Source organism: Corynebacterium sp. HMSC036D03, from assembly GCF_001836185.1.
GTDB classification, from domain to species: domain Bacteria; phylum Actinomycetota; class Actinomycetes; order Mycobacteriales; family Mycobacteriaceae; genus Corynebacterium; species Corynebacterium simulans.
The window spans coordinates 1-57671 of record NZ_KV827769.1 but is presented as its reverse complement, the minus strand read 5'-3'; the positions used below and the strand labels follow the sequence as shown (position 1 = coordinate 57671).

General features: G+C 58.6%; 52 protein-coding genes and 3 tRNA genes (1 of these 55 running past the window's edge). 21 read left to right on the top strand and 34 right to left on the bottom strand.

All coding sequences use genetic code 11. The features are described 5' to 3' along the window. Positions 1–2365 carry the 5' portion of a YhgE/Pip domain-containing protein gene (locus HMPREF2692_RS12350; protein ID WP_246823460.1) on the bottom strand. Its footprint begins 248 nt before the window's first position, so the window shows 2365 of its 2613 coding nt (coding positions 1–2365); it begins with the start codon at positions 2363–2365; its stop codon lies off the left edge, out of view. 527 nt (positions 2366–2892) lie between these two features. Here HMPREF2692_RS12350 and HMPREF2692_RS12345 point away from each other — a divergent pair. Beyond that, positions 2893–4881: an acyltransferase family protein gene (locus tag HMPREF2692_RS12345; RefSeq protein ID WP_070823730.1), complete on the top strand. Its 1989-nt coding sequence runs from the start codon at positions 2893–2895 to the stop codon at positions 4879–4881. A gap of 21 nt (positions 4882–4902) precedes the next feature. Here the strand turns inward: HMPREF2692_RS12345 and HMPREF2692_RS12340 are convergent, their stop codons facing one another. The 3 genes from HMPREF2692_RS12340 to gluQRS all read right to left on the bottom strand — a co-directional run bounded on the left by HMPREF2692_RS12340 (position 4903) and on the right by gluQRS (position 7832). Further along, complete coding sequence (locus HMPREF2692_RS12340; RefSeq protein WP_061920092.1) at positions 4903–5235, bottom strand: hypothetical protein; 333 nt, start codon at positions 5233–5235, stop codon at positions 4903–4905. A 24-nt stretch (positions 5236–5259) separates the two neighbouring features. Then, positions 5260–6816, bottom strand: coding sequence for a cation:proton antiporter (locus HMPREF2692_RS12335; RefSeq protein ID WP_061920089.1), 1557 nt, complete (start codon positions 6814–6816; stop codon positions 5260–5262). A 71-nt stretch (positions 6817–6887) separates the two neighbouring features. Beyond that, entirely contained in the window at positions 6888–7832 is a 945-nt protein-coding gene (gene gluQRS / locus HMPREF2692_RS12330) for a tRNA glutamyl-Q(34) synthetase GluQRS (RefSeq protein WP_061920087.1), read from the bottom strand. Between the two features lie 52 nt (positions 7833–7884). On the opposite strand from gluQRS, the gene HMPREF2692_RS12325 reads away from it, so the two are divergent. Then, positions 7885–9294, top strand: a complete 1410-nt coding sequence (locus HMPREF2692_RS12325; RefSeq protein ID WP_061920085.1) for a hypothetical protein — start codon at positions 7885–7887, stop codon at positions 9292–9294. On the opposite strand, the gene HMPREF2692_RS12320 is transcribed toward HMPREF2692_RS12325, so the two are convergent. From HMPREF2692_RS12320 to HMPREF2692_RS13460, 9 genes are all read right to left on the bottom strand, one after another. Continuing rightward, positions 9281–9811 carry a hypothetical protein gene (locus HMPREF2692_RS12320; RefSeq protein WP_235590978.1) on the bottom strand — a complete coding sequence of 177 codons (531 nt, stop codon included), beginning with the start codon at positions 9809–9811 and terminating at the stop codon, positions 9281–9283. The two genes, HMPREF2692_RS12325 and HMPREF2692_RS12320, sit on opposite strands and share 14 nt — an antisense overlap. Next, positions 9808–10821 carry a TRAFAC clade GTPase domain-containing protein gene (locus tag HMPREF2692_RS12315; protein WP_061920082.1) on the bottom strand — a complete coding sequence of 338 codons (1014 nt, stop codon included), beginning with the start codon at positions 10819–10821 and terminating at the stop codon, positions 9808–9810. The genes HMPREF2692_RS12320 and HMPREF2692_RS12315 overlap by 4 nt, the downstream gene beginning before the upstream one ends. Continuing rightward, a complete protein-coding gene (locus HMPREF2692_RS12310) occupies positions 10821–11780 on the bottom strand; it encodes an apurinic/apyrimidinic endonuclease family protein (protein ID WP_061920080.1) in 960 nt (319 codons plus the stop codon). Before HMPREF2692_RS12310 ends, HMPREF2692_RS12315 begins: the two co-directional genes overlap by 1 nt. 5 nt (positions 11781–11785) lie before the next feature. Continuing rightward, a complete protein-coding gene (locus HMPREF2692_RS12305; protein WP_070823728.1) occupies positions 11786–13333 on the bottom strand; it encodes a GAP1-N2 domain-containing protein in 1548 nt (515 codons plus the stop codon). Next, positions 13333–15573: a SaeA-related protein gene (locus tag HMPREF2692_RS12300; protein ID WP_070823726.1), complete on the bottom strand. Its 2241-nt coding sequence runs from the start codon at positions 15571–15573 to the stop codon at positions 13333–13335. The genes HMPREF2692_RS12305 and HMPREF2692_RS12300 overlap by 1 nt, the downstream gene beginning before the upstream one ends. Positions 15574–15587: 14 nt before the next feature. Then, the gene (locus HMPREF2692_RS12295) at positions 15588–18449 is read right to left on the bottom strand and encodes a hypothetical protein (RefSeq protein ID WP_061920073.1); all 2862 of its coding nucleotides are present in this window, start codon (positions 18447–18449) and stop codon (positions 15588–15590) included. Continuing rightward, entirely contained in the window at positions 18449–22120 is a 3672-nt protein-coding gene (locus tag HMPREF2692_RS12290; protein WP_070433389.1) for a tubulin-like doman-containing protein, read from the bottom strand. Before HMPREF2692_RS12290 ends, HMPREF2692_RS12295 begins: the two co-directional genes overlap by 1 nt. A 72-nt stretch (positions 22121–22192) precedes the next feature. Next, a complete protein-coding gene (locus tag HMPREF2692_RS12285) occupies positions 22193–25066 on the bottom strand; it encodes a VWA domain-containing protein (protein WP_061920069.1) in 2874 nt (957 codons plus the stop codon). Further along, positions 25066–25665: a hypothetical protein gene (locus HMPREF2692_RS13460; RefSeq protein ID WP_235590977.1), complete on the bottom strand. Its 600-nt coding sequence runs from the start codon at positions 25663–25665 to the stop codon at positions 25066–25068. The genes HMPREF2692_RS12285 and HMPREF2692_RS13460 overlap by 1 nt, the downstream gene beginning before the upstream one ends. Before the next feature lie 319 nt (positions 25666–25984). Between HMPREF2692_RS13460 and HMPREF2692_RS12275 the strand changes: the two genes are divergently transcribed. After that, the gene (locus HMPREF2692_RS12275; protein WP_062042664.1) at positions 25985–26683 is read left to right on the top strand and encodes a queuosine precursor transporter; all 699 of its coding nucleotides are present in this window, start codon (positions 25985–25987) and stop codon (positions 26681–26683) included. A 168-nt stretch (positions 26684–26851) separates the two neighbouring features. Here HMPREF2692_RS12275 and tgt read toward each other — a convergent pair whose 3' ends face one another. The 6 genes from tgt to HMPREF2692_RS12245 all read right to left on the bottom strand — a co-directional run bounded on the left by tgt (position 26852) and on the right by HMPREF2692_RS12245 (position 31989). Next, on the bottom strand, positions 26852–28144 hold the full coding sequence (gene tgt / locus HMPREF2692_RS12270; RefSeq protein WP_070433387.1) for a tRNA guanosine(34) transglycosylase Tgt: 1293 nt from the start codon (positions 28142–28144) through the stop codon (positions 26852–26854). 5 nt (positions 28145–28149) lie between these two features. Then, positions 28150–30552 carry an MMPL family transporter gene (locus HMPREF2692_RS12265; RefSeq protein WP_070433386.1) on the bottom strand — a complete coding sequence of 801 codons (2403 nt, stop codon included), beginning with the start codon at positions 30550–30552 and terminating at the stop codon, positions 28150–28152. Between the two features lie 110 nt (positions 30553–30662). Further along, a tRNA-Ser gene (locus tag HMPREF2692_RS12260) sits at positions 30663–30753 on the bottom strand. Positions 30754–30801: 48 nt separating this feature from the next. Further along, positions 30802–31002: a CsbD family protein gene (locus HMPREF2692_RS12255; protein ID WP_061920058.1), complete on the bottom strand. Its 201-nt coding sequence runs from the start codon at positions 31000–31002 to the stop codon at positions 30802–30804. A 44-nt stretch (positions 31003–31046) separates the two neighbouring features. Then, a complete protein-coding gene (locus HMPREF2692_RS12250; RefSeq protein WP_046645837.1) occupies positions 31047–31478 on the bottom strand; it encodes a nucleoside deaminase in 432 nt (143 codons plus the stop codon). Between the two features lie 31 nt (positions 31479–31509). After that, positions 31510–31989 carry a tRNA adenosine deaminase-associated protein gene (locus HMPREF2692_RS12245; RefSeq protein ID WP_062042667.1) on the bottom strand — a complete coding sequence of 160 codons (480 nt, stop codon included), beginning with the start codon at positions 31987–31989 and terminating at the stop codon, positions 31510–31512. A 39-nt stretch (positions 31990–32028) separates the two neighbouring features. On the opposite strand from HMPREF2692_RS12245, the gene HMPREF2692_RS12240 reads away from it, so the two are divergent. Further along, entirely contained in the window at positions 32029–33057 is a 1029-nt protein-coding gene (locus HMPREF2692_RS12240) for a prephenate dehydrogenase (RefSeq protein ID WP_062036240.1), read from the top strand. 60 nt (positions 33058–33117) lie between these two features. Here the strand turns inward: HMPREF2692_RS12240 and HMPREF2692_RS12235 are convergent, their stop codons facing one another. Continuing rightward, entirely contained in the window at positions 33118–33309 is a 192-nt protein-coding gene (locus tag HMPREF2692_RS12235; protein WP_235591329.1) for a hypothetical protein, read from the bottom strand. A gap of 336 nt (positions 33310–33645) precedes the next feature. Here HMPREF2692_RS12235 and HMPREF2692_RS12230 point away from each other — a divergent pair, with 336 nt between their 5' ends. Together HMPREF2692_RS12230 and HMPREF2692_RS12225 are read left to right on the top strand one after the other, a co-directional pair. Further along, positions 33646–34452, top strand: coding sequence for a hypothetical protein (locus HMPREF2692_RS12230; RefSeq protein ID WP_141761335.1), 807 nt, complete (start codon positions 33646–33648; stop codon positions 34450–34452). A gap of 200 nt (positions 34453–34652) precedes the next feature. Continuing rightward, entirely contained in the window at positions 34653–34919 is a 267-nt protein-coding gene (locus HMPREF2692_RS12225; RefSeq protein ID WP_070433383.1) for a hypothetical protein, read from the top strand. A gap of 196 nt (positions 34920–35115) precedes the next feature. Here HMPREF2692_RS12225 and HMPREF2692_RS13215 read toward each other — a convergent pair whose 3' ends face one another. Beyond that, a complete protein-coding gene (locus tag HMPREF2692_RS13215) occupies positions 35116–35271 on the bottom strand; it encodes a hypothetical protein (protein ID WP_168162320.1) in 156 nt (51 codons plus the stop codon). 253 nt (positions 35272–35524) lie between these two features. Between HMPREF2692_RS13215 and HMPREF2692_RS12215 the strand changes: the two genes are divergently transcribed. The 6 genes from HMPREF2692_RS12215 (at position 35525) to HMPREF2692_RS13505 (ending at position 39479) form a co-directional block, all read left to right on the top strand. After that, complete coding sequence (locus tag HMPREF2692_RS12215) at positions 35525–35989, top strand: hypothetical protein (RefSeq protein ID WP_070433381.1); 465 nt, start codon at positions 35525–35527, stop codon at positions 35987–35989. Positions 35990–36003: 14 nt separating this feature from the next. Further along, complete coding sequence (rhuM, locus tag HMPREF2692_RS12210; protein ID WP_070433380.1) at positions 36004–37005, top strand: RhuM family protein; 1002 nt, start codon at positions 36004–36006, stop codon at positions 37003–37005. Positions 37006–37043: 38 nt separating this feature from the next. Then, on the top strand, positions 37044–37454 hold the full coding sequence (locus HMPREF2692_RS12205) for an ImmA/IrrE family metallo-endopeptidase (protein WP_070433379.1): 411 nt from the start codon (positions 37044–37046) through the stop codon (positions 37452–37454). A gap of 28 nt (positions 37455–37482) precedes the next feature. Beyond that, positions 37483–38067, top strand: coding sequence for a DUF4352 domain-containing protein (locus tag HMPREF2692_RS12200; protein ID WP_070433378.1), 585 nt, complete (start codon positions 37483–37485; stop codon positions 38065–38067). A gap of 166 nt (positions 38068–38233) precedes the next feature. Next, a complete protein-coding gene (locus HMPREF2692_RS13050; protein ID WP_141761334.1) occupies positions 38234–39202 on the top strand; it encodes a tyrosine-type recombinase/integrase in 969 nt (322 codons plus the stop codon). Between the two features lie 43 nt (positions 39203–39245). Further along, the gene (locus HMPREF2692_RS13505; protein ID WP_070433377.1) at positions 39246–39479 is read left to right on the top strand and encodes a hypothetical protein; all 234 of its coding nucleotides are present in this window, start codon (positions 39246–39248) and stop codon (positions 39477–39479) included. Between the two features lie 164 nt (positions 39480–39643). Here the strand turns inward: HMPREF2692_RS13505 and HMPREF2692_RS12185 are convergent, their stop codons facing one another. From HMPREF2692_RS12185 to HMPREF2692_RS12155, 7 genes are all read right to left on the bottom strand, one after another. Beyond that, entirely contained in the window at positions 39644–40126 is a 483-nt protein-coding gene (locus tag HMPREF2692_RS12185; protein WP_070433376.1) for a hypothetical protein, read from the bottom strand. Then, positions 40119–40640, bottom strand: coding sequence for an ImmA/IrrE family metallo-endopeptidase (locus HMPREF2692_RS12180; RefSeq protein WP_070433375.1), 522 nt, complete (start codon positions 40638–40640; stop codon positions 40119–40121). The genes HMPREF2692_RS12185 and HMPREF2692_RS12180 overlap by 8 nt, the downstream gene beginning before the upstream one ends. A gap of 259 nt (positions 40641–40899) precedes the next feature. Then, positions 40900–40972 (bottom strand) — tRNA-Arg (locus HMPREF2692_RS12175). Between the two features lie 148 nt (positions 40973–41120). After that, positions 41121–42695 carry an SLC13 family permease gene (locus HMPREF2692_RS12170; protein WP_070433374.1) on the bottom strand — a complete coding sequence of 525 codons (1575 nt, stop codon included), beginning with the start codon at positions 42693–42695 and terminating at the stop codon, positions 41121–41123. A gap of 111 nt (positions 42696–42806) precedes the next feature. Continuing rightward, on the bottom strand, positions 42807–43124 hold the full coding sequence (locus tag HMPREF2692_RS12165) for a DUF202 domain-containing protein (protein WP_061920047.1): 318 nt from the start codon (positions 43122–43124) through the stop codon (positions 42807–42809). Beyond that, complete coding sequence (locus tag HMPREF2692_RS12160; protein WP_062042705.1) at positions 43125–43502, bottom strand: YidH family protein; 378 nt, start codon at positions 43500–43502, stop codon at positions 43125–43127. A gap of 16 nt (positions 43503–43518) precedes the next feature. Next, positions 43519–43911, bottom strand: a complete 393-nt coding sequence (locus HMPREF2692_RS12155; RefSeq protein WP_062042708.1) for an MmcQ/YjbR family DNA-binding protein — start codon at positions 43909–43911, stop codon at positions 43519–43521. Between the two features lie 130 nt (positions 43912–44041). Here HMPREF2692_RS12155 and HMPREF2692_RS12150 point away from each other — a divergent pair, with 130 nt between their 5' ends. From HMPREF2692_RS12150 to HMPREF2692_RS12130, 5 genes are read left to right on the top strand one after another with little or no spacing between them, the layout of a single operon-like run. Then, positions 44042–44653: a DUF4178 domain-containing protein gene (locus HMPREF2692_RS12150; RefSeq protein WP_061920042.1), complete on the top strand. Its 612-nt coding sequence runs from the start codon at positions 44042–44044 to the stop codon at positions 44651–44653. A gap of 6 nt (positions 44654–44659) precedes the next feature. Beyond that, complete coding sequence (locus HMPREF2692_RS12145; protein ID WP_070823720.1) at positions 44660–45142, top strand: DUF2617 family protein; 483 nt, start codon at positions 44660–44662, stop codon at positions 45140–45142. Next, positions 45139–45528: a DUF4247 domain-containing protein gene (locus HMPREF2692_RS12140; protein ID WP_061920038.1), complete on the top strand. Its 390-nt coding sequence runs from the start codon at positions 45139–45141 to the stop codon at positions 45526–45528. Before HMPREF2692_RS12145 ends, HMPREF2692_RS12140 begins: the two co-directional genes overlap by 4 nt. Before the next feature lie 14 nt (positions 45529–45542). After that, positions 45543–45941, top strand: coding sequence for a DUF350 domain-containing protein (locus tag HMPREF2692_RS12135; protein ID WP_070823718.1), 399 nt, complete (start codon positions 45543–45545; stop codon positions 45939–45941). Further along, the gene (locus HMPREF2692_RS12130) at positions 45929–47488 is read left to right on the top strand and encodes a polyamine aminopropyltransferase (RefSeq protein WP_070823716.1); all 1560 of its coding nucleotides are present in this window, start codon (positions 45929–45931) and stop codon (positions 47486–47488) included. The genes HMPREF2692_RS12135 and HMPREF2692_RS12130 overlap by 13 nt, the downstream gene beginning before the upstream one ends. Positions 47489–47493: 5 nt before the next feature. Here the strand turns inward: HMPREF2692_RS12130 and HMPREF2692_RS12125 are convergent, their stop codons facing one another. Both HMPREF2692_RS12125 and HMPREF2692_RS12120 read right to left on the bottom strand, forming a co-directional pair. Then, positions 47494–48192: a potassium channel family protein gene (locus HMPREF2692_RS12125; RefSeq protein WP_210385669.1), complete on the bottom strand. Its 699-nt coding sequence runs from the start codon at positions 48190–48192 to the stop codon at positions 47494–47496. Next, a complete protein-coding gene (locus HMPREF2692_RS12120; protein WP_235590983.1) occupies positions 48185–49486 on the bottom strand; it encodes a TrkH family potassium uptake protein in 1302 nt (433 codons plus the stop codon). The genes HMPREF2692_RS12125 and HMPREF2692_RS12120 overlap by 8 nt, the downstream gene beginning before the upstream one ends. Positions 49487–49660: 174 nt before the next feature. Between HMPREF2692_RS12120 and HMPREF2692_RS12115 the strand changes: the two genes are divergently transcribed. Further along, positions 49661–51067 carry an NAD-dependent succinate-semialdehyde dehydrogenase gene (locus tag HMPREF2692_RS12115; protein ID WP_061920031.1) on the top strand — a complete coding sequence of 469 codons (1407 nt, stop codon included), beginning with the start codon at positions 49661–49663 and terminating at the stop codon, positions 51065–51067. 594 nt (positions 51068–51661) lie between these two features. Next, positions 51662–52393, top strand: coding sequence for a response regulator (locus HMPREF2692_RS12110; protein WP_246816179.1), 732 nt, complete (start codon positions 51662–51664; stop codon positions 52391–52393). 49 nt (positions 52394–52442) lie between these two features. Here HMPREF2692_RS12110 and HMPREF2692_RS12105 read toward each other — a convergent pair. Then, a tRNA-Ser gene (locus tag HMPREF2692_RS12105) sits at positions 52443–52534 on the bottom strand. Between the two features lie 89 nt (positions 52535–52623). Further along, positions 52624–53754, bottom strand: coding sequence for a PucR family transcriptional regulator (locus HMPREF2692_RS12100; RefSeq protein WP_070455672.1), 1131 nt, complete (start codon positions 53752–53754; stop codon positions 52624–52626). Between the two features lie 100 nt (positions 53755–53854). Here HMPREF2692_RS12100 and HMPREF2692_RS12095 point away from each other — a divergent pair, with 100 nt between their 5' ends. After that, positions 53855–55546, top strand: a complete 1692-nt coding sequence (locus HMPREF2692_RS12095; RefSeq protein WP_070497518.1) for an alpha-keto acid decarboxylase family protein — start codon at positions 53855–53857, stop codon at positions 55544–55546. Between the two features lie 10 nt (positions 55547–55556). Then, complete coding sequence (gene hisC / locus HMPREF2692_RS12090) at positions 55557–56609, top strand: histidinol-phosphate transaminase (protein WP_070497516.1); 1053 nt, start codon at positions 55557–55559, stop codon at positions 56607–56609. Between the two features lie 102 nt (positions 56610–56711). Here the strand turns inward: hisC and HMPREF2692_RS12085 are convergent, their stop codons facing one another. Further along, a complete protein-coding gene (locus HMPREF2692_RS12085) occupies positions 56712–57101 on the bottom strand; it encodes a hypothetical protein (protein WP_062042731.1) in 390 nt (129 codons plus the stop codon). 95 nt (positions 57102–57196) lie between these two features. Beyond that, entirely contained in the window at positions 57197–57376 is a 180-nt protein-coding gene (locus tag HMPREF2692_RS12080) for a hypothetical protein (RefSeq protein WP_061920021.1), read from the bottom strand. Positions 57377–57671 lie beyond the last annotated feature (295 nt).

Below are 57671 nucleotides of genomic sequence, written 5' to 3'. Positions count from 1 at the left end.
TCTGCGAAGGCACAAGCGCAGCCACGATGCCGAGCACCACCATGCCCACAACGCCAAGTACTGCAGCCACGCGGATCCAGTGCCTGTAATCGTGCTTGCGTTTTTCCAAATCAGCTGCGAATTCCTCACGGCCTTGCAGTGCCTTCAGGACATCGGCGAAGCGGTAACCATCGCCGACGATCTGGACGTTTTCTGCCGCGATGAGATCGGTCTTGGCCAGCTCGCGGTTAAAGAGCAAGTTAAAGTGCGCGAAGCTGCGACGCCCCAACAAGCCCAAGGCGAAAGCCACTACGAACATCAAGGCCAGCACGGACATGAACTTGAGATAGTGCAGACCATAGAAGCCGCCGATGGTCTCGCGCATGGCGTCGATGCCATATGAGAATGGCAGAAGCGGGTAGATGGAACGGAAGAAGTTCGGCATCAGCTCAATCGGGTACAGGCCGGAGGCACCCGGAATCTGTACGATGACCAGCACCACTGCAAGGCCACGGCCCACGTGACCAAGGGCCGTCGACAGCGCGTAGATGATGCTGAGATAAGCCAGCGCGATGAGCGTGCCGGTGGCAACGAATGCGACTGGATTTACCGTCTGTACGCCCACGGCCAAGTCACCCACGGTGACAATTACGGCCTGCACCATCGCCATCACGGCCATGAGCAGGAAACGGCCTAGATAAGCCTGGCCCACCGTGAGCCGCTTAAAGCCTTCGAGATCCACCTCCACGCGGAAGATGACCACGAGCACGAAGGCACCGATCCACAGCGAGAGGTTCGTAAACAGCGAGGCCATCGCGGAACCGTAGGAGCCCACCGGATAGACTGGCGCGCTCTTCACCTCAACGGGATCAGCGAAGAAGGAACCAATCTCATCGGAGTTCAGGCCGGTGATGGTCTGCAGTTCCTTGGTCCGCGAGTGAGCGGTGATGGCGCGGACGTCGTCACGCGCGCCCTCCACACCATCTTCCAGGGAGGCAAGATCTGAATCGAAGGAACCAAGTGCGTCCTGGGTTGCGCCGAGCTGCTTGCCGACGCCGTCCAGCAAGTTCTGTGCTTCCTCCATCGTCGCCTTTTGGGTGTCCAGCGAAGCCGAGAACGCACCGACCTTGGAGCTTAGGTTGCTCATCGCGCGATTAATCTCCGGCACAGACTTATCGACGGTGTCCGAGAGAACCTGGGAGGTCTTCTTCGTATCCTGCGCCGCCTGATTGACCGCATCCGCCGTGGACTTCACGGACTTGGCGGTCTCATTGCTGTCATTGCTGAGTGCTTGGAGATTACCCAGCAGCTGCTTATTCGCAGCGTTGCCCTCCTCCAAAGTGGCAATTGCATCATTGAGCGGGCCCGCCACACCCGGAGCTACGGCGGGCGAATTAACGACATCACGCAGCTGCCGGATGGATTCATCCCCGGCGGCAATAGCGTCGTTGGTTTGCTGGGTCGCGGAGTTAAAACGGGAGTTTGCTTGGTCGAGCTGCGCAGTAATATCCGCGACGGATTCCTGGGCGCGCGCGGTGCCTTGCGCGACGCCGGTTGACCCCTCGACGAAAGCCGAGGTCAGGGAATCGGTATAGCCGGTGACGTCGCCTTGTGCGCTGGCGATGACATTCTGGACGTCGCCAAGTGCGGCTTGTGCATCCGTCATAGCCTGCTCAACATCGCGCACCGTCTGCTTGGCATTTTGCATCTTGACCTGCGAGTTGCCAAGCTTATCGCCAACCTCACGCAAATCCGCACGCGCGGACTCGATGTTATTAGCCGCCTTGTCGAAGGCACCCTCCGAACTCTGGCGAGAGCGCTGCAGCCGGTCTTCGAACTTATTGCCCTCATCGCGCACCGAGGAGGCCGCTGCCTCCGCCACCTGCTGCTTGAATGCAGAGGTGATCTGCTCGTCCAAGCTAGATGCGGCACTGTCGGTGATCTTGGGCGCGATTGCGCTGGCCTTCTCATTGACGCGGTACTCCAACGTTGGCTGCGCATATTGGCCATGCAGCGCGCCTAGAAGATCCGAGCTGAAATTCTCCGGGATGGTCACCGTGGCGAAGGTCTCCCCGCGCTCCAAGGAGCGCTCGGCTTCTTCAGCGTCAAGGAATTGCCAGCCCAGCTGGTGATTGTCATGCAGCTGCTCCGTGACTTGCTTGCCGACGTCGATATGACCGGTGACATCAGAAGATCCGCCCTTGTCCTCATTGACAACGGCGACCTTAATATTTTCGGTTGCTCCATATGGGTCCCAGAAGGCCGCGATATTGACCCACGAATAAAGCGCGGGCGTAATGACCAAACCGATGAGAATGATCCACGACTTCTTGGTGCGCCCAAGACGGGCAATATCTCTTAGAAAAATTTGCCAAGCATAACGCACGCTGAACACACTACTTAAGCTTTCGGACATGGCGTTAACCAGCACCTTTATTGTTCAACGAACGAAAGTAGTTCATTTTAGAAACTATTCATTTCAAGCTGCGGGCCGACGGTTTTATACAGCTTTCCTTCCCCGGACGAGGGCTTGAGCAAACTTGGGACATCGGAGTTATTTCCCGAGCTTCTCGGCCTAAACGGAACCCGCACTATCACTTACGCTTTCGAGACTCGCCTTAGCACGCAAAAGGCACAGCCTTTCAACACCGCGATCTATAGACCACCTTTAAACCACTTTGTTAAATATGTCACTCACCGTATATACGAGGCCTAAAGAACTACATAAAACTTTTACTCACCCCCGCAACCCCCACACCGTGGGGAATATTCTCCCCCAAGAGCCAAACATGTCGAGACAAGGGTTTAGAGTAAGTGGAGCTTTGCGCTGTGACTGGCCTTCATTTTTAAAGCAGCGCGAGAGATGTCCGTTTCCGCCCCCTTGATTGATGTTTCCCTATAGGAGAATTCCGGATGCCAAGACCGGTTGATTCACATACCTCTTACGTGCCCGCAATCGACGGCCTGCGTACCATCGCTGTGCTCAGCGTCGTGGCGTATCACCTAGACCCGGCCTGGCTGCCCGGCGGCTACTTGGGCGTCGGTATGTTCTTTACGCTCTCTGGCTACCTCATTACTGCCAACCTTATGCGCAGCCACCTGCGCGGCAAGGGCCTTGGCCTGCCTACCTTCTGGCTGCGCCGCTTCCGTCGCCTCGTGCCGGCAGTCGTGCTCATGCTGGTCGCCGTAGTATTGCTGACGATCTTCTTCGATCTCCCCAAGCTCGGCGAGACCAGCGGCCATGCGCTCAGCGCGCTGTTCTACGTCAACAACTGGCATGTCATCTTGGAGGGCCAGTCCTACTTTGACCGCTTTGCCGGCCACGCACCGCTGGACCACATGTGGTCGCTGTCGGTGGAAGAGCAGTTCTACCTATTCTGGCCGCTCGTGTTGTTTGTGCTGCTCAAACTCACCCGTGGCAAGCGCAAGCCGCTTCTTATTTCCACGCTGGTGCTTGCCGCACTGTCCTTCGGGTGGATGGCCTTCCTGTTCAACACCGGCGCCGATGCCACCCGCGTCTACGAGGGCACCGATACCCGTGCCGGCGGGATTCTGCTTGGCGCTGCCCTCGCTATCGCACTGACCAAGCAGCGTGGCTACCGTATCCCGCCGCGGGCACTTACCATCCCGGCTTCCATTCTCGGTCTGGTTGGTATTGGCCTGCTCTTCTGGTTGCTGCCGGACTATTCGCCGCACCTATACAACTGGGGCCTTATCGCTCTTTCCATCGCCACCGTCGCGGTCATCGCCGCGGCCTTGGATCAGCGCAGCCTTCTCTCCCGCTTCTTCGCGCTGGCACCACTGCGCTGGATCGGTGAGCGTTCCTACGGTATCTACCTCTGGCACCTGCCTGCCATCGTGTTCATTCCAGATTGGTCCGTAGCGCACCCCATCTTGGTCACCGTGATCTCCATCCTCCTCGCGGCCATTTCTTGGGCGCTAGTTGAGGACCCGATCCGCCGCAACGGCGTCGTCGAGCCGGTGAAGAATTGGTGGGCGAAGCGCAAGAGCATCGGCATGCCGCGCCTTGGCCTTACCGTTCCAGCCACGCTTATGGCGGCCGTGGTTGCAATGGGCATTCCGGCCGCATGGAACGATGCACTGGGCCAGGAGGAAACCCCAGGCTCGCAGCAGATGGGCTTGAAGGTCGGTGGAGGCGGCCCCAAGAAGGACACCGCGGCTGCGGCGCCAGCACCTAATGCCTCTTCTAGCGCGGCCCCAAGTTCCGCTGCCCCAGATCCGAACCAGAAGGGCAAGACGCGCTGCACCACCATCATCCACGTCGGTGACTCCACCTCCATCGGCATGTTCTCCGATGACTACGTCTCCGATCCTTCACTCAATGCCCAGGTGACCTACAAGAACGTCGGCGCTCAAGAAGTCGTCGCAGACGTCACCGGCGCCCGCTCCACCGTTGAGGCCCTCGAGGGGGATCCAACCATCCTCGATTCCGTTAATCAGCTGTTGCAGCAGGGCTACGGCGAGGACGATTGCTGGGTCATCGGCGCTGGTGTGAACGACGCCGCAAACCGCGCCGTGGGCGGTTCCGGCGAGGAAGACTGGCGCGTGGACCAAATCATGCAGGTGCTTGGCAAAGCCCCCGTAATGTGGCCGACTGCCAAGACCAACCTGGATTCCGGTGCTTACGCCAACGCCAACATGGCGCCTTTCAACGAGGCCCTGCTCAAAGCGCGTGACCGTTACCCGAACTTGGTGGTCTATGACTGGGCTGCCGATGCCCGGGCCGAGTGGTTCTTGGAGGGCGATGACGTCCACTACAACACCGGTGGCAACGAGAAGCGCGCGGAGTACTTCTCCAAGGCAATCGCCAAGGCATTCCCTGCTGACGGCTCCAAGCCGGACAAGCAGATCGTGGCCGTGGACTCTCAGCCCACGCAATAAGAAGCTTCTTAAAAGCGCTCGTTAGAAGGCCGGTGGCTCGTAGCCATCGGCCTTTAACCATTCAATATGAGGTGGGGTGTTGTGGCCCCACTCATTGCGGGTCCACACAAAAGCCTCTTCTACTTCTGCTTCCGAGTAGCCGCCATCGCGCAGATAGGCCTTGAAACCGTTTTTGCCCGGCTCCTTAATCCACAGCCAGATATAGTCCAGCACACTGTGATCCCCCAGCAAGTCCTGCAGAGACTCCGGCAGGTATTCACGCTCGGCGCGCACGCGGGCTTCTAGGTCCTCGTCGAAGAAGTCGTACAGATAATCCATACTGTCTTCCAGCTGGGCATATTCGAGTGCATTCATGTTTTTACTCCTTGCGGCCCCAGCCTAGTGGGCCTTGGTTCCCAGGGTCATGCGGTCTACTTCCTCGAGTACTTCATCCACGATCATCGGGTTGAAGTTGCGGTCACGGCGCAGGCGAAGCAGCTCCTGTTGGGCGCCTGCCAAGGCAACCCGGCGCGCCGCCAGCGCGACGTCGCGAGCTTTGATCGCCTTTTGCAGACGGGTGCTGGCATCGTCGCCGTCCTCGTCTTCACCAAGGCGATCCTCAAACCACTGCGAGATATTGGCGGCAATCTCTGGGTCCAATTCTTTGTATTTCCTCCGCATCGAAGCCACGCCAGCTTTGCGCGCACGCTTGGTGATTTCCGCGCGCATTTTGTCAGAAGCTGCCTGTGAATACGTGGTCAGATCCAGCTGACGCATGAGCCACGGCAGCAGGAGACCTGGCAGCACCATGGTCATCACCAGAACGGTCAGCGCGATAACGGAAAGTTCATCACTATAGGCAATGGCATCGCTCGGTATGGACAAAACCAGCGCGAGGGTGACCAGGCCACGCATGCCTGACCAAGCCATAAGCAGCACTTCCTGTAAGCGCAGCGGTGCAAGGCGTGGCTTTCCGCGCCGCAGATTGATGCGGTAGAAAAGCCACATCCATAGCAGCCGAACTACAAAGGCCACGAGGGAAAGCAGCACGCCAACGATGATCGAATGCCCCAGGTTGGTGCCCGCCTCGTGTACCGCACTGTTAACGGTCATGCCGATAAGGCCAAAGGCCACGCCCGTAAACAGCAGCTCGATGGTCTCCCAGAAGGATTGGCCGGAAAGACGGTCTTCGGCCTGAATCGGCGCGCGCGAATGCAGCTCCACCGCGGCGATAACGACTGCGATAACGCCAGAAGCATGGAGTTCTTCCGCAACTACATAGACGGCGAAGGGAATCACCCAGGTAAGCGCATTGCGGGCAACCACTTCATGAACTCGCGCGATGAACATGGAGGCAAGGCGTCCGCTGCCCCAGCCCAGCACACCCGCCACTGCTGCCGAGTAGAGGAAGTTCAAGATAGCATTCCCCCAGGTCATGGTGGAATCATCGGTCACCGCCACGAGTGCGAGGTGGAAAGCCACAATCGATGCCGCGTCGTTGAACAGGCCTTCAGTCTGCAGCGTGGAAATAATGCGGCGCGGGATACCCGCGGGCTCAGCCACTGCTTCCACCGCAACTGGGTCAGGCGGCGCGATAGCAGCGCCGATGAGAATCGCACCCGCCAGGCTGACTCCAGGCAAGAAGGCATAGGCAGTCATGCCCACAGTCAGCGTGGTGGCAACCACCAAGAGCACGGACAAGCTCAAGATAGTCACCCATTGCTCGCGGATTACACCCCAGGAAGTTCTACGCGCCAGTGCCCACAGCAAAGGCGGCAGGAAGACGGGCAGGATGAGATCGGTTGGAATCTCAAAGTCCGGCAGCCTCGGAATGAACATGGACAAGGCCGCCAGAATGGAAAGCAAAGCCGGCCAGGGAAGCCCGGTCTTATCCCCGACTGCCACCACAATCACGGTCAACAACATCAAACCAATGAGTACTAGCAGTACTTCCACAAAACTCACTCCACATACGCGCCGACTCTGCCCCTTGTAGCTTTACCCTTTAAACAATAGTCTGGCCGGTATTAGTCCTGTGCGGCACCTCGGCACCCATCGCTCCACTCATAAGGCTGAGTGCTCAGCGCCTCCGGCTGAAACTTTTCCAGTAGCTCGTGAGCGCTTGCTGCCGTATAGCCCAGCGAATGCGCCATCTGCCCCACCACCTGCTCCGGGGTATAAAACTCCAGCAACTGGCGCAGCGTTACCGCACCATCCCGTTTGGACAAGCGCTTGCCTTCCGCGTTGAGAACCAAGGGAACGTGAACAAACTCTGGCGCCGGCTGGCCCAGCAAGCTCGCGAGATAAGCCTGCCGCGGGGCGGAGCTCAACAAATCATCGCCGCGGACTACCTGGTCGACTCCTTGGTAGATATCGTCTACCACCACCGCCAAGTTATAAGCCCAGTCCGTCTTTGGATTATCAATATCGGTAACCTGGCCGCCGCGCCGCAAGATGAAATCGTCGACGTCGCCTGTGTAATTGCCATGCAGCTTGTCCTGGATGGTGAACTGATTTGTTTCCGCACGCAGCCGCAGCGATGGCACGCGGCTTTGCGCGGCAAGCTCGCCGCGTTTTTGCGCTTTGGTTCCCTCATCAAGATAGCGGCAGGTGCCCGGATACTGCCCGGGGATGGCATGCGGGGCGCGCGCGGCTTCCTGAATGTCTTTGCGCGAACAGAAGCACTCATAGTACGGCAGCTTCTCCAAGGCCGCGCTGTAGGCGGCTTCCCTATCCTGCTGGTAGATGACCTCGCCATCCCAGTCGATTCCGAGCGTGGCCAGATCTTCCAATTGGCGCTGCGCTGCATCAAGCGAGGAGCGCTGCTTATCGATGTCCTCGATTCGCACCACAAAGCGCCGCCCTGAAGAACGCGCAAAAAGCCATGCCAGAAGGGCTGTGCGGAGGTTTCCGAAGTGGAGATCCCCCGAAGGGCTCGGGGCGTAGCGTCCAGCGTGGGTGTGAGAATCCATGGAATCTAGTGTACGAGCGAAATTTATATGTTCCTGCACTAAAATCTGCCCCATGCCTACCGATGTGACTTACCCTATTCTCGATGCTCAACGTGCCACCGCGCTTTTGGATATTGCGAAAAGCTACGACAACGACACCGCTTTTCCCGCAGCGGAATTAAAGGAAATCGGCGCACTTTTAAGCCAAGTCATCGGTGACGATAAATTCGTGGGCTCAGCTGAGGACGTAACGCCTACCGCTGACCTGCTCAATGCATTCATGCTCCTGCTTATCTGGCAGGACCCGTCCTCTCCCGCAGCGGCCCAGTCCGCGCTGCACATCGCAAGCCTCGGCGCCTTAGCTGGTAATCCGACCATCACCAGCCGCGGCTTTAGGCTCGCGTCCCGTTACTACGATGCTCTGCAAGACTCCGAGAAGGCATGGGCATACGCCAAGAAAGCTGCCCAGGCAGGAGACGACGCCCAACTGATAAAGCTGCAGAACATCGCCGAGCAAGAGCGCGCCGCCGAGGAAGCATTAGCCGCCCAGCAAGCACAAGCAGCCGAAGCAGAAGAAACAGCAGAGCTAGAGCCAGAAGAACCGGAAGAGCGCGAGCGAACCGGCACCCTCGAAGAGCAGCTAAACGAGCTGCGTGACCGCCTCGAGATTGCCAAGCGTGAGAACGTCAAAGAGCACAGCGAGGAATTCGTCGACATCAACCGCCAAGTCCAGCTCGCTGCGTTCAGCGAGGAAGACTCGCTTCCGGCTTCCCCGGTCAGCGCGGTGCCGAACCCAAACTCCGCCCTCGCGAAGGCGCTGTCTATCCTCCTCGAATCCGCTGTCGGCGCGCTGTGGGCGTGCCCTTCCTTTGCGACGCGCAGCCACGTGGCGAACAAGAGCAACGAGATCCTGCGCAAGTACCACCTCAGCCCCGAATATGCCACGCTGCCTGCGGGAATGCTGGCACGCTTTTACGCTGATGCGGCCGGAAACAATACCGATACCACGGGCGAAACCGCAGCTGATTTCTACGGCCTTGCGGCTAAGGAATACTCCCGCAACGGCAATGAAGCCCGCGAGCTAGAAATGCTGCTGCGCAAGGTCGAGGTCTTCCTCATCGACAATGACCGCGATGAAGCGCACGACATCTTGGCTTCACGGTACGTCAACGCACTCAAGTACACGGAGCTGCCCATCGCCGCACGCTGGACCGTCTTGTTCTCCGAGACGCTGCGCACGGAGGCAGAAAACATGTTTAAGTCCACCCAGGTCCTGATGGACTTTCTAAGCCGCCACCCCATCGCCTCGGCGCGCAGCCCCCTAGATTTCAACGCCTTGGCTGAAGTCGTTGAGCTCTTGGGGGATCGCTATACCTCCGCGAACGATACTGTCACCGCACGTGAGAAGTACCGCGTGGCCTATGAGCTGTTTAATACGGCGAACAATCAGGAGGCACTCGCGGCATTGGCTAAGAAGGCTTAAAGCCGAACCATTCCTTGTTGCCTGGTAGCCACAGCAGCACGATGGTTACCATTGCTGCCAAGGAAATGGGCCAGACATGTGGCAACACGAGCATCAACACCACAATGGCAAGGATGACCGTCAGCCAGATTCGCGCTTTGTGCTGGGCATGCAGCGTATAGACCATGAGCACGCACAGCGCGAGCACCACGAGTGAAAGCCCCACGCCCAGCTCAGTGGCTAGGCGCTCGATGCGGTTCAAGTGTTCGGGAACGCGCTCGGAGGCCACGAGCTCGAATACGTAGTAGACGATGTAGGCCGAGATTCCCAGCACAAAAAGCGCAGCGATCTGTAGCGCCCACGGCGCCCGCCAGGCGGACATATCGGCGGCCCGGCGCGCCGCCTTCTGTTGGTCTGCAACCTGCCCATAGCGGTAGTCACTGACCGGCATCGCTGGGGAACCAAACTGTGCTCCGCCAGCACCGCTTTGGGAAGGAACCCCAAATTGCTGGTTTCCGTTGGGCGTACCGAAGGTCACTGGACATCCTTTCCAAATACGCCGTAGCCGCTAAGCAGCGTACGGATTGGGTCCAGCACGCGGAAAGGTGCGATGCCACTGCGTGCTAGGTGCCGGCCTGTCGGCGCCTCGCCTAGAGCGGAGACCGCGAAGTACCGGTATCCGTTCTTGCTGACGTTGGCGACCATGTTGATGAGGTCGAAGGCTTCCAGGTAGCGCAGCAAGGAGTCCACTTCCTGGTGCAGGACGTAGGAATCGTCGAAGTGGAAGTTCCAGCCGGTATCGCGGCGGAAGGCAGCGCCCGCGTTGCCCATGATCTTGGCCCACGGCGTATTCGGGTTATGCTCCAGTTTCTGCAGCGTATCGAACTTGGAGATGGTAACTGCCAGCGGCGGCGGGCACTCCGTTCCCATCAGCGTGATGAGGTTTTCCAGCACCTGCGTGGGCTCGGCACCGAGCTCACCAAAGTCCGGAACAAGTCCGTGCAGGTAGTCCCGGATTTGTCGCTCACGCAGCGGGTCAAACAGGAAGATAACCAGGTCGGCGTACTTGAAGAAGGACAGCGCCTCGCGGTCTTCTTCCCGCTCCGGCAGGTTCTCCAGGTCCTCGCCGGCAACGTCGCGGAAGACGAGATAATTGGTACGCATTACGCCTTCGGCATCTGGCCAACGGCCCAGATCAAAGATCAGCGGGTCACGCTGATAAGCATCGGTGGCCACGGCGCTCGGGGTGGGCTCCATGCTCTGCATTTCCTTAAAGAGCGGATTTTCGTACTTTTCCGCATAGCGCTGCGCCGTGGATTCATCGGCCGCCAGCACGGAGTGATCGTGCTTGTGCGCAAGCTGCTTGAGCTGCTTGACCATCACTGCGGTATACAGCGACTTGCCGGAGTTACGCGCGCCGGCCATGGCCACGCAGTGGGTCACGGATTCCGTCCAGTCCGGCAACAGCTCGCGGTTGTTATATGGGCTTTCGGTAGCGCCCTTTTCCAGTGGACGGAAAGTCCACGGGCATGCGGCGGTGCTGGTCATTAGTACTCCTCCTTGAGCATCGCTGCCACTTCATCGGATAGGCGCGCAAGATCGCTGTTGAATGCGCTGCGCTGCTTATCGACGTCGTCTCGGTCAATCACCACGAAAGCCACCGGGTGCTCGCCTGCACTTGCGCGAGCGAGTTCAACTTCCTGCTCGGCAATCGGGCTAACCACAATCACCACGGCGGGCTTTTCACCGCTTAGCATCGCGGCAGTAGGGCTGTCGGTTACATAGATAAACAGCGAGGAAGATTCATGTAAGTCATGTCCCTTCCACTGGCGGCGCCCCACGCGGTCAGCACCGGCATCGATAACACCAGTGATAAAGCTCTGCAGCTCGCTTACGGTATGGCCAGCGGTACGTTCCTGCCCATCGGTCGCGGTGAAGTTCGCGAAGGAATCCGCTAGGGCATTGATGTACTTCGCCGCCAGCTCGATAGCACCATCGGAAGTATTGACCTGCATGGAAGCAGAGCTATCGATAACCGCGATGGCATCGGCCAGCTCAGCGTCATCAAGCGCCGCGCGGCGCATCTTAGAGCGGACCTCGCGCGCCGAATCGGTGATTCCTGCACCCTCGGAAGAACCAAAGGCCGAAAGACGCAGCTGCTGGTCCTCAACCTGCAGCTCGGCGAGACGCTCGGGGCTATCTTCCGCGCCGTCGATAAGCACGCGCGGGAAGCTCACGGTGTCCTCACCGTTGCTGATATTCAAACGAATCTCGCTGCGCAAACCAAAGGTGCCGAAGCCCTTCGGGCGCACCTGGATCGTCGCATCCTGTGTAACCGCATGCACGATGAGCAGCAGGTCATCTACGCGGGTGTAATCCACACCCTCGGGCACGATAGCGAGTTCAACCTGCGCGCCACCCGCACCGATTTCGAAAGCCTCGACGCGAATGGTGTCAGTGATTGTAAGGTGACGAGATTCCCCGTCTTTCAAAGTGTATTTAGCCATTGTCTTTAACTTTCCGTGAAACCGTGTGCTCGAATTATTTCTGCAAAAATCTCGCTCAAGTAACGTCCTAATTCACCAGTCGCCGCACTCCGCCGTTCCTCAGGCTGAATAACAGGGGCAAATCTTTCGATAGTGAGTGCACGCGCTTGATCCAGCGACGCCGTGTCGATGCCGCCCAAAGCCTGCGAAACTAGGAAGTTATAATCGGCCGGAAAATACTTCACCCAAGAAGCCAATGCTGCCGCCAGCGCAAAGACCCGCGTTCCCTCGGGGAAGCAGGAAGGATGCAGCAGCGCAAAGTGAATAGCACGCCCCCGATGCTTCTTCAGGTAACCCATCCACCAAGCTGGATCGAAGTCTCGCAGCTGTTCCAGTTCATCTGAGGTAAGCCCCGGAAGGACGGCGTTCGCACCCGGCGCTGCAGGGGCCGCTGCAGCTGCTGCGGTCGGTGCAGGTTCCGTTTGCGCGATGCTTGGCGATGCCCCGTTTACCTCGCCCTGCGGCGCAGATTGCGCACTTTCGCTGAAAGGGTTTACCTGCGACGCAGCCGACAAGTCTGCGGCAGCTGCAGCCGGCGACTCAGCCCATGGCTCGGCCACAGATCGTGCGGGTTCGTCAACAAAAGGCGAGCCCGTCTCTGGCTCTACTGCTGCCGGTGCTGGGGTCGGCGCCGACGCCACTGCCCCGGCGCCCTCATAGGCGCTCAAGTCCGGCAGTGGCTCGCCCAGTTCGAAGATCACCGGATTGCCAGGAATAGCCCGGGCCTTGGTCAGCTCTGCAAGGCGCAACTTTTCGGACTCAGGAACCACCACCATGGTCGAAGTGCCCAGTGGAAGCTCAGCTATAGCGGCTGGCTTTTCAAAGGTAGAGAATCCGAATCCCAGCTCGCCTACCTCGCGGGCTGCGGCAGCAACCCAAAAGGCCGCTTGGTTTTCGGGCGCCACCAAGATGACGAGAGTTTTCTTCTTCGCAGAAAGCACCTTCGCTATCGCTTCTACCAAGCGCGCGTTATAGGCGGCGTCGTTATGCGGCACTACGGACTTGAAAGGCGCTGGCAACGTTGCAGGGCTGCGGAATTCGCCGGCCAAGAAGTCGTCGATAAGCGCGTCACTTGCAAGCGGACCCTTGCGCGAAATTTTTTCCGGGATCTCCACCTTGTCCACTTCAAAGATGGAAAAAGGCGTCGGCACATCCGGCGAATACAGCACGTCCGCCGGTGCGGGCGGCACTCCCCCGTCTGAAACCGCGGTGTAGGTAAAGACGTTGCCGCCGCGGCCCGTGGCGTCGATACCGGCGGGAACGGAGACCATGGTGACCCATTGCTCGCCCTCCTCGGTCAGCGTGAATACCGCAGTGCGGCGCACCAGCTCCGCGCGCTCCTGAGCCGAAGGAAAGTCCGGGATAGGTGCACCGCTGTTCAAGCTCGTTGGGACAAAACTAACCAGCTCCTGCAGCTGCTCCTGGGAAATATCCCCGCTTACTGCGCCTACTCCCCAGCCGCCTGCCCGACCGTTGCCGCGCGAGAAGGATGCAAAACTAAAAGCACCCGCCATTAGTACTGCCCTCCTTGCTGGAAGTTCTGCGCACCATCCTGCGGGGAAGGCAGTGGATCAAAGCGCAGGCGCTGGGCGACGCCGCTTTCTACCACGACCGTCTTATCAGTGGCATTGAACTGCGACGCCGAATCAGAATCGAAGCTGCCCTGCTGGCCAAGGCTGAAGTCTTGGCTGAAGTCAGGGTTGAAAGATTGCGCGGAAAAAGCACCCGTAGCAAAGTCTTCGACCGCAAACAGGCGAACATAGCCGCCGTTCCAGGTTCGCTGGTCTAAGTCCACGATGAAATCAGGCTGCTCAAAAGTGCCCTGGCGCAGGCCCTGGCTGGTGTAGCGGTCCGTGTTCATGCCGGACAGCTTCAACGGCATGCCGTCTTCCGCAAACAGCGGTAGACGCACCGGGTTATAGATCACCTGGCAAGAGAATGGGCGCCTATCGCCCATGTCCAGGCTGGACAGGTACACGCCAAGCTGCCGGGTGTTGAAGTCATAGCGGAAGTCATAAGTAACCGTGCGCAGGCCGGGGTATTCAATGACCTGTTCGCGGGCCTCAGTTCTTTCGCCCGCAAACATGGCAAACGGGCGTAGGCGCACGACGTCACTGTGGCGCTCGAGTTTCAGGCGAATGCCGCCCTGCAACTCGTATTCCTCCTCGCGCACCGTGGTAGTGCCGCTGTTGGTCGTGCACTCCACCATCGTGGCGCCGCGCGGCCAGGTGAAGGAAATCAACTGACTATCCACGCGCTCGATAAGCCGCACTTCATCCTCCCCGATGGGCAGCACACGCTGCAGAACGCGCGACTCACCGACCCATGCGTCGGCCTCGTTGAAGTTGACCGGGGTGACATAAACCTCGTACCAATCAGAAGGCCACGGCATCGTGGTGTTCTGCACGGAATCCGGTGGGGTTGTGCCTCGCGTTTCAGTCACGGCGTCGGCAAACGCGTTTTCCACATAAGACTTATCGATGGCCTTGGTGCGCAGCTCCGGACGTGGGGCGTGCGGGGTCAGATAAATCTTGACTTCGCCCGTCTTCGGCGAGTTCCACTCAATCTCGATGTTGTCGTGGCCATCGGAATTCTCCCGCTCACAGCGCGTAAGCGACATCTTCTCTAGCTCACTGGCTAACTTCACCGAATGCTGCACTACCGTCTCATTCGAGCTGGTCAACCTGCCATCTCGGAACTGCGCCTGGCCGAGCAAGGAGACAACCATGGTCTGGCCCGCCTCCTGCACACGGATGGTGGCCTTACGCCCACTGCTTTCGATGTCCTGCTCAAACCGCGGGGAAAGCAAGTCGCGCTCGGTGTCCTTGCATGCATAAACGACGGCGGCCTCATGGCCCTCCAGCAAGTCCCAAGAGACCTGGATTGCGCCCTTGATGGTGGTCACCTTGACGTTGACCGGCGGAAAGACCACTGCCGTCTCGCCCATAAACAGCGGCTGGCTGCTAATCGCTTCTCCCAGATCGGCTCCTTTATAAGCCCACACCGCATAGTGGCGCAGACCGGCCGCACCCGGATCCATGTCGCGGTAAGCGGTGCCGCGAGTGATCATCAATGTCTCGCCTGCTTCCGGCGAGGCAATCATCTCTCGGTCATCGGCAACGACGCGGTAGAAAACCAGTTCTCCCGGCTGCGCAGAAACCGGCTCCCACCAAATGCGCACCGGGTGGCGAACGTCCGAATTATCCTCTGTCGGCTGCTCGTAGCCATAAGGATCTTCTTCTGCTTCTGCCGCTGCATCGGTGGTTTCCGGGACCTCAACCACAGCGTGCATCTCAGGCACTACCCAACCCTCTGGCTGCTTGCCCTTATAAGGCGCGCTGAATGCATCTGCCGGCAGGTTGGTGTAATCGTCCTCGTTGACCTGGGTACGTACGTTCTCCTTGGCCTTGAGCTTGGCAAGCTCCGCTGCCCAGTCGATGTCCTTGTTACCAGGCTGTGGCGACTGTGGGTCTTCTTTTTTGGGACTCATGTCTTTGATCTCCGAAGTTCCAAAGGAGGATAGGGTGGCGCCCGTTTGGGGCTCCGGAGCAGGCGGCTGCGGGTTGAGATTGGCCGCGTTAAGTTCCGGATGCGCAACGGCGCTGCCGTTGAATACCGCCGCGATTTGTTCTGCAAACTCGCCGTACTGCGGTGCAATGTGCCGACGCACGTCCTCGGCCGAGACCTGCTCCAAATCGTGCAGCGGGAGTAATTGCGAAAGCGGAATATCCGTAATCTTGGGTGATTGCGTCATCTTGGTGATTGCTCCTAGAACGTCTCGTCCAAGTCATCGAGCGACGGCGTCTGGCTGTGGCGGCCAAAGCTAAAGCCGGTGGAACCCTCGCCGGCGCTGTGGCGGCCCGGCTGCACCTGCGAAGCATTGTTGAAAGAGTCCATGTGGTCGGTTTCGTCCAGTCCACTGAGCGCATCTGCGAAGGAAGGTAAAGCAGCTTCCGTCTCCGGCTGCGCTTCCTTTGGCAGCAAGTATTTGAAATCGGTGATGCGGCCGAACTGCACCACGGTCAAAGAACGCGAAAGCTGGCTGGTTAGCGCGGTATTGCTATCGACCTCGATGATGCGAGTGCGGGAAGGATCGATCTCGGTGTATCCATCGGAAGCGCCCAACGTGGTCAGCGATTCATTGCTGAAGGCCTGCATAGCGCCCTTTTCTTCGCTCATACCCGCCATGAACTGCTGGGTGGATTGCTCCTGCCTGCGATTATCGTCCAAGAAGGTCACCTTGGACAGGAACTGCTGCATGCTGCCCGTCATTTGTGGATTGGTAATCGCACTGTGCCAGACCTGCGGCTTCAAATCTCGATCCGCCATCGCTGGGTGATCCAGGTTGCGAGCGATCATGTCCAGCGGCGACTTCGAATACTGGCCGCGCATGCCCCACATGGCGCTCGGCTGGATAGAACCGTTGCCCACCTGGTGACGCTCGAAGACAGAATTCATGTAATCCACGAGCCCACGCAAAGACTTATGAGCCCAGGCCTCAGAGAAAACGTGGGAACGAATTCCCTCGGCCATGCGGCTGGTTTCATCGTCGGTGACCTTTGCCTTGCCGATACGCGCGTTATCCGGCAAGCCGGATTCCGGGGTGCGCAGGTGGTCGCTGGTGGTGGACTTCAAGCCGAATGGCGCATAGATTGCGCGACCCAGAACTGAAGACCAGCTCAGGAACTGACCGTATGCATTGATGTTGCGGTCGATGTCTCCCGCTGCGAGCACGATGTTGCGCGCGGCAATCTCCTGGTTCTGGCGATTGAGCTTTTGCCTTTGCACGTAATCGTAGATTTCGCGCTGCGCCTTGGTGAAGGCAAGCCAGGAACAAACCAGGAACAAGGCGATGGAAACAATGACGCCGAAGGTGGTCCACTTCCAGTCCAGGGTGGGCATGGAATCCCAGATCCGCAAGTCGCTGTTGTAATGCGAGATGCACAGGTAAATGAGCACGAGCAAAATCGCGCCTAGCACGCCCCACATGGCGCGCAGCTTGGTGGTCAGCTTGCGGTTTTCAGCGTTGAAGTCACGCTCGGCAAAGCCCTTGGCTTCCTCGCTGAGCTGGCGGGCGACGTCCTCGAAGTGCGCCTCGCGCTGGCGCGCGGAGTGCAGGCTTGCGGCCAAACCAGAGCCGACCTTCCATGCGAAGGTTTCCTGGTGCTGGTTACGCCATGCCGCGAATTGCTGCTTTTTACGGTTGATCTCAGTGTTTTGTGTGCTCTGGCTAGTCCACTCCAGGTCAGCCGCGAACTTCTCCGCAGCGAGTGGATCGAAAGGTGCAATCGTTGCCTGCGCCTCGTTTTCATAGCCCACCGTGCGGTTCATCAGTGGGTGGAAACCACGGAAGGATTGGCTGACATCGGGCACGGACTGCTTGCCGTGCTGGACAATGAGTACGTCCTGGTTATTGCCCTTCGGCGGGGCGAAGTTGGCGTTTTCCTTCCACTGGCCATCAACTAAGCCCAGCGCAAAGTCATGATAGGCCTCCCACATGCCAGCCAGCTGCGGGGTATCACCAACGTCGAATTGGACCTTCTGGGCTTCATTCAGCGTCCGGTTATTCTTCTGCTGCATCTGTGCGATGGATACAGCATTCTCGCCCTTGCCGGAATGGCCATCCAAAACCACCTCCATGTTGGAATTGCGGCCATAGAGAAGATTCTGCAGGAACGAGGCGGTTGCGCTGTTTACGGCACCGCGCCGGTCGTTGACCCAATCCTGCGGCTTGCCGATGACGGTGGCCCAGTACAGGCGCAGGTTATCGCGCAGCGCAGCCCACGCGCCGATCTTCTGCGTCTTCGGGGTCTCCAGCGGGATTTCCTGGGAAATCAGGCTGCCACCAAAAGCGTGAAAGAGAGTATCCGCGTAGTGCTGCGTAAGCGCGTTCGGATCGGTAGCGTGCTCGGTGTAGCTGGTGTTATTCACGCGGGTACGCGGCAGGCGATTATTCGGATTGAATACTCGGTCCTTGACCTCATTTTCGACCTCGCTGGCATCGATAGTGCGGTGGAAAGCACGCACGAGACGGAAGTTTTCCCAGTTGCCGGTTTCCATCAGCCGGCCCGATTCGGCCTCGAATACAGCTGCCTCCTGCATTCCGCGCCACAGGCCGAAGATGGATGCCACGGCAGGAGCTGCGAACTGTGCCAAGGCAAAGCCATCTTCGCTGCGCATGATGGGGCGAATATGCGAAGCGGAAGGAGTGCCGCCCTCTTCTGGGGAAAGCACCAGGTTCTCCCACACCTGCAGCGGCTCAATGTGTGCCGGCTGCAAAGGCAAGGTGGTCAGCAACAGGCGAACGCGCTGGTTCGAGGCCTGGACGATGCGCGAATCCACGGCCGCCGCCCACCGCGACAAAGCGTCTGGCTGCAAGGAATCACTTTCATCCAGCGTATCGATGACCACGAGGAGCATATCGCCTTCGTGGTTGCGCAGAGACTCGTCGAGAGTGGCAATACGTGGGTTTCCCTCGGCGTCGAAGAAGCGCACTGCGGCTGCCGACGTCGGTTGGGTGTAGTCCACCCACATGAAGTTCTGCAGCAAGCCAACAGCTCGCAGGTCGAAAAGGCGGGAACGAATCTCATCGGCCGTGGCGCCGTGTCCAAAGAACAGTACGTTAGTCATTAGAAGGTGTCATCCAAGTCGGTGAGGTTGAATTCAGGCTCAAAGCGCGGGGTCTGGCTGGAAGAATCCCGGCTCGCGGGAGCCTCAAAAGTATCGGGCGTTTCAGCGACAGTCTTTGCCTGGCCCAGCAAATCGCGGATGCGCTGCGCCATGACGACGACGTCCGGCGCCAGGTCGCGGTAGTACGGCGTAGCGGAGGCGACGTCGCGGCGGCGAATGTTTGCAAATGGCTTGTCATCCATGCCTTGGCCCGGCAGAGAATTCATACCACCCGGAATGAAGTGATCAGCGCCGCGGACGAACTTATCGAGCTCCGCAACGAAGGATTCATAACGATCCTGGATGCTGGAGCCGACGACGCCGCGGCCCGGCACGGTGCCATCACGCAGGAAGGCCGCCAGACGGTGGACCAGTGGGTGCGTCGAAGCACCAGAGTGCGCAAAGTCCTGGCCGTCGTCGTAAAGCCCGCGCAGCAACTGGTACGGGTACAAGGAAGAGGCAAAGCCGTATGCGCCATTCTTTTGTACCTTCGCGTACGCGATGAAGATGGACTCAAGCACGGAAGACATCCAGTCGGACTTCTTAACCATGCGGCGCGGGGAAATCAGCATCGGGTTCGGGAAAGGTACCCAATCGCCTACGCCATTGGCGGTGTCGTCGTAGATATGTGCCGCGGCGTTATCGGAATCCGGGTTGGAGATGTGGATGCGGCCGGTAATGCGGCCGATGATCCAACCTGCAACCATGGCCTGACGCTCGGTCTCAGTCAGCGGCAGTGCCGCCGCGAGCGGACGGGTACGACGCTCCGACCAGTAGGAACCATCGAAGTTTTCTTGCTTATCGATGTCCTCGGCGATGTAGCCGAACATGGAAGAAAATACGATCGGCGAGTAGTTCGGGTAGGAACCGAAGATCTCGATGTGCTGTACCTGCTCGGACATGTTCAGCGAGTTACGCAACGCCACCTGCGATGGCTCGTCAATAGAAGGCGTAGAAAGCAGCTCGCCCAGGCGTGGAACGATGCCGGTTTCTTCGCTGCCCAAAGCCTCGAAAGGAATATCAGAGAAGGAGTAGGTGTACTGCACGTCCTTGCCGTGGATGCGCTGGACCATGTCGCTGGACACGGCAGCCAACGGGCGGGCGTAGCTCAGCGCCAACTGGAAGGCGTTGACGAAGCGGTCAATGCGCTGGGAGTGCTCCACCTCGTTGATATCCGGGGTCAGCATCAGGTAACTGCGCAGATCCACGGAGTTGAACTTGTAGAACTCATAGTCGCGGCGGTTAATCCACGCACGGGAGCGCTCCAGCAGATCTGCCGGGCGAATGCGCGAACGGTACTGTGCGCGCTGGGACTCGCGACGCTCCCCGGTCTGCGGATGCTGCGACAGGTGCTTGGATACCCAACCTGCACGGTTGCTGTATTCATCGTTGGTGCGCTTCTGCGGCGCCAGCGTATCCCGCGGTGCCTTGTTGGCATCCAGCGAATCCCACTCGCCGCGAATGACCGCACGCACCGCGAATGGGTAAGCCTGATCGTAATGTTGCACATCGGCAGTGGACTGCTGGCCCTGAATGGTGCGCAACATCTGGGTTTGGTAGTCGGTGATAAACGCGTTGACGTCGGTCAACATGATTTCGTTTTCCGCGCCCTTGAAGCGGGACTCAACGACCTCGTCTACTTCCTCCGGCCAGGCGTTGACCTCGTTGGTGCGAACGTCTGCCAGCTTGTTGGTCTCCGGGCGTGACTGTGCTGCCTTCTCGAGCACCTTATGGGCGTCGCCAAGCTCACGCTGCAGATGGAAGAGGTTCTCGTCGACGTAATCCTGCAGAACGTCCTGCAGAATATGCGCCGTAGCCAACAGGAAGTAGTGATAGAACTGCTGGTGATAAAGGCCCAGTAGAGCGTTGACAGTCGGCGTTGGATCCGTCATCTGACCCTTGCCGGTCAGCGGGCTAAGGATCGGCTCCGCGCCTTGCGGAAGCGCAAGCACGGCGAAGTTCTGGAAGGAATTAGAGAACTCATTAAGCTGCGGCTGCAGGCGGTCGCCGCTGGCCAAGACGTCCTTGACGCGATCGAGCATCTCGCGAACATAAGGCAGGCCCACTGCCGCCAACTCGCCCTCGACCGTGCTCAAGACCTTGTCTGAGAAGAAGTTAGCGAAGCGATAGGTGGTGTCATACGCCGCCTGTTGGAGCATTCCCGCGATGTACTGCTGGTTCTGTGGATCGCTCAGGTTCTGCATGAGCTCTGCGCGCCACTCGTTAACGTTGCGCCCTTCCCCTACCGGGATGAAATTACGCAGGCTGCGCGCTGCGTTTTCGGCAGCTGGCTGGCCCATGCCGCCGAATACGGTGTTCAGCCAGTTATACGCGGAGTTCGGATCGATAGGTCCGCCCATCGCCCAGCTCGGATCCAACATCATGTCTTGGAAGCGGCCCGGCAGGCGCTCATCAAGGCGCTTTGCAATCTGCATCTCGCCGGCCTCTGGGTTGGCCTTATCGAGATGTCCGTTGAGCAGACGCTCAAAGGAGCTACGGGCCAGGCGCTGCGCGGAATACTCGGCGAAGCGATCGCGGCCCATGGAAATCTGCGCATAACCCAGCGAACCCCACGGCAGGCGAGCCCACGGGGTACCGCCCTGGGACTGATCACGGTCCCAACCGAAGAAACGGCGGCCGCCGTCACCGGATGGGGTGTTGGTCAACGCATAAGAGACCAGGTTGTCAGACGCACGAGTCGAGGCCATCAAACCGGCCAGCGCGCGGCCTAGGCCTCGGTAGATCGACATCGCGGAGCCATCGCCAAAGCGGGAGCCGGTGGTGCCCATCTTGGAACCGATGGGAAAGATTCGGCCAAAAGTCGGGCCCTCTGGCGGGGTGCCCATGTCAAAGGCCTCGAAGATGGCGCGGTCATGCGCAGTGGAGTTACCCATCTGGGATGCAACGACCTCGCCGAACATGGCCAGGGAGTTGGGCCATGCGCCGGCCATGTCTTCAGCCTTGTTGTCGGAGAAGATCTCCGGGGTGTACATGAAGACCAGCGTGCTGGTCGGATCGAGATTCTTGATGGTGGTCAGAACGCGGCAGACATCCAGGAACATCGAAGCGCCTGCGCCGCCTGCCATGGAGGAAACAACCAGCACAACCGGCGCGGAGGAACCAGTATCTGTGCGCTTCTTCGACTGCTTGTAATTGAGCTCGTTGAGCTCCTGGATAGCTTCCTGGGTAAACATCTCAGACACCGCCGCGTTCAATGCGCTGCGGATGTCCTTCAGGTGGCGCAGGGTCAGGATGCGGCCGATGGCGCGGTACTGGCCGGCGCCGTCGGCAAGCTTTGTGTCATTCGATTGCGGCGTACGCGAAGCCCACGTGGCGATCTCGCCCAGCTTGCCGGAGCGGCCCAACGTTTCAGAGATACCAGCATCGAACTGGTTGTAATGCTGGCGTGAGCCGATCCCCACATACTGACCGCCGCTTTGGGTAACGTTCGGCAGCTTCTGCGGGCCGGCCTCCTCTTCGAGGGGCACATCGATGTTCACAAACTGCCACGCCTTGGGCAGCTCGGTGATGTCTGGATCGATGGTTCGCAGCTCCGCCTTGAGCTGGTCCATGATAAAGGCCAAGGTCTTGGCGCCGGAGCCACCGCAGCCAACTACGAGGAACTTCTTCATCTGCTCTTAAAACCTTTCGGGATGTCTCTTTAAGTGTTCAACTTGTGCGTTCTGCTTGCGTTCTGGTTCGGACTAGTTATTTCCGAAGGAAGGCCCCTGCGGCCATCCACCGTTGTTGCCGCGTGGTCCGTTTCCCGGCTGGCCGAAGCCGCCTTGCTGACCGAATCCACCTTGCTGCGGGTTCTGGCGCGGCCCGTTGCCCGGCTGGCCGAAACCGCCCTGGCTACCTGGTTGACCGAAGCCACCTTGGCCACCTGGCTGACCGAAGCCACGCTGCTGACCTGGCTGGCCCGGCTTCTGCAACTGGCCCGGCTGGCCAGGGAACTGCTGCACTGGAGCGTTAGCACCCGGCGCGTTCTGCGGTGCCTGTGCACCTTGTGCGCCTTGCTCTCCCTTCGGGCCCTTCGGAGCCTTAGGCTCCTTCGGCGCGGGGAACTGCACCTGCTCGAAGAGCACCGGTGCGGAGCGGTTGATCTCCTCGGAAAGCTCGTCATACTTTTCGGCATGTGCCATCGTGTCGACCGTCAAAACGATCTCGCCGCGCTCCTTGTCATTCGCGTTGCCCACGAAGAACCAGTTGTTCTGAACTGCCAGCGGCAAGATGGCGCGGCCACCGGATTGCTTGCCCTTGCCGGAGATGGAGCCATCCCTTTCAACTTCCACATGGGCCGCAGTAAATGGGCTAAGGCCCATCTTTACCTTTGCCTCGTACAGGCCCAGATTTGCCCGGCGCGGCGCGGCGTCGACAGGCACTGCGCCCTGGAACTCCTCCTTGGAGACCGCAAACGGCTTGCCGGTATCCGTGCGGATGAGGCTCGTGCCTTCCTTCTTGACCGGAATCGTCTTCGCGAACATGCGCGGGGACTCAGGGATGCGGCCGGAGAACCACTTCATGAAGTAAAGAACCGCCAGCGGAATCAAAAGGCCCAAAAGGACCGCCAGCACGAATGCCAGGCCGAAGGCACTCTTGCTCAAAGGCGTGGTCATCGAGCCCTTCAGCTGCAGCGGCAGCTGCGCTTCCTGATTATCTTCCGCAGACTGCAAGCTCAGCGTTGGCTTGAGCGCCAAAGCGCCGTCTTCCATGTTCTCTGCAGAAAGGGTGATCGGCAGCGTCGCCTCTTCGCCCTCACCAAGCTCGAGCGCGTTATCCGCGGAATCGTGCTTGGACGTAACCTTGAGCGCATCCACGCCCTTCGGCAGCGTGGCCTCGTCAGCGCCGAAGCTTTGCTCCGCCAGCCACACCTTGCCCGGACCAGTTACCGGAACATCAACGGTGACTTCCTTTTCCGTCATCGACACCACCTGTGCCGAGCCGACGGAGGGCATGTTGACCGGGGTAATCGTCAGCGGGGTTTCACTCTTGATGGGGTTGAGCTTGGAGCCCGGCTGATTATCGACGCCCTTCGTGGTGATGTCCACGCTGGTCACCAGCTTGCCCGCGGCAACGTTTTCGACCTTGTCCAACGGGATATCCACCGCGTTGCCGTCCACGATCGGGGCGTTTTCGAGAAGCGTTACTGGCTCGCCCTCTTCGGGGACGAACTCCGCGCGCAGCGTGCCTTGGCCTTCGAGCTTGCGCGGCTCACCGCCGCCGTCGACAAGCTGTGCCTTAATAACTTGGTCGGAGTTGATGCCGCCGCTTAGCTTCTCACCGTTTTCGCGCTGCAGGTTGAGGTTCAGACCCGGAATCATCACCATGGATGCCTGGTACTCGCCCTCGGCGCCGCCCTCCAGCTTGTAGCCAAAGGTCCACTTGCCGGCCCAGCCTTCGCCGCCCTTCTTCATTGCGACGTCGACCATGCCCGGAAGGCGGTCATTGGTGGTGATCTCCACGTCAGCGCCGGCGACCTTCTTGGTATCCGGCTTCAGCTCTACCGTTTGCCCATCAGGACCGGTGAGGGTCGGAATGATCTTGCCTTCTTCTACGCTGGTCTTCGGAACCGCGGACAGGCGGACTGGGTCGACCGAATTATCCAGGAAGAAATCGAATTGCTCGGTGAAAGTGCCTTCCTTGCTCAAGCCACCGGAGGTAGGAATGAGGTTACGGAAAGCTGCAAACAGTGCGGCGGGATCCTCACCGCCGTTGAAGAAGGCGCCGTTGGGTTCGCCTTGGCCACAGCCCTCGCCTTCAGCCAGGTCGGTGAGAAGCTCCGTCTGCTCCTTCGCATCGCGCGCCGGTACGAGACCGACGTTGAAGAGGCGGATATTGGACTGGCGGAATGCGGACACCGTGGAATCCGGGGTGCACAAAATGTTGCGGGCTGCTGCGTTGTCCTTGCCGGTCTCAACGCCCACGTAGGCGCCGTCGGTGAAAAAGACAATGGCGCGGCAATCGCTGCCATCATGATCGCCGAATTCCTTGAGCGCGCCCGAGTAGGCCAAACCGTAGTCGGTTTCTAGATCGGAGGTGCGCTCCTTGTTGCGGAAAGCGTCAATCTCCTTGTCCAAGGCGCCGGCGTTTCCGGAAACATTGGTCCAGCCGCCGTACTCGCCGGCCTCGGAGTAATAGCCTGAACCGAATCCGGCAAGCTTGACATTGATATCCGCGCCGGCGTCCTTGCCTAGGCTGGCCAGCTGATTGACGATGTCCTTGGTGGCATCAACACGGAAGTGGGAGCCATCGGTGGCTGGTTCGCCTTCGTAACCGATGAGGGACTGCGACTGGTCGAGCACGAACAACAGGTCCGCGGATTTCTTATCCGCGATACACGAACTAAAGTCCGCTAGGTTTTTCTGCGAGGCCTCAGAGAGGCTGCTCTCGGAGGCCTGCGGTGCTTTATCCTGTGGAGCTTGTTCTGGTGGGGCTTGTTCTGCCGGCGGGGCCGCCTCGGGCGCTGGTGCTTGCTCAGGCGCTGGCGCATCTTGCGCGGAAGCTCCCAAGGAACCTGCGAAACCGCACAACAGTGCAGTGCTGCTGAGAGCGAGGAGACGATTTAGTTTTCGCATTAGGCGCCCATCACCTTTCCTACGTAGAAGGCGATCTCCACTGCGGAAGCGATCACAAGCAAGAAGCCGCCGATCATGACGAGGCGGTAGACCAGCGTCTGGCGCGTATCCTCAATGTAGAAGCTTTCCGCTTGGCGCCGAGTATTTTGCAGGGTGTATAGGCCAAGGAGCACAAAGGCGACGATGCCGGCAAGCACCCATCCCGCGATGGCCAAGCCAAAGAAAAGGCCTTGGGTTGCAGTGGAGGCCAATGGCGCGGCGATTACCGCGATTAAGGAGAAAATAGCGGCCACACCAGCGGCGATGAGCAAAGGCCACGGCCCCTTGGTGGGTGCGGCTGGGGTGGCAGGGCGCGAGCTGCGCGGCGCGCTGGGCTGCCCGCCTGGTGCGCCAAAACCCTGGCCGCCACCTTGTGCGGGGCCAGCTGCGCCAAACGACGGCGCGCTTCCTCCTGGTTGATTCGGCGAACCGAAGCTAGGGGAACTTGGGAATCCGAACCTCGGGCCGGCTGCATTGTTAGGGCCGTTGTTGGGGCCGCTACCCGCTCCGGGGCGCGGACCACCAAACTGGGGCGATGAGCCAGGCGAACCAAATGTCATAACTAATGACCTTTTCTCAAATAGCGCTCCCCCAGCCAAGAGAGCGGCCAGGGAAACCAAAGGGAACAAAATAGGCACAAGTGTTGCAAGCAAAAGAATGCCATACTTAAGGCCTCATTTCGCCTCTTCCTTGGGATTTACCCTCCACTACCCCAGCGCCACATCGATAATGCCGGATTCAGCTGCACATATCTCGCTGGATCTACCTTGAGGATCATTCCCCAGTCTCCCCTAAGATGTGTGAGCATTTCTGTTTTCTCAGGCCATAAGACAGCGCCATAAGACAACGCCATAAGACGGCATGGCAAGATAACTGCCCATGACAGAAAAATCGGCAACCGCAACCACTTCCAGTGGCGAGAGCATCCGATTCATCCCGGTACAGTCCACGCTGTACCCGTGGCTGGTTACGGTGTTCGTCGTTACGTTCCTCATTTCCAACATCAATGCCACAAAGGGCGTCCAGCTCGGTCCGCTCATCACCGACGGCGCCTTCTTCTTATTCCCGCTGGCTTATATCGCAGGCGACGTCCTGTCCGAATGCTATGGCTTCAAGTCCACGCGGCGGGCGGTCTACATCGGATTCGTCATGGCGATTCTGGCCGCGGTGTGCTTCTATATCGCGATTTGGCTGCCAGCGGCGGATTTCTACGAAGGCCAAGAGGCCTTCGCCGCTACCTTGGGCCTTGTGCCGCAGATCCTCGCCGCTTCCTTGGCAGGCTACTTAGTGGGCCAGCTGCTCAATTCCTTCACGCTGACCCGCATGAAGGCAAAGTCCGGTGAACGTGGACTCATCGGCCGTTTGGTCGCCTCAACCGTCGTGGGCGAGCTCGGCGATACTGTGTTGTTCTGCATCATCGCCGCACCAGTCATCGGCATTTCCACATTCAGCGGCTTTCTCAATTACGTAGTGGTCGGCTTCGTGTGGAAAACCCTCATCGAGGTGGTCATGCTGCCGCTAACCACCATCGTCATCAAGTGGGTTAAATCCCGCGAAGACTACGTTCCCAGCAGCTAACCCACAAATACTCAGCCCTAGAAACCCAGCCCTAGAAACCCAGGGCTGGAACTGCAGCTTCCTGGTGAAAAGGGCGGCGTCGGCAAGCGCGAGAAAAGCCGAACAGGAGGTCTGCAGTTCTAGCCCTGGGTATTTGCGGAAAAGAGGCGGCGAGCGCAGGGAGGTAGCTTACTTGCCGACGTAGTAGCGGCCCATGAACTCGTCGCGGTAGGCCTCGTAGTAGCCGCCGTCGATGGAGGCGCGGATGTTGTCCACCAAGCGGATCATGAAGGTAAGGTTGTGCATGGTGCACAGCGTGCCGGCCAGGAATTCGTTGGCCTTGAGCAGGTGGTGGATGTACGCGCGGGAATAGTTCTCCGAGACGTAGCCGCCGAACTCCTCGTCGATGCCCGTGAAGTCGCGCTTGAAGCGCGCACCCTTGAGGTTCAAGCGGCCATCGAGCGTGTACACGCCGCCGCGGCGGCCCAGGCGGGTCGGCGCAACGCAGTCGAAGGTGTCGGCACCAGCCTCGATCGCGGTAAACAAATCATCGGGCTCGGAAATGCCCAGCAGGTGACGCGGTTTATCCTCAGGAAGCTCGTCGCAGACCCAGCCCACGATGGTGCCCAGGTTCTCCTTCTCCAGCGCGCCGCCGATACCAAAGCCGCCGAAACCGCGCTTGCCGTCCGCCTCGGCAGCCTGGGAAAGCTCCACCAGACCGCGGGTGGCTTGGCGGCGCAGGTCCTCGTACTGCGCGCCCTGGACGACGCCCCATAGGGACTGGCGCGGCTTCTGCGGGCCACGCTCCTCGGTCAGGCGGTGGTGCTCGTCGAGGCAGCGCTGCGCCCAGCGGTGCGTTCGCGCGACGGATTCCTCCTGATAGGCACGGCTATCGATGAGGGTGGTCAGCTCATCAAAGGCGAACATGATGTCAGCACCCAAACCATGCTGAATCTGCATGGAGACCTCCGGGGTAAAGCGGTGCTTCGAGCCATCGATAACAGACTTAAAGTCCACGCCATCCTCGTCGACCTGCGCCATACGCTCCTTCTTGGCCGCGCGGATGTCCTTTTCGGTCAGGTTGGCCGTGTCCATGGCCAGGACCTTCTTGAATCCCACGCCAAGCGACATCACCTGGAATCCGCCGGAGTCCGTGTAGGTGGGGCCATGCCAGTTTTCAAAGGTCGCGACGCCGCCAGCCTCATCCACGATGTCGTGGCCCGGCTGCAGATAAAGGTGATAAGCGTTGGACAAGATAGCCTGCGCGCCCGTCTGGCGGATCTGCTCCGGGGTCAGGGTCTTAACCGTGGCCTTGGTGGCCACGGGGATAAAGGCTGGGGTCTGAATATCCCCGTGCGGTGTATGAATGGTGCCGCTGCGACCATGCTTGCCAGGACCAGCCTGGTCGAGGCGCGTGCGCACGTCGAAGCTCAGGTCAGTCTCTAGCTTGGGTGCAGGAAAAGGCGGCTGTTGCTCGATCATAGAGGCTAGTTTACGTGTTGCGTCGTATCCGCAGATGCGCCGCCATGCTCACGCTCCCACTCTTCTTCCAGAGCTGTGCCTTCGATGTCGAGGGAAGGCATGACCTTATCCATCCACTTTGGCAGCCACCAGGTCGCGCGGCCCAATAGGAACATCGTGGCGGGGACGAGGGACATGCGCACAAGGAAGGCGTCGAAAAGCACGCCTGCGGCAAGGGCGAAACCGAAGATCTGGATAAACGGCAGCGGCTGGTTAATAAACGCCACGAAGACCGAAATCATAATGATGGCTGCGGCCGTGACCACACGCGCGCCTTCGGTAAAGCCCGCGATGGTGGCCTCATCCACGGCGTTGTACTTGGTGCCATTGCCGCGTGGATAACGCGCGATGTGCTCGCGCATGCGGGTAACCAGGAAGACCTGATAATCCATGGCCAAGCCGAAAGTCACGCCGATCAGGAAGATAGGCATGAAGGAAATCAGCGGACCAGGCGCCGGAACCAGGCCGAAGAGGCCGTCCTGCCACACCAGAACCGTAAGGCCGAAGGCCGCGCCCACTGAGAGCAGGAAGCCCAAGCCAGCCACCACGGGGACCAAGACCGAGCGGAAGACTAGGAAGAGCAACAGGATGGCCAAGCCCACCACGATGGCGAGGTAAGGCAGCATGGCAGCCTCCAAGCGCTCAGTAATATCCAGCTGCACGGCGGTCAGGCCAGTCATGCCGATTTCCGCGCCGGTGACCTCGCCCAAGCGCTCGTTCTCTGCACGCAGAGCCGACGCCGTGCCGACGGTCGTGGGATCCGTCGGGCCGGTGGTCGGTGCGACCATGATCTGTGCCGCGGTCTGATCAGAGTTGAGGCCAACGATCTGTGCGTGCTTCACGCCGCCGACCTGGTTAAGCTGCTGGGTCGCGTACATGAAGGAGGCGAAAGTTGCCTTCTTTTGTTGGTCTTCGCCTTCTTGCCCCTGAATCAGCGGCTGGAGAGCCGGCGCGTCTGGGTTGGCTTCCTCACCATTGACGATGACCAGGAATGGACCATTGACGCCTGCGCCGAAGCCTTCGGCCAGCAGGTCCGCGGACTTGCGCTGGGTGGTATCCGGATTCGAGCTGGTATCCGCCGGCAGCGCGAGCTCCATGTCCAACACCGGGGCGCTCAACGCGCCAAGACCCAACACGACCACGGCCATGACCAGGCCCGGGGCCTTCTGCACCGCACGCACCCAGCGGTTGCCCATGGTGGCGCCCTTACGGCGATTGCCCTTCCTATTCGGGTTGCCGGCGATGCCGGGGATTCGACCGGCAAAGGCTTTATCGCCGGCCAGGCCAAGCAGCGCCGGCACCAGGGTCAGCGCGACGAGCACCGCCATGAACACGGTGCCCGCGGCAGCCAAGCCCATGGCGGTGAGGAAGCCAATCTTGGCCACGATGAGGGCGAAGAGCGCCACGAAGACCGTGGCGCCGGCGAAGACCACGGAGGAACCTGCCGTGCCCACCGCCATGCCGGCGGCTTCGGGCCCATCCATCCGCGAGCGCTCCTGGCGGTAGCGCGACATGATAAACAGCGCATAGTCGATGCCCACGGCCAGGCCAATCATGATGGCCAGGACCGGGGTCAAGTTATTGAGCTCAATCCAGTGCGTGGCAATCATGACGCCGAGCGCGCCCAGGCCCACGCCCACGACGGCCGAGATCAGCGGCATGCCCGCCGAAACCAAGGAGCCGAAGGTAAAGATAAGGACGAGGAAGGCCACGCCCAGGCCGATGATCTCCGAGGTGGAGTTGACCTTAATCTCATCGCCAAAGCCCGCGCCGCCGGCCTCGACCGTTAGCCCCTTCTCGCGGCCCAGCTCCATCGCCGCGGTGACGACGTCTTTGTCTTCTTGCTTAACGGTGTAGGAGCTTTCCGCATCGAAGTTGAAGGTGGTATAGGCGATGGTCTCGTCCTCATTAACCATCGCGAGGTTATCCGCATCCTTGCGAGCGGTCTCTTCCGGCAGGCCCATCGAGGTGAATTGTTCGATAACTTGCTGCTGCAAAGCCGGCGATACGTCGAGCGGGTTGCCCCAGCGTTGCTGGTCCTTGATGCCGAGCTCGTTGGTGATCTGATCGACCACCTGCTGCATCGCTTCCTTATTTTGCGGGTCAGAAAGCTTCTGCCCCTCGGGTGCTTGGAAAACCAGGTTCACCGAAGGCGCGCTGGCCAAATTGCCGCTTTCCGGGAAAAGCTCGGCGGCGCGGTGGGTAGCGTCAATCGCCGGCGTGCCCTTGATGGAGTACTCCGAAGTCATGGGCTTCATCAAGGCAATCGTGGCGCCCACAGCGGCCACAAAGATCACAAGCCACGCGATGATCACTTTCCACCTGTTGAGGAAGGACCAGCGCCCAAGACGGTACAAGAGTTTTGCCACAGGAGTTACCTTCTGTCTCGTTGATTAACTTCGCCCAGTCTAGCGGCCAGCCGCTGGCAGCTAAAACAAGAAAAGCCGTGGAGCAATTACTTGCCCCACGGCTTTCGCTATGGCGGTGGCGGCGGGATTTGAACCCGCGGTTGGGGGTTACCCAACATTCGCTTTCGAGGCGAACACCTTCGGCCGCTCGGACACGCCACCGTGGTCTAGGTTACGTGTTGAAGCGCGCGGCACAAAATCCCGCCGGATTTACTTGTCCTTCAGGCCGCCAATAACCTCGTTGGCCTTGTCCTTTACGCCCTCGACAGCGTCAGAGACTTTGTCCTTAGCCTGGGAAGTAACCTGGTCTGCCTTGCCCTCGTTAGCAAGATCCTCGTTGTCGGTTGCGTTTCCCGCAGCTTCCTTTGCCTTACCTACTAGGTCGTCCTTCTTGTTTTCGAAATCACCCATGTTATTTCTCCTTTTTGTTTGCGGTGACCCCATCCTACGCAATGTCAGCGCAGCTCGCCGAAGAAGCCGGTGAGCAGTCCGGCGCATTCTTCCTCGCAAACTCCGGCGCGCACTTCGGGCACGTGCAGGGCACCGGGGGCACGCAGGACATCGACAAGCGAGCCACACGCGCCCGTCTTCGGTTCGAAAGCACCAAAGACCACGGAAGCCACGCGGGCCCCCTGGATAGCCCCGGCACACATCGCGCACGGCTCAAGGGTGACCACAAGTTCGCAGCCTTCTAAGCGCCAGCCATCGCCATGCTTGGCGACGGCCGCGCGAATCGCCTCCACTTCCGCATGTGCGGTGGGATCGCCGCGCTGCTCCCGGCGGTTGACGCCGGTGGAAAGCTCGTTGCCGGCGGCGTCGTAAAGCACCGCTCCTACCGGGATGTCTCCCGCGGGTGTCTGGCGTGCCACCTCGAGCGCGCGGCGCATGCGCGCCTCGGCGCTGGCCAAGCCTTGGGATTTAAGCAATGATCTCTTCGAGCTCGTCACCGAAGCCTAAATCGCCCGCGATGCGCAGGAGCATATCGGAGGGCCAATCTTCGTCATTGTCGATGATGTAGCCCAACTGATCTTCACTGAGCCCAAGATCAGCAAAGATATCGAAGTCGCCGTCGCCATAAGGATCTGGATCCTCGTCGTCGTCATCGATTTCGGGGAAGTCAAGGTCGCGCAGCTCCAGGAAGTCTGCGGCAAAATCATCCTCGTCGGCATATGTGGCGTCAGAGATCAGCATGCGCACATCTCCCGGCACTGGGCGTACGACAACGAAGTATTCATCCTCTACGCACAGCAGCGCGAAGGCCGCGCCCTCGGAGCGCAGCGCGCGCACCGCGCTGATGGAGGTGTTGATGTCCTCGAAGTCGTCATTAAACTCCCGAACCACCCATTGCCCCTCATTGCGGGCAACGGTAACTGCGAAGGAGATGTTGTCATCACTCATACCTCGTGAGATTAGTCGTGTTGTGCCAGAATTGTCACCGTGAGTTCTCAAGACGTTCAACGACCCGTATGCATCATCGGCCTAGGCCTTATTGGCGGTTCCCTGCTGCGCGATCTCGTGGCAAGCAAACACGCAGTATATGGCTATAATCACTCGACTTCCGGTGCCCGCAGCGCCATCAAAGCGGGCTATGACGTCACCGATGACCTGCAGGCAATTTTGACCCGCGCGGAGGCAGACAATGCACTAATCGTCATCGCTACCCCGATGAAAGCGGTCGCTTCGGTCTTGGACGAGATTCAACAGCACGCGCCGAGCTGTGGCATCACGGACGTAGTTTCCGTGAAGACTGAGGTGCGTGATCTCTTCTTGGAGCGCGGCATGGAATCGCGCTACGTGGGCGGCCACCCGATGGCCGGCACTCAAAACTCAGGCTGGGACCACTCGCAGACCAAGCTCTTTAAGCGTGCAGCATGGGCAATTACCTATGACTACGCCGCCGAGTGCGAGGCCCGCGGGGAGCGCATCCCGAAGAAGTGGATTGAGACCTTCTCCGATGTGGTGCGTATGACGCAGATGGTGCACGCCGAGGCCGTCCCCGTGCGCGTGGCAAATCACGATGCCGCGGTGGCGCGCATTTCTCACCTGCCGCACGTCTTCGCTGAAACCCTCGCTGTGGTGGGCGACAACGGCGGCATCCTCGCGCAATCACTGGCCTCGAGCTCTTTCAAGGACGGCACCCGCGTGGCCGGTACCACCCCGGAGCTGGTGCGGCAGATGTGCGAGACCAACGCACCCGCGCTTGTCGACGCCCTCGATGAAGCACTGCAGCTCCTGCAGGCCGCGCGCGACTCTCTCGCCGCTGAGCAGCCCTCTGTTGCTGAACTCGCGGAGAATGGCTTCCGCGCCCGCACCCGCATTGAGGCACGCTCCGGCGCCCGCAAGGAATCGGTCTCCCCGGTCAAGATTTCCTCGCGGCCGGTACTGCGCCTGCACCCGGGTGGCCCGAACTGGGTGGCGCAGCTGCGTCAGTCGGAGTCTTTGGGCGGGCGAATCGAGATTTTCTAGCCCCGTCTAGTCTTCTAGGCCTGTCTAGGCTTCCCGCCCTGTCTAGCCTTCCCGCCCCGTCTAGTCACGGAACGTATCGTCGCGCCGCTTGCGGGACTTCGATTCATCCCTGCTCACCGCAAGGATGGGAAGTCCCAGAAAGCCCAGTGCGAGCCCAATCGGGAAAAGCACCAGCATTCCCGAGGCAACCCACAGCACCACGCCGAGGATTGCGCCCGCTACCAAGCAGGGCACGAGTTTGTTGTTGTTCACGCTCACCTTTCTAGTTCCCGTAGCGAAGGCAAACTTTTTACTGGCCATGAAGCTAAGCACCTAAAAATGAGGTCTCGTAAAGCGGTTCCGGTCTCATCGTACGCCGCGGCCTCTCTCGCAGCAGCTTCCGCGCCCCGCAGGTCTTTCGCACGGCACCAGGTTCTCTGCACGGCCCCTGCGGCTGCAAATCGCAAATGGTGAGGTCGACCCGCAACGGAAGTGGCTGGTGTTAACGCCCGTGACTGGGCCGGTGCGGCACATCGCAGGCTTCCTTTTGTTTTGATGTTGATGTCAACGCCGCAGATACTGCTGCGTCGTCCCCATAGACTGGGGGCTATGGATAGAAATTTGCGGTTGCTCCTTGCCCGAGTAGAGCGAGCCTGCGTAATACGAAATGAAATGTGGCAAGTTGCCGCCGAACATATAAAGTCCAATCCGATCGAGCGCCGGATCGAACAGCACGGACAACAGCACACCGTTTATCTGCATGCACCCTGCCCATTCCCAGACAATCTCTCCGTGATGTTTGGTGAATGGCTGTATCTCTTGCGCTCGGCCCTCGACGGGCTGATGTACGAGCTCGTCGTTCACGACACCCAGCTCGATCCTCCGCGCAACGCTAGGCGCATCTACTACCCGATCAACGCCACTGCTGATAATTTCGCTCAAAAGGCCAATACCGAGGGCCTGCGGGAGAGGACGCGCCTTGCGATCGAAGCCACGCAGCCCTACCACTCGACGGGAGGGCACACCGGCAGCGCACTCTGGTGGATCCATGAGTTGGCACGCATCGACCGACATCGGCGCGGACATACCCTTACTTGGCGCATCGTTGACATGAACTTTTATTTTGCGTCCGACCTGGTCGACCGGCACAGCGTGCGAATATGCGACCAATTCTCGGCTATCGTCCGGGACGATAAGGAGCTGGAAATCGTCAGCTTCTGCGCCAAAGGTCTCACCAAATCCCAATCGAACGACGGCGTAGACATCCGTTGGAGAGTCGAGTTCGATGTACCCGATTGGCTGGACAAAATTCCCACTAGCTATGCCCAATGGGGCATGGACGATCGGATGGCGAACGCAGAGCTCGTTGTCGGTAAAACCATCGAGTATTTCGATGAATTCATCCAAGACTCCTGATCTCTCTTGTAGGTAGTCCGGACCAAGTTCTCTCGCCATAAATTCAGCACGTTGCTGAGAAGACATAGATGCAGCGTCGACGTATCTCATGTTTCCTCCTTTCGTTTTTCTTGCGTTTGCTCGGATATCCCCTGTCCCAGCAACAACGGTGTGGTTGACTCACATTCGGGGACGCTTCCCCGGAAAGCGAGGAGTTAGTAATGACAAAGAATGTTGGTTCTTCTAACTACGAATTCAGCTCTGAAGACGTCGAATGGCGACTACGTGAAGCTGGCCTTTCAACTACTCCCGAGTTAATGAGTGAGCTCGCTGATTTGGTCAATGCGTTACCTTCAGGTTCCGTCCCGATTGAAGAAGCGGTTGCGGAATATTCGAAGTTTTCGAAACAGGCAGTAGCTTCCATTGCCTCGAAAATGGCCGTCTTGGAAAGTCGCCTTATGAGACTTGAGAGAGGCAACGAGTTCTAATATTTCCTGCTTGGTAAAGCACTTGTTATCCGGCATATTCACGGTTACTCTCGGCGTCTCATCACCGGGAGTTTCCGCAAATGCTCCAGCGCCGGTGTCTTTCACTTTTGGTTCCACAGCGTTTCTCCTTTCTATGTTGTTGCCCGTGCCCTATCCCCTGGGACACGGGCGCTTTTCTTTCCGATGCCCGGCGCGCCTAGGCGGCTGTAGTCCGCAGCATTCGAGCGCGGTGCACTCGCACTTCTTCCTCGGTGACGTCGAAGGCGTCCTGAAATGAAACCGCGATCTTGGCTAGTACCGCCCCAATAAAGCGTGGGCTTGCCTCTGCTTTCATGTTGATCTGACGACTCACTGTTGACGGGTCAACTCCAAGAATTCTGGCGAAATTTGAGGCGCCTCCACATTCGCGGATCTGCGCTTCGAGCCACTCCTGGTTGACCCTTACTGTGTTTATGGTTTGCACTGTTCACCTCCTGAAATGTGCCACAACAATCTGGAGTTGTTTGTGCACACCTCAACCTACATTAATGAAAGTTTGTGCACAACCTCAAGTTGCAGTGTCACACCACTTGCATAATTGCGCGTGCGCAATTATGGTTACTCCTATGGAAGAAACACGCTGGTGGACGTACGTAGCGCATCTGATCGGTCCCGACTCTTTCAAGGACGCGGCAGAGAAAGCGCAATTCGACAAGTCTGCGTTTTCACGCTGGAAGAAGGGCGCCAAGGCTGACCCCGAGTTCGCAGTCAAGCTCGCCCGCGCCTACGGAGCTAATGTCCTCGAAGCCCTCGTTGAGTCAGGTCTTATCTCGCAGGAAGAAGCTGATCTCCGCGAGGTTCACATCGGCGGCGTGAAGCTCACAGATGCCTCCCCGCGACAGCTCGCGGAAGAATTCCTACGCCGAATGAATGATGCAGAAAGCCAACTGCTCGAAAGCAACGATGCTGCGCCCAGTGCATCGGTAAGCTCATTGCACGACCGGGACGAGCTCGTCGAGCGCATCAATGCCGGCCTGGAACCTGTGGCCGCTCAAGAGGCCACCGAGCCGCTCGAAGAAAACCATCCCTAACGGAAGGAGGCCCCATGTCGACCCGCGACCAAATAGCCCTGTACACCACCGAAGACGGCAAGGCTCAAGTGAGGCTTCAGCTCAAAGAGGGTACTGCGTGGCTCAACACGGCCCAGATGGCAAACCTCTTCGACGTTGGAGCTCCGGCAATCAACCATCACATACGCGAAATACTTCGCGACGGGGAATTAGACGAAACTAAATGTAAACAACTTTTACAACAGCCAGGTCAAGACAGGTCTACCAACCACTACAACCTAGAAATGATCCTCGCAGTCGGCTATCGCGTGCGCGGAACGCGAGGTATTCAATTTCGAAAGTGGGCAACCGACGTTCTGCGAGAGTACCTGGCCAAAGGGTTTGCACTTGATGACCAGCGACTCAAGAACGACGGGGTCGACACCCACTTCGATGAGCTGCTCGAACGGATCCGCGAAATTCGCGCCTCGGAGCGACAGTTCTTCCGCAAGATCTGCGACGTAATCGTTGAGACAAGCGCCGACTATCAAGAACGAAAGTCCTTTAAGGAAGTCAGTAATTTCTTTGCGACCCTGCAAAATCGACTGCACTACGCAATCCATGGCAGCACCGCCGCTGAGCTCATCTTCACTCGCGCAGACCGCGCAAAACCAAATGCGGGTCTCACAAACTGGCAAGGCGAGAAACCTCACCTTACAGACATGTACGTTGCCAAAAACTACCTTGACGATCCCGAACTTCGCCGCCTAAATCGACTCACAACAATGTACTTGGACTATGCCGAAGATCAGTCAGAAATGGGCAAGACTCTCCTGCTAAAAGACTGGGAGCAGAAAACCGCTGAATGGCTAGCGTTCAACGAGCGCAACGTACTTCAAGGCCTTGGGAAACGTACTAAGGAACAAGCCAAGACTAAGGCAAAAACAGAATGGAATGCCTACCTCGCACAGCTCGACCACGAAGTAAATGAACTCGATATGCGACAACTTGAGAACGAAGTCAAAACCCTTCAACGGCGAAACCGCCCACGCCCCTGATACATACCAATCTTCCCCTCCCCAGAAAGGAGTTCACCATGTCTCTTATTGAGGATCGTCTACATGCGCTGCTCGATGAGCAGGGCGTCGAGCTGGTAGAAACCGGCAGGCTCGACGCTCGATATAACGCATGTTTCCATGCCGGTTCACGCACGATCGTCGTGCGCGCAGGACTCGACCCCGTCACACGGGTATGCGCCATCGCGCATGAACTCGGGCACGTGGCTAACGGTGACACCTGTTCTTCACCTCGTGCTGAACGCCTCGCAGATGAATGGGCCGCACAACACCTGGTCGACGGCGACCGTATTGAAGACATCGCCACTGACTGCGGTGGAGCACCTTCTGCTATCGCCGCGGAGCTCGGAGTCACGCCACACCTACTAAACGTATGGATGCGACTATTCGACGCTGGGCGCGTCTCCACGTTTAGCTGCGCCATCTTTTAACTCTTCTCTTCTCACGAAAGGACACCCCATGACCTCGAACCGCCTCCTCATGGCCACCGCACTGCTAACCGCATCGCTACTTACTGCTTGCGGAACGACCGATTCCTATGAGCAAAGCCCCTCTGACTCCGGCGTAGAGCAGGAAAGCAGCACCGGAGAGCTCCACAAGATGGGCGAAGCAATCGACGCTCCTGGTGCAACTGTCACCCTGCAAAAGGTCACCGAGTCTGAATCTCTTGAGGTCTACGCTGACAACTACAAGCGCGGCACAATGCCGAACGAGACTCTTACCCCCGAGAACCAGGGCGCGAAGTACGTATCCGTTGAGACCACGGTGAAAAACACCAGCAAGAAATCGATGGACCTTACCTGTGGTTTCGGCTTACAGGCCACTCTCTTCAACAAAGACGAGCAGGCATACGACCCAATTGATTCGCTTTACCGCGTGCTGGATAATCCCGAATGCAATGAGAGCCTGAACCCTGGCTTTGAAAAGACAATGACCTGGGTCTACGAAGTCCCCGCCGACATGCAGCCCTACGCGTTCGGCGTCGCCGAACCAACTGAGCATTTCGGTGATTACACCTACTTCGACGCTTCGCAGGTGGGATAAATACACCCTCAAGCCTAAAAAATGCCTGGCCTAAAACCTGGACTCTAAAGGCAAAAATAAAGCCCCTTTCCCGACAAGTTTGGCGACACGACGGGAAAGAGGCCCGAGACAGGTGAACTCTTACGTGTTTTGTAAGTGCTCGCCCTGACAAGAAAGAAGTCTACCAATGGCTGTACGCGATCTCTGGTACAAGCACATAACTACCGTGGACGAAAAGACAGGCCGAAAGAAAACGGTCAAAGTCCCCACCAAGCGCCACGGCGTCGGCAAGCGCTGGATCGTCCAGTACCTCGACCTCGAAGGACACCGCACGTCCGAAACATTCGACGCATTCGAAGCCGCAGAAATCTTCGACGCTAAAGTCCGCGTAACCAAGTCCGACGGCACGCTCATATCCGCGGACAAGAAAGACGTCACGTTGGCAGAGCTTTGGGAGCCCTGGCTCGACTCAAAGGCCAATATCTCCGAAAAGTCCAGGAAAGACTACGTCTCATATTGGAACACCCATGTCCTACCTGTATGGGGCAACAGGAAAGTCAGCCAGATACAAGAGCACCAAGTAGTCGCATGGATTGCTAGCCTCACCTCCATGAAGGGCGTCAAAGAAGGCGACGCGCCCAAGCCCCTGGGAGGCTCGGCCAAGCGAAAAATCGCTGGCATGTTCAAATCCATGCTCACGCGCGCGGTCAAGATGAAGATCATTCACTCCAATCCGCTCGACGGCTCGCCGACACCTGCCATCCCAAAGGCAGAGCGCCGTTACCTGAAAATCCAAGAAGTCGACGCTCTGCTCTTCGCCGCCAAAAAGCCCGCGGTAAAAATGATGCTCGAAGTTCTTCTCAAGACAGGACTACGGCCTGGAGAAGCAAAGGGCCTCAAGGTTAAAGACCTTGACGTGGAACGCCGGCGCCTCATGATCCGCCGCGACGTCGACGACCTCGGGCACGTAGACGAGACAAAGACCCGCCAGCACCGCGACGTTCCAATCTCGCGACTCATGCTTCTCACCCTCGAAGAAGCAGCCGAAGGACGCGACCCCGAGGCCTGGCTGCTCCCAGACGAGTACGGTCACGTCTGGACTACGGCGCGGTGGCGGGTTATCTGGGAGAACCTTCCTCGTCGATGCAGGCATTGACACCACCCTCAAGACCTATGAGCTACGACATACCGCAGTCTCCATGGCGATTGCGGCTGGCGCCGACGTGTACGTCGTTCAACGGATGTGCGGCCACGCCTCAGCTTCCACCACACTGAAGCACTACGGGCACCTCTGGGACGAAGGCCTGGACGAAGCCGCCGAAGCCATCGAACGACACCTCGAATCTGAGCGAAAGCGCGTCGAGTCGGCTCAAGCCCGGCGCGCCCAGCGGGAGAAGGATGCCAAGGTTCGACATCTTCGTCTGGTTCAATGAGCTCAAGTTTCGACCATCGATCTGGGCTTAGCTTTTAATTAAGCTCGGACTCGCTCCCCAATACAGAGAAAGAGAGGAAAGCGCGACCTTCATGAGGTCAGCGATCCAGGGCTTTGTCCGGTTTGAGGCGGAGAAGGCGCACCAGATTGGGGAGCGGTTCAGGCTTACTCCTCCAGCGCCTTTTCTACTCCTGGTGGAACGGATCCAGTTTTTGGGAAAAGGTAGTTGGCCACGATTATCGAGAGACCGATTACTTCTACGACTACGGAAGCGAAGAACCCAATTAGGACAGAATCCCCCACGTCCCCGTCCCACACGACTCTTACCAGGGCGCCTGCGGCGACGAGCACCGGTATTCCGGTAATGAGCAGGACGAACTTAAAAAACTTTTCTCGTTGTTCATTGTCCATCTTGAGACGAGCAATTTCTGCTGCCCGGCGCTCGTTCATGTATTTCAACGCATCGTCTGCAGCCTTGGAGACGTCCCCGTCTCCGCGTTTCCCGACCTCAGCGCCTTCATGGGAGTCCGGTTCTACTTGTGAGCCCCTGGATGGATTGAAGTTCTCAAGTAGAGACTTTAGGTCGGCCGAAACCTCGCTATGGATAAAGAAAGGCTGCGATTCCGAATCGTCCTCGGAATTAGGCATCCATCAACTCCTCTGGAAGGTTCTTTTGGAGGCGGGCGATACGGCGATCTACCGCGGCGGGTGTTACTCCAAATTTTGCGGCCACTTCGTATTGCGAGCTCCGAGCCAATTCGGTCAGCAATGGAATTGCTGGCATCAATAGCTCTCCTGCGAACTCATCAGCAAAGAACTCATGCAGGCTGTAGTTGTTCCGATTGTCCCTGTAGTCCATGAAAGAGAATCGTTCATCGCCGGCCATCCGCTGGCGATCTACGAGATGTCCGATTTCATGGGCGAGGGTAAACCGCTGCCGTTCAGGAATGTCTCGCTTATTGATGACGATAGATGCAAAAGGCTCTTCGGGGCGCTTCACGATGAACCCCGCCTGGTCTTTGGGAAGCTTCTCATAAAAGACCTCTGCTCCGAGGAGCCCGGCTACACGTTCAAGATCCGACAGTCCGTGGCGGCTCAGGCGGTACGCAGACCTAATGGCCTTCGCTTGTTCCCTGGCGTCTTTCCAAACCAGACCAGCCATGTTCCGCACCTCCTTGCTTATGCTCCAATCTTAGCTATCTATTCGTGAATACGGCTAAAGGCTTGCTGAAATCCCCGACCCTAAACCCCAGCTCGCGTGTTTGCGCCTTGTTTGCAATCCGTTTGCAGGGCGTTTGCAGCGTGTTTGCACCCACCCTGGTTTACCTGGGGTTACTTGGGACTACTTTGGGGGCACGAAAACGCGAAAGAACCCGCTGGCCAATCGGTGTTTTAACCGTTTAACCAGCGGGTTTATGCTGTGCGCCCGGAGGGATTCGAACCCCCAACCTTCTGATCCGTAGTCAGATGCTCTATCCGTTGAGCTACGGGCGCTAACCGCTACTGCGTTTGATTGCTGTGCAATCTCTCGCTGCAACGTGGATTAACTATAGTGCCGTTCTTTAAAGGCGGCAAATCGCCAGGCCAACACACGTTTTTACGCGTTGTTAACCTGTCGATAACTGCACTTAAACACCAGCCTTTAAAGCACCAGCCCAAAGACCGGCACGGCCAGCAGGTAGACCGTGAGAGTAATCAGCACGCAGCCAATGAGGTTGAGGCCGACGCCGCCCTTGATCATGTCGCCAATCTTCACGTAACCCGATCCGTATGCGATGGCATTCGGCGGGGTTGCCACCGGCAGCATGAACGCGCAGGTTGCCGCGAGCGCCACCGGAATGGTCAGCAGCAGAATGTTGATCTCGCCGCCCTCGGTCAGGCCAATGCCCACGGCCACACCGCCCATGATGGGCAGGAAGGTCGCCGCCGTTGCCGTGTTGGAGGTAATTTCGGTCAGGAAAAGAACCAGCAGCGCAACTGCCGCGATGAGCAGCACCGTGGGCAGGCCGCCGAGTCCCTTAGCCATCTCGCCGATCCACAGAGATAGGCCCGAGTTGTTAAACATCGCGGACAGAGACAGGCCACCACCAAAAAGAAGCAGGACGTCCCACGGCATCTCATTCGCGGTCTTCCAGTCCAGCAGGCGAACGCCGGTCTTAGCGTCGGCCGGGATGATAAACAGCAGCAGGCCGGCAGCAATACCGACGATGGCATCGTCGTAGTTGGAGTCCTCGCCAACCAAGAAAGGAACGGCCACCCAGGCGATAGCTGCGCCTAGGAAGATTATGCCGGTGAGAATCTGCGGAGCAGTCCACGGACCAAGAGCTGCGATTTCCTTGTCGATGAGCTCCTTGCCGCCAGGAATACGGTCCATCTCCGGCTTGAAGATGGTCACCAACAACAGCCATGCGATAAACAGGAAGATAACCGCCAGCGGCATTCCCACGATCATCCACTTGCCAAAGCCGAGGACGATGTCGTGAGATTCCTTCATATATCCGGCCAACAGAGCATTCGGCGGAGTGCCGATGAGCGTGCCCAGGGAGCCGATAGACGCAGAATACGCAATGCCAAGCATCAGCGCCGTTGCAAACTTCTTCTGCTTGGCCATGCCGCCCACAGTGTCTGCGGTCAGCGCCAGCACGGAGGTACCGATAGGCAGCATGACTACCGCGGTCGCCGTATTTGAGACCCACATGGACAAAAAGCCGGTTGCCAGCATAAAGCCCAGCACAATGCGCTTTGGCGAAGTGCCAACCACCTTCACCACCGCCAGGGCCATGCGGCGGTGCAAGTTCCAACGCTGCAACGCGAGCGCAATGAGGAAGCCACCCATAAACAAGAAGATCGTCGCCGAAGCATAAGGCGAGCCGACTTCCTTAATGGTGCCCACGCCGGCCAGCGGGAAGATAACCAAAGGCAAAAGCGCCGTAGCTGCCAGCGGAATTGCTTCGGTCATCCACCACACGCCCATCAGGATGGTCACCGCCGCAACCGCGCGAATCGCGCCATAAGTATAGGTTTCCTCCGGGTCCGCGCCCGAGGATTGCAGCACGGTATCCACCGCATTCGACGGAAAAATAAACCACACCAGGGCGGCCAGCGCCAAGCCTAGGAACACGCCTATAAGCATGCGGCGCCATTCGCGCTTGTCGACGCCGTGATCTTCTTCGCCTTCTACGTGTGCTGTTGATTCATGTGTTTGCGGGGTCGTCATTCAGTTCTCCTTGCCAAACCTTCTAGCACGCGGGGATAAGCAAAATGTGAACCATGCAATACCCACGTTTGCGAACACCATACAACTTTGAACCAAAGAAAAAATCGGTTTTTAAACGCGGTTACCCCCACCAAGGCCCACCAGAGCCAGCACTGCCAGCAGCATCACGGCCACGGCTAGGCCCGCCAGCGCCGCGGCACCGGGGAGGGCGCCGCCGGTGTGAAGGGCGGCGTCGTAAAGCGCGTTACGGCGGCGCACCCGCCAACCCAGCCAGGCGCAGGCACCCGCGCCGCCCACGAAGGCGATGAGCTCCGCAATGGTCCACGGCAGCTCACTGCGCAAAACCACCAGAACCACCAGCACGAACGCCAAAAGGCTGCGCTGCCACGACAGCCGGGTGCGCTCCGGCTGCAGCCCTGGGTCATACATTTACGCCCCCGCGCCCACGAGCTGACCTACCAGGATCAGCACGCCGATAAGCAGCACCACCAACACGAGCAGAGGCATCGCGACATTCGGCGGCAGGGGCTTTTGCTCACGCATCGCGCTTTCCGACGCCGCCCAATGCGTCCACGCCACCGCCGGCAAGACGATGGCGACCACCAGCATGATCACGGAGATGATGAGGGTCAGCGTGCCGTGAATCGGGAGGTCGAAAGCCTGCAGTGCAACGCCGCCTGCGATGAAAGCGAGCGAGGTACGAATCCATGCCAAGAACGTGCGCTCGTTGGCCATGCTGAAACGCGGATCGGGCTCTGTGCCCTTTTCATAGACAAAGCGTGGGAACCGGCCATTAGATTTATCCATTGCGTCTTATACTTCCTTAACGCACTGCCTCTTGCCACCCGGCAGGGCGCTGCGCCTTAGGCAGCTTTTGCACCACCGCGGCATAGGATTCCTGGACGAGCTCCCGAACTAACTTGGGGTTTATTGAATCCCCGGGATACACGGTGTACCAGTGCCGCTTATTCATGTGATACGCAGGGCCGATGTCGGCATAACCAGCCTGCAAAGCGGTGACATCCTCCGGCGGAGCTTTGAGAATGATGGCTTTCTTTCCACCGAAGGGCTTATTCGCAGGCATGGTGGTGGCCAGCATGAACCACTTTCCGCGCACCCGCCAGGCTCGCCAGCCTTCGACGAAGGGATAGGACTCGGCGTCAATGAGTTCTGCTGCAGCATCGCTCGCAATAGAAATAAGCTCTTTTTCGTTCATACGCCGACCTAAAATCCATCGAATTGAAAACGACAATTCCCCAGCTTAATGCGTAGGACTATCGGACGTCCAAGGCGTGGGCTAAGGTGACTGCTACAGACCTAAGCTAAGCAAAAATAAAGGGCCAGTCATGAACAAGATTTTCTTTCTGCTCGCCGTGGTTTTGTTAATCGCGGCTATCTACATGTTCTTTAAATCGCGCCAAGCCAAGGCGGCTAGCACGCAGGAGACGGGCGATACCTTCTCCAAGGATTACTTCGCCGAGGCCAAAGGCCAAAACGAGTTCAATCCAGAAAATCTTGGTCCGGGTGCAATCATCCGTTACGGCGCCACCGACTACGTCGTCCGCGGCACCCTGACCCTAAATGAGGGCCCTTATTACTGGTACGAGTACCTGCTCGACGGTGGAGATAACTCCTCCTGGCTGGGAGTCGAGGTCGATGAAGGCCAGCTCAATCTCACCTGGTGGACCTCCCGCAAGGGCGCCGGCGTCACGCCAGATCGCGGCACCGTGGAATTCGAGGGAGTTACATATAGTGAGGACGAGCGTGGCCATGCGCGCTACACCTCCACCGGCACCACCGGCCTGCCAGAGTCCGGCGAGATGCGCTACGTAGATTATTCCGCGGGTGACAAGCTGCTGGGCTTTGAGGGCTGGGCCAACAATGACAGCTGGGAGGTATCCACCGGCCACACCATGCTGCCGGGTGAGTTCACCGTGTACCCAGCTCCAAAGGCATAGGCCGCAGTGGAGGTTCTAGATTGCCCCAGCGCGGACGTCAGTGCCGCTGACTTGGGGCTGCGCTTAAACGGCCCGCGCCCGCAGGCGTTAAGCACGACCATGCTTCACGGTTCCGACAGCCTGCAGCTTGAGCTGGATATCATCGGCGCTTCGCATACTGCCAGCGTTTATCGCGGCAAGACGCTACTCTTCCGCGAGGAGATCTCCTGCCACTGTGAGGGTCCGCTGCCGCAGACCTACGGTGAGATGACGGGCTACGAGCTGAAGACGGACGTCGCCAAGCATTGCGCGGATGGCTTCGCCGCAGAATTTCAACGGGTATCGGGCACGGATTGGCTCTCGGCGCAATTTCCCGGGCAGGGCGAATACCACGTCACCGCCCTCAAGGGCACCGCACTCGAAGACTGCGCAGGCTTCGAGTGGGAAACGGTGCATATGTACCCTGCAGAAGAAATAATCGTGAAGACTACAAGTAGGTGGATTCCATGAACTATGACAAAGGCTGGAAATGGTCACTGGTCTTCGCCGTACTATTCGCAGTAATTGGCGGTCTGACTTCACCCGGCGTTACTGGCGCTCCCATCAGGTCAGGCACCTGTCAGGCAAACAATGTTCAGGCAGAGGCCAACCGCCTTGCAGCAGAGCACAAGCCGAAGGCGCGCCAATTCGATCCCGCAACGGGCACAGAGTACCTGCGCTACCGCAAGCAGATTGTCAAGGTCGAGCCCACTGGCCCGCAGAACTGTTCAGTGCGCGTGGAAAATCTCGATCACTTCCACGACGGCACCTATATCTTCTTAGGTCCCGGTTTTAGTCCCTCCTCCCCTTCCCGTTCTTCCGGCGGCTCCTCCGGCTCTTCCGGCGGCGTGAAATAGAAAGGCTTTAGTTCATGCTCGATTCAATCCTGGCCACCTTTGCTTATTTCGGCGTTGCAGCAGTACTGCTACTTGCCGGCTTCGTAGTTCTGGATCTGCTCACTCCAGGCAAGCTTTACCGCGCTGTCTTCGTTGATCATCACGTCAACGCTGCGGTCATCGCTTCCGCCCAGCAGATTGCCCTGGGAGCGGTGCTGGTTACCGCCATCGTGCACTCTTTTGAACTGCTAGAAACCGCTGTCTACGGCCTAGTCGGCATCGTGCTGCAGGCACTAGCGTTGGTCATTTTGGAGGCGCTTATCCCCGGCCGTTTCCGGGATCTGGTGGAAGATACCAAGCCCCGCGCGGGCGCCTTTTGCGCGAGCGTCATCCTCATCGTTGTCGGCGCAATTAATGCCGCATGCCTGACCTAAACGCTTCCCCCGCCGCAGATTCGCTGGTCCGCTCGCGCGCCTGGCGGGTAGCTCTGCTTATCTCCGTCTGTATCTGCGCAGCTTCGGGCTTGGTCTACGAACTGGCCTTGCTGACGCTGTCCACGAGCCTCAACGGCGGCGGCATTGTAGAGACCTCGCTGATCGTGGCAGGTTACGTCGCATCCTTGGGCTTGGGCGCGTTGATGGCCAAGCCATTCTTGTCGTGGCCGGCGAGTTCTTTCCTCATCGTCGAAACTCTGCTCGGCCTGTGCGGCGGCGTGAGCGCCGTGGTGCTCTACATGGTCTTCGCGCTTGTGGGCCAGTCCACCCTCATTTTAGTCGTAGCGACGCTGCTCATTGGCATTTTGGTGGGTATGGAAGTGCCACTGCTTATGACGCTGATTCAGCGCGGACGTACCTCGAATGCTGAGGATTCCGGCTCGGTGGTGGCCAACCTCAACTTCGCGGATTACGTCGGCGGCCTGCTGGGCGGTTTGGCATGGCCATTTATCTTGCTGCCGTGGCTGGGCATGATTCGTGGCACCGCTGCGGCCGGCTTAGTCAACCTCATCGCCGCACTCGTGGTTGCGCTGCTTCTACTGCGCACGGTGCTCTCCGGCAAGCAGCTTCTAATGCATGTCCTCGCGCTGCTGGGCGCTATCGCCTTGCTGCTTACTCTCATCATCCGCAGCGAATCCATAGTGGTAACCGCCCGGCAATCGCTCTACGATGATCCTGTCATTTACGCCCATACCTCGGATTACCAGGACATCGTGGTGACCAAACGCGGCAAGGATTCGCGCCTCTATCTCAACGGCGGCCTGCAGTATTCCTCCCGCGACGAGTACCGCTACACCGAGTCCCTGGTCTATCCCGTACTGCCTGCCGAGCCAGGCGGGCGAGTGCTCGTCATCGGCGGCGGCGATGGTTTAGCCGCGCGCGAGCTGCTCAAGATGGACTTTAAAGTCACCCAGGTCGAGCTCGATCCCGAGGTGGTGAACGTGACCAACACGGTCCTGCGCGAGGACAACGGGGGCGCCATGGAAGATCCGCGCGTGCGGATCCTCAACGAGGACGCGTTTACCTGGTTGCGATCGGGTGGTGATCACACGCTTTACGACGCCGTCCTCATCGATCTACCCGACCCCGACTCCGCCGCCATGGCCCGCCTTTACTCGGAAGAGTTCTACTCCATGGCGCACAAGATGCTCGCTCCCGGCGGCAAGATGGTCGTGCAGGCAACCAGTGCCTTTAGTACTCCCGATGTGTTCTGGCGTATCGATTCCACACTGCGTTCCGCCGGCTGCCCCACCGTGCCTTATCACGTGCACGTGCCCACCTTTGGTGACTGGGGCTTTGTAGCCTGCGCGGAGGAAATCTCCGTGCCCAACTACGCTCCCCCGCTGCGCTACCTCGATGATGCGACTCTTGAGGCCGCGCAATCATTCGGCTTAGATAACCAGCCGCGCAACCTGCCGGCCTCCACGCTCGATCATCCTTATGTGGTCGATGACCTGCGCCGCGGATACCGCCAGGCAGGGGACTAAGAAGCCTAAGACCCAGCCTCGGAGAACTTCTCCAAGGCGATGGGGCTGCCAGCAATCACGATGAGATCCGTCGGGTTCAATTGCTGGCCTTTCTCAACAGGCATCCAGCAGCCATAGTTCTTGCGCACTGAGACCAGCTGCACGCGATGTTTTTCCCACGTTTTCTGCGGATCTAGTGGGGTTTGCACCAAGTGCGCGGGCGGGGTGAGCTTTGTAACGCCATAGTCCTCGGCGATTTCGGCGAAATCTTCGAACTTGCCGCCGAGCAAGTGCGCAATGCGGCGGCCAGTGTCGCGTTCTGGGCGGATGACGTGGTGTACGCCCAGCTGCAGCAGGATGCGTGCATGCGCGTCGGAGTCCGCCTTCGCCCAAATGTCCTTTACGCCGAGTTCCACCAGATTTGAGGCGGTCAAAATGGAGTCCTCAAGGTGCGAGCCGATGGCCAGCACCACGCGGTCCACCTCGTCGATGCCCAGCTGATGCAAGACCTCGGCGTCGGTTGTATCAGCTTGTACTACCTCGGTGAGAACCGGCGAATAATCGCGCACGAACTTCTCGCAATTGTCGATGCCAAGCACCTCAACGCCATGATCCATAAGTTCACGTGCCAGGGAAAAACCGAAGCGCCCCAAGCCGATAACCACCACTGCGGGGATGTCGATGGATTGATTTTCGCGGCGCAGCGCGCCGAAGATGTTAGCCAATGAACGGCCTTTCTACTGGGTAGCGATAGTGACGAGTTACCGTGCGCGCGGCCAAAGCGGCCACCAACGTGGTCGGCCCGACGCGGCCAAGATACATGATGAAGCACAAAATAATCTGGGAAGGCGCGGTCAGGCTGGCCGTAATTCCTGTGGACAGACCAACGGTAGCGAAAGCCGAGAGCACCTCGAAGGTGATCTGGTCGGTGGAGAATTGCGGGTTCAAAACCACCAGGCTTCCAACTCCGAACATCACCACTGCCGCACCGGCCACAGTCAGGGCGAGCGCCTGGCGCGTAATCGAATACGGCAAACGGCGCTTACCGATGGTGGTGTCCTCACGGCCCAGGAACTCCGCCGCCATCGCCGCAACGAGCACGCAGGTGGTGGTCACCTTCACGCCGCCGGCCGTACCGGCGGATCCGCCGCCGATGAACATCAAGATGTCCGAGGCCATCAAGGTAATGGAATGCACATGCCCGTAGTCGATGGCATTAAAGCCCGCGGTACGCGGCGAAGCACTCATGAAGAAGCTATTGAGCAGCTTGGTGCCAAACGGCATGTCCGCCAGCACGCCGGACCACTCGGCCACCAAGAAAAACGTCATGCCGCCGAAGAGCAAAATGGCAGTTCCCACCAGCGTCATCCGCGCGGTAATGGACATGTGGTGCACGCGCGGCGCACGCCCTCGCAGGGCGAGCTTGATCCGGCCGCGGATACGGCGCACTATCTCCGCCAACATGGGATAGCCCAAGCCACCCACGATGAGCGCAAAGGCCACCGGCAGCAGAATCCACGCATCGGTATTAAAACCAATCATATTGTCCGAGTAAGTACTAAAACCCGCGTTGTTAAATGCCGAAATCGCGTGGAAGACACCCTCCCACATCGCGCGCAGTACTGGGACGCCATGTGCGAAATGCAGGCGTAGGGCCAAGAGGACAGCAACTGCAGCCTCGCAAACGAGGGTGACGAGAAAGGTAAGCAAGAGGGTACGGCGAATGCCGCCGGCTACGGGGCGGCCCTCGGCGGCCGTCGAGCGCCGCGCCTTCAAGCTGATGCGTCCGGTTAAAAGCATGCCGGACAAGGAAGCAAGCGACATGATTCCCAAGCCGCCGAGCTGGATGAGGGTGATAATTACCACTTGGCCGAAGGGAGTCCAGTACGTGCCGGTATCTTCAACGATAAGACCGGTCAGAGAGACAGCGGAAGTCGCTGTGAAGAAAGCGTGCAAGGGAGGCGTCCACTGCGATCCTTCGGTAGAAAAAGGCAGCATCAGCAGGAATGCCCCCAGCATGATGAGCAGAAAAAAGCCCAAAGCTGTCACGCGTGCAGGGCCAAAGATGCGGCTTCGGTTCTGCAAAGATCTTCGTTTCACAAATAGGGATAATAGACCTGTTAGGGCGATTTACCATTTTATAAGTGAGTCATTTTTCTTGAAGGCTCGGCACATCGCGGGTACACAGGGGACATGAGTACTTTTGCACTTGAGAACCCAAACACTGGCGTCTCCGAGGAGACCTTCGACCGCATCAATGACTCTGACCGTGACGCGATCCTGGACCGCTCCACGGAAGCCTTCAAGAGCTGGTCCCGCACCTCAATCGAGGAGCGTGCAGCCATCCTCTTCCGCACTGCAGATCTCTATGAAGAAAATGCAGACAAGCTAGCCGAGCACATCGGCCGTGAGATGGGTAAGCTCACGCGCTGGGCAAAGGGCGAGATTCAAATCGTCGCTGACATCTACCGCTGGTACGCCGAGCACGCTCACGAGCTGCTCGCGCCCGAGTACTTGGCGGCCCAGGGCGCGCAAAAGACTGTTGTTCAAAAGGAGCCGCTCGGCCCGCTGCTGGGCGTTATGCCATGGAACTTCCCGTACTACCAGGTTGCCCGCTTCGCGGCGCCGAACCTTTTGCTGGGTAACACCATCGTGCTCAAGCACGCTTCCATCTGCCCGCTGTCTTCCCAGGCCTGCCAGGATCTCCTGGAAGAGGCAGGTCTGCCGAAGGACGCTTTCATCAACATCTACGCTTCCGGCTCCCAGATGGATGCCTTCGTGGCGGACAAGCGCATCAAGGGCGTTTCCCTCACCGGCTCTGAAGCAGCCGGCGCTGCGGTGGCAAAGACCGCGGGTGAGAACTACAAGAAGTCCGTGCTGGAGCTCGGCGGCAACGACCCATTCATCATCATCGATGACAAGAAGCTCGAGTGGACCCTCGATCAGTTCGTACCTATCCGCATGTACAACACCGGTCAGGCCTGCAACGCCCCAAAGCGCCTGATTGTGTTGGAGGATTTCTACGATCGCACCCTCGATTACCTGGTGGAGAAGATCGGCAACCTCAAGGTCGGCCCATACGACGACGAGAATGCCGACATCGGCCCACTGTCCTCCATCGGTGCCCGCGACGAAATCATCGAGCGCCTCGACAAGGCTGTTGCCGATGGCACCGCCACCGTCCGTGTGGGTGGCAAGAAGGTAGACCGCGACGGCGCCTACATGGAGCCAACGCTGCTTAGCGACGTCGATTCTTCCGCCGAGATCGCCTGCAACGAGATCTTCGGCCCAGTCGCAGTCATCTACAAGGCAAAGGACATCGACGAGGCCATCGCGATTGCCAACAACTCTGACTATGGCCTCTCCAGTTCCGTGTGGGGTTCCGACCTCGACAAGGCCTTCGAAGTGGCGCAGCAGCTTAACGACGGCATGACCTTCGTCAACGAAGCTTCCGTCACCGCTGCCGGCCTCCCGTTCGGCGGCATTAACCGCTCCGGCTACGGCCGCGAGCTCGAGCGCTGGGGCGTGGGCGAGTTCGTCAACGAGCACCTCTACCGCGTCAGCGGCCAGGACGACGCGGGTCTCTCCCCGGCGATGTAAGTGCGCGAGCCCGCTCTTCCGGAGCCGCACCCCCGTCCTGCCAGCTCATCACTGGTGGGGCGGGGTTCGCCTTTTACTGCGGCCACAAATGGTGAGGTCACCACCTAGCGGCAACCACGGTGCAGCACAAGGACGCCCCTAAGACCGATAAAGAGTCCAAGCGCAGCATCCCACGCAAAACATGCAAACGCTCCCGGAGGCCGTGCGATTGAACTAGCCTGCGGGAGCGTTTGAAGGTTTTAGAAGCTTTTACTTCTGCAGACCTTCAGCGATTGCCTCGAAGATGCCGCCGAGGATTTCGAGAACGGTGGATGCGATTTCCATGATGGAGTCCTAACTGTAAAAGGGTCATTAACAAGTGGAACTGGGCTTTGCCTGAATCCACCTAGGACCATACTTCCGCTACCGTAAGTAAGCTACCCCTAACCGCGCTTGAACCACCGGAAATGGCCCAAATTTAGCTTTATATTCAGGCGAAATATACTTTAGTATCCTCCTTCGCGCGTGCCCAATGCGCGAGGTTTTAATTGAGCTCAATGATGGTACAAATAAAGTGTGCATAAATAAGAGTTTTAACTATGAAAGTAGATACCTATGGCTATTTTCCAAGTCGGTGATCCAGCATCGATGAGCACCGCTGACACTGATAGCCGCATTGCGACGTTGATCGTTGATGACGATCCCCTCGTACGCTCGTCGCTGAAGACCTACTTCTCATGCACTGCCGACATTCACGTCGTCGCCGAGGCCAGCACCGGCGTCGAAGCCCTTTCGCTTCTCGACCAAATCGACATCGATGTCATCATCGCCGATATTCACATGCCCGAGATGGACGGAATAACGCTCTTGCGCGAGGCCAAGAAGCGGCCCACCCCACCGGCATTCGTAGCAATCACCGCTTTAGACACTGACAAAACAATGATCGAGGTCTTAACCAACGGAGGGGCCGGCTACGTTGTAAAAAGCAGCAAGCCGGCCACAATGTATGCCGCTGTGCGCGAGGCGGTAAACGGTGGCACAGCCGTATCGCCGCACGCGCTAACCCGCCTGGTTGACTACCTTCCCCAATCCGATTCCCATGCAGAGGGCGATAACGACAAAGAATCCAGCGTTATCGAGTTCAATGAGAAGTACGCCTTACTCACCGATACTGAGAAGCAAATCTTGAGCTACATCTGCGAAGGGCGCTCAAACGCAGAGATTGCCAAGTCGATGCACTACGCACAATCGACCGTTAAGAAGCAGGTTTCCCATCTCATGTCCGTCTTCGCGGTGAGCTCCAGGCTCAGCTTGGCAATAACCGCACTGCCCCACATCGGGGTCTAAGTAAAAAGTCTCGAGACAGCGGGCAAACGATGTCTCGAGACTTCTCAAGTGGCGGAGACGAGAGGATTTGAACCTCCGGACCTGCGCAAGCAAGTCAACTCCTTAGCAGGGAGCCCCATTCGGCCGCTCTGGCACGTCTCCAGCGATTCGCAATGAATCTTCGCTTACTCTACCCGAGCCCCTCCACGCGTGCCAAACAGCCCCCTCACTACCGTCTAACTGCTTAGGTTTTAGCGGCGATTAAGCGCCGCATGCAGCTTCAATGCCACATACAAAGCGGCACAGCGCCAGCCATCTTCGAGGGCAGCCGTGCCCAGGATCTCACGGACTCGGTCTAGGCGATAATGCAAAGTAGCACGGTGAATATACAGCGCGGCGGCTGTGTCATTGACGTTGCGGGAATGCTCGAAATAACAAAGCAGACTTTCCCAGTAGCTTTTGCGCTCGGCGTCTAAAAGCAGTGCGGCATCGGGGCTCAGCGCACGCACGGTAGCCGGACTCAGATCCCATCCCAACAGCGCGCGCCAGGCGCCAGCCGCAGCCCAGTCCATCGCAGGTTGCCCGGTTAGCCGCGCAACGTCGGCCATGAAACGAGCCCGACGCGCAGTGGGCGCACTGCCCCGCGCACCAATTTGCGTCCCCGCCGTGAGGGCCGCGGAAGCAACCTCCTCAATCAGCGTTTTCGTGTCTTGCTCGTCGCGCGGGGATTCCACAATGATGAGCGAATCATGCAAGTCCAGGGCCAGAAACGGACGCCGCCGCAGCGGACGGGCGAGCTCCATCGTCAGCTGGACTAAATCACCGTCTACGTCGATACGGTGAATGAGCACTTCCCCATCACGCGGCAAAAGGTCGCGCTCGCGGGCTATAGCCAGCGCACTTTCATCCCCCGCAACGATGTCACGGGTTAAGTCACCAAGCTGCTGCGCACGAGTGGCCAGGTAAGCATCGCGCTCGTCTACCAACTTGGTCAGCGTGCTCAGTTGCGGGGAAACGGAGGCAAGAGCGGCGTCGGAAAGCGCGTGCTCATCAATGATCCACACGTGCCCTACCAGGTCAGGGCCGTGGCGCAAAGGAATAACCACGCGCGGGAGCATGTCATATTCCGCATTCGCCGGCAGGCGCACCGGGGCAGAAGATTCCTGAATGCCATAACTGAGCATCCACGGGATCGGCTCCGGCGGCGGGGTGCGCTCCAGAATCGAGGCCACGCGGTGACTATCCACGGCGCCCAACTGCGCGCTTGCTGCAATCACGTTGATAGAGGGAGTGGTTACCTCCACCGAACATTGCAACTGCCGCGCGATGTCATCGGCTAACTCTTGAATCCGTGCCAGGTTCGGCGCCGTCAGTTTCGACATATGTCAAAGATAGTTCTCTATTTTGACTAATGACAACAAAAATGTGACCTACGATAATCGGATAAGCACGTTTTATCGCTAACAAAAGAAAGGACTCGCAATGCAGACTACTGTCGGCGAATTTATCCTTGATCGCTTGAAGGCCATCGGCATCACCGAAATCATCGGTGTCCCAGGTGATTTCAATTTGAGCTTCCTCGAGCAGATCGACGAAGACAAGGACATCCGTTTCGTCGGCGCCTGCAATGAGCTGAACGCGGCCTATGCCGCTGATGGCTACGCCCGCCAGCGCGGCGTCGGCTGTCTGCTCACCACCTACGGCGTGGGCGAGCTTTCTGCGCTCAACGGCATCGCGGGTGCTCGCGCGGAGCACGTTCCGATGGTCTCCATCGCTGGCGCACCGCCGCAGTACGCCACCGAGTTCGGTTGGAACCTGCACCACTCGCTTGCCGACGGCGACTTTGCCAACATGCTCGACGCCATCGCACCGTTTACCGAGGTAGCCACCCGCGTTTCCCCGATGAACGTGGTCGAGGAATTCGACCGCGCCCTGCACACCTGCCTGCGCGAGAAGCGCCCGGTGCACATCCAGATCCCTTCCGATATCACGCACCTGACCATCGAGGTCCCGGATACCCCGTTCAGCACCGAGCTGGCTACCTCCGACCAGGAGCGTCTCAACGCCGCCGCCGATCGCGTGATCGAGGCGCTGGCTGCGGCCAAGGATCCCATCTTCCTGATCGACCAAGACACCGATCGCCACGGTTTTACCGAGAAGTTCCGCGCCATCATCGACAAGGCCCAGCTGCCGTACTCCCAGCTTTCTTCCGGCAAGGCCATCCTGTCCGAGCGCGACCCGCTGTTCATCGGCACCTACAACGGCGCCGCTTCCGCCCCGGGCGTGCAGGAGCGCATCGAAAACTCCGACTTCCTGGTCACCACCAACCCACGCTTCATCGAGGTCAACTCCGGTTCCTTCACCCACAATCTGGATAAGGCGCACGTGTTCAACTTCGGCGATCAGCACCTCAACGCTGACGGCGAGTACTTCGTGGGCATCAATACGCTTGAGCTTCTCGACGTCCTCGTCGAGCGCATCCCAGCCAAGGAAGCCGCCGCGGGCGAGAAGTTTGAGCTGCCGGCCTTCGAGCCAGACGAGTCAGCGCCGCTGACCCAGGAGCGCATCTGGAACCAGATGGTTCACTTCCTCAAGGAAGACGACGTGGTCATCGCCGAGGCTGGTACTTCCAACATCGGCCTGGGCCCGCTGCGTATGCCGGAGGGCGTGCAGTACATCAACTCCACCATCTGGGGCTCCATCGGCTTTACCCTGCCTGCCGTGCTCGGCTCCCAACTGGCTAACCCGGAGCGCCGCCACGTGCTCTTCATTGGCGATGGTTCCTTCCAGCTGACCGCTCAGGAGCTTTCTACCATCCTGCGCCAGGAGCTCAAGCCAATCATCGTTCTGGTCAACAACGATGGCTACACCATTGAGCGCTACATCCTGGGCATGGAGCAGGAGTACAACGCCATCCAGAACTGGAGCTACAACGAGCTGCCGAAGGTCTTCAAGGCAGATACCACCATGGAGTCCTACGCAGCGAAGACCGAGGGCGAGCTGGCTAAGGCGCTCGCGGACATTTCTGAGCACCCGGAGCGCGGCGCCTTCCTTGAGGTCCAGCTCGACGCTTTTGATGCACCGAAGGGACTGCAGGCATTCGGCCCGCTCACGGCGGAGTTTGACTACGGCCCTCGCGGTCCGCGCAACCCGGAAACCTCTTCCCAGGGCTAAGGTGGTTGCCATGATTCGATCCGATCTTTCCTCCCTGCCCGTCTATGTTCCCGGTGCCCGCAATGAGACTGCTTTAAAGCTGTCTTCCAATGAGGCCACCCAGCCTCCGCTTCCGGAGGCGCTCAAGGCCATGGAGGCCGCGGCTGGCGACGCCAATCGTTACCCAGACATGGGCGTCGTCGAGCTGCGCACTGCACTCGCAGAGCACCTTGGTATGACCCTCGATGAGGTGGCCGTGGGAACGGGTTCTTCTGCCATCTGCCAGCAGCTGGTACAAATCACCTGCCAGCCTGGCGATGAAGTGGTTTTCCCGTGGCGTTCCTTCGAGGCCTATCCAATCTTCGCCCACGTGGTTGGCGCGACGCCGGTTCCGGTCCCACTGAATGAGGAGCACCGCGTGGACTTGCCAGCGATGGCCAAGACCGTGACGGAAAAGACCAAGGTTATCTTCGTGTGCAATCCGAATAACCCCACCGGTTCGATCATCACCCGCGCGGAATTCGACGAGTTCCTGGCGGTCGTACCGGATGACATCATCGTGGCATTGGACGAGGCTTACATCGAGTACAACCGCAACGACTCCCTGCCGCTGGCCACCGAGTACGTCAAGACGCACCGCAACGTCGTGGGCCTGCGCACTTTCTCCAAGGCCTACGGCCTAGCCGGCGTGCGCGTGGGCTATGCCTTCGGCGACAAAGAGATCATTGAGGCGTTGAACAAGGTAGCCATCCCGTTCTCCGTGAACACGGTGGCTCAGGTCGGCGCCCTGCACTCTCTGGCGGCACAGGACTCCCTGCGTGAGCGCACCGATGAGACCGTCCGCCAACGCGAGCGCGTCACTGAGCACTTTGCTAAGTTCGGCGTTCCTGCTTCCGAGGCCAACCACATCTGGTTCCCGGCAGCAAACATCACCGAGCTGGGCACCCCACAAGAAGTCGCTGCCAAGCTCGCCGCAAACGGCGTGCTGGTTCGCGCCTTCGACGAAGGTGTGCGCATCTCCATCACCACCGCCGAGGAGACCGATGTACTCCTCAAGGCGTGGGAGGCTGCTTTCGGCGCCTAAAACGACAACGCGGGTAAAAGATCACCAAAAAGGGGTTGCTACCAAGGCGGCAACCCCCTTTTTTTAGAATAAGCATCATGTTGCTGCGTGCGTTGTTGACGCCTATTCCTCGTCGTATTCGTAAGGCATCTTGTGCTTATCCGGATGCGGAACAACCATAAGCGCCATCAGTAGGCCAGCTCGGTCTTTTTCAAGGATGAATCGGCTCAATGCTGCTGCGTCCACGTCCCGAGGCAGTGGATTGCCACCAAAATTTGTTCCAATTTCACTTGATGAAGGGCTTGCAGCGTCATATATAACAAGGTCATCAAAGCTCATGACTTTTTCAATGACATCCTGAAGCTGCTCACTAGTCAATGCGTCGTCATCGTAGCCGGTATCTTGGACGACGTAGACGAGATTGACCCAATCATCATCGGCTTTAAACCAATCAATGACAGCGTCGTAGACTTCATCGGCAGTGAGAATCTTGCGCGGTTTATCGGGCAACATGGACTTTATAATTTTCGGCTCCCGAAGACACTTCAAACGGGACTCATTGATGAATGAAACACGTAAACTTAGCGTTCTTCATTTCACTATCTGTGCTAAGCGTGTTTTTCCCCTTCGCTTCTCTTTTTCACAGGTATAGCAACCGAAAGAGCGATGCCTAGCAAGGCTATGGGAACCCCAAGATTGGTAAGCTTATTTTCCCAATATAGGCCCGCTACGCACAACAAAACCCCTGCAATGAGAACGACAAGGGTAAAAACTTTAAGCAATTTCATTTCCGCATCGTCCTTACAATTTTCGTCATCAACTGAACTTAAGAATCGCCCTTTAGACTAACAATTCTTTTCCCACCAATGAGTCCTGTTTCTAAATCGGATACTTTCGTATACTCTTCTCGGATTTTGTGGTTTGACTAGATCATGTAGGTGAAAATGGGCGTGTTCCATTAGCCAGCATTGTGGAACTCGTCTATCAACCAGAAAGGTTCACTTCCATGAAATCTTTGCGCAATCCAGGAGTCCTCTTGTCGACTGTGAGAGAGTGTCTGATGGTTTGTGTGTGGGAATCCAT

Bases quoted from the DNA above. Each gene is read 5' to 3' on its own strand.
- HMPREF2692_RS12165 (WP_061920047.1), bottom strand. From the start codon at position 43,124: ATGTATGACCCAGGGCTGCAGCCGGAGCGCACCCGGCTGTCGTGGCAG.
- HMPREF2692_RS12085 (WP_062042731.1), bottom strand. From the start codon at position 57,101: ATGTTGCCCGATAAACCGCGCAAGATTCTCACTGCCGATGAAGTCTAC.
- HMPREF2692_RS12155 (WP_062042708.1), bottom strand. From the start codon at position 43,911: ATGAACGAAAAAGAGCTTATTTCTATTGCGAGCGATGCTGCAGCAGAA.
- HMPREF2692_RS12305 (WP_070823728.1), bottom strand. From the start codon at position 13,333: ATGGCGGGTGCTTTTAGTTTTGCATCCTTCTCGCGCGGCAACGGTCGG.
- HMPREF2692_RS12205 (WP_070433379.1), top strand. From the start codon at position 37,044: ATGTCTCTTATTGAGGATCGTCTACATGCGCTGCTCGATGAGCAGGGC.
- HMPREF2692_RS12300 (WP_070823726.1), bottom strand. From the start codon at position 15,573: ATGACGCAATCACCCAAGATTACGGATATTCCGCTTTCGCAATTACTC.
- HMPREF2692_RS12150 (WP_061920042.1), top strand. From the start codon at position 44,042: ATGAACAAGATTTTCTTTCTGCTCGCCGTGGTTTTGTTAATCGCGGCT.
- HMPREF2692_RS12160 (WP_062042705.1), bottom strand. From the start codon at position 43,502: ATGGATAAATCTAATGGCCGGTTCCCACGCTTTGTCTATGAAAAGGGC.
- HMPREF2692_RS12215 (WP_070433381.1), top strand. From the start codon at position 35,525: ATGGAAGAAACACGCTGGTGGACGTACGTAGCGCATCTGATCGGTCCC.
- HMPREF2692_RS12315 (WP_061920082.1), bottom strand. From the start codon at position 10,821: ATGACCAGCACCGCCGCATGCCCGTGGACTTTCCGTCCACTGGAAAAG.
- HMPREF2692_RS12080 (WP_061920021.1), bottom strand. From the start codon at position 57,376: ATGAAATTGCTTAAAGTTTTTACCCTTGTCGTTCTCATTGCAGGGGTT.
- HMPREF2692_RS13460 (WP_235590977.1), bottom strand. From the start codon at position 25,665: ATGACATTTGGTTCGCCTGGCTCATCGCCCCAGTTTGGTGGTCCGCGC.
- HMPREF2692_RS12135 (WP_070823718.1), top strand. From the start codon at position 45,543: ATGCTCGATTCAATCCTGGCCACCTTTGCTTATTTCGGCGTTGCAGCA.
- HMPREF2692_RS12115 (WP_061920031.1), top strand. From the start codon at position 49,661: ATGAGTACTTTTGCACTTGAGAACCCAAACACTGGCGTCTCCGAGGAG.
- HMPREF2692_RS12230 (WP_141761335.1), top strand. From the start codon at position 33,646: ATGGATAGAAATTTGCGGTTGCTCCTTGCCCGAGTAGAGCGAGCCTGC.
- HMPREF2692_RS12250 (WP_046645837.1), bottom strand. From the start codon at position 31,478: ATGCGCCGCGCGCTCGAGGTGGCACGCCAGACACCCGCGGGAGACATC.
- HMPREF2692_RS12245 (WP_062042667.1), bottom strand. From the start codon at position 31,989: ATGAGTGATGACAACATCTCCTTCGCAGTTACCGTTGCCCGCAATGAG.
- tgt (WP_070433387.1), bottom strand. From the start codon at position 28,144: ATGATCGAGCAACAGCCGCCTTTTCCTGCACCCAAGCTAGAGACTGAC.
- HMPREF2692_RS13505 (WP_070433377.1), top strand. From the start codon at position 39,246: ATGGCGATTGCGGCTGGCGCCGACGTGTACGTCGTTCAACGGATGTGC.
- HMPREF2692_RS12225 (WP_070433383.1), top strand. From the start codon at position 34,653: ATGACAAAGAATGTTGGTTCTTCTAACTACGAATTCAGCTCTGAAGAC.
- HMPREF2692_RS12275 (WP_062042664.1), top strand. From the start codon at position 25,985: ATGACAGAAAAATCGGCAACCGCAACCACTTCCAGTGGCGAGAGCATC.
- hisC (WP_070497516.1), top strand. From the start codon at position 55,557: ATGATTCGATCCGATCTTTCCTCCCTGCCCGTCTATGTTCCCGGTGCC.
- HMPREF2692_RS12170 (WP_070433374.1), bottom strand. From the start codon at position 42,695: ATGACGACCCCGCAAACACATGAATCAACAGCACACGTAGAAGGCGAA.
- HMPREF2692_RS12110 (WP_246816179.1), top strand. From the start codon at position 51,662: ATGGCTATTTTCCAAGTCGGTGATCCAGCATCGATGAGCACCGCTGAC.
- HMPREF2692_RS12290 (WP_070433389.1), bottom strand. From the start codon at position 22,120: ATGAAGAAGTTCCTCGTAGTTGGCTGCGGTGGCTCCGGCGCCAAGACC.
- HMPREF2692_RS13050 (WP_141761334.1), top strand. From the start codon at position 38,234: ATGGCTGTACGCGATCTCTGGTACAAGCACATAACTACCGTGGACGAA.
- HMPREF2692_RS12185 (WP_070433376.1), bottom strand. From the start codon at position 40,126: ATGCCTAATTCCGAGGACGATTCGGAATCGCAGCCTTTCTTTATCCAT.
- gluQRS (WP_061920087.1), bottom strand. From the start codon at position 7,832: ATGGATTCTCACACCCACGCTGGACGCTACGCCCCGAGCCCTTCGGGG.
- HMPREF2692_RS12100 (WP_070455672.1), bottom strand. From the start codon at position 53,754: ATGTCGAAACTGACGGCGCCGAACCTGGCACGGATTCAAGAGTTAGCC.
- HMPREF2692_RS12180 (WP_070433375.1), bottom strand. From the start codon at position 40,640: ATGGCTGGTCTGGTTTGGAAAGACGCCAGGGAACAAGCGAAGGCCATT.
- HMPREF2692_RS12310 (WP_061920080.1), bottom strand. From the start codon at position 11,780: ATGGCTAAATACACTTTGAAAGACGGGGAATCTCGTCACCTTACAATC.
- HMPREF2692_RS12200 (WP_070433378.1), top strand. From the start codon at position 37,483: ATGACCTCGAACCGCCTCCTCATGGCCACCGCACTGCTAACCGCATCG.
- HMPREF2692_RS12120 (WP_235590983.1), bottom strand. From the start codon at position 49,486: ATGCTGGGGGCATTCCTGCTGATGCTGCCTTTTTCTACCGAAGGATCG.
- HMPREF2692_RS12130 (WP_070823716.1), top strand. From the start codon at position 45,929: ATGCCTGACCTAAACGCTTCCCCCGCCGCAGATTCGCTGGTCCGCTCG.
- HMPREF2692_RS12285 (WP_061920069.1), bottom strand. From the start codon at position 25,066: ATGCGAAAACTAAATCGTCTCCTCGCTCTCAGCAGCACTGCACTGTTG.
- HMPREF2692_RS12255 (WP_061920058.1), bottom strand. From the start codon at position 31,002: ATGGGTGATTTCGAAAACAAGAAGGACGACCTAGTAGGTAAGGCAAAG.
- HMPREF2692_RS12095 (WP_070497518.1), top strand. From the start codon at position 53,855: ATGCAGACTACTGTCGGCGAATTTATCCTTGATCGCTTGAAGGCCATC.
- HMPREF2692_RS12340 (WP_061920092.1), bottom strand. From the start codon at position 5,235: ATGAATGCACTCGAATATGCCCAGCTGGAAGACAGTATGGATTATCTG.
- rhuM (WP_070433380.1), top strand. From the start codon at position 36,004: ATGTCGACCCGCGACCAAATAGCCCTGTACACCACCGAAGACGGCAAG.
- HMPREF2692_RS12345 (WP_070823730.1), top strand. From the start codon at position 2,893: ATGCCAAGACCGGTTGATTCACATACCTCTTACGTGCCCGCAATCGAC.
- HMPREF2692_RS12140 (WP_061920038.1), top strand. From the start codon at position 45,139: ATGAACTATGACAAAGGCTGGAAATGGTCACTGGTCTTCGCCGTACTA.
- HMPREF2692_RS12325 (WP_061920085.1), top strand. From the start codon at position 7,885: ATGCCTACCGATGTGACTTACCCTATTCTCGATGCTCAACGTGCCACC.
- HMPREF2692_RS12295 (WP_061920073.1), bottom strand. From the start codon at position 18,449: ATGACTAACGTACTGTTCTTTGGACACGGCGCCACGGCCGATGAGATT.